General features: G+C 52.1%; 58 protein-coding genes (2 of these 58 only partly in view). 32 read left to right on the top strand and 26 right to left on the bottom strand.

Features of this window, described 5'->3' with window-relative positions:
• Positions 1–1,524: the 3' portion of a TonB-dependent receptor gene (locus tag PsAD13_RS10915; RefSeq protein ID WP_063318152.1), read on the top strand. 678 nt of this gene lie to the left of the window's left edge; 1,524 of the gene's 2,202 nt are visible here — the last part of the coding sequence; its start codon lies off the left edge, out of view; the stop codon is at positions 1,522–1,524.
• Between the two features lie 41 nt (positions 1,525–1,565).
• On the opposite strand, the gene PsAD13_RS10910 is transcribed toward PsAD13_RS10915, so the two are convergent.
• Both PsAD13_RS10910 and PsAD13_RS10905 read right to left on the bottom strand, forming a co-directional pair.
• Entirely contained in the window at positions 1,566–2,003 is a 438-nt protein-coding gene (locus PsAD13_RS10910; RefSeq protein WP_063304995.1) for a DUF488 domain-containing protein, read from the bottom strand.
• A 95-nt stretch (positions 2,004–2,098) separates the two neighbouring features.
• A complete protein-coding gene (locus PsAD13_RS10905; protein WP_208986532.1) occupies positions 2,099–3,001 on the bottom strand; it encodes a LysR family transcriptional regulator in 903 nt (300 codons plus the stop codon).
• A gap of 99 nt (positions 3,002–3,100) precedes the next feature.
• On the opposite strand from PsAD13_RS10905, the gene PsAD13_RS10900 reads away from it, so the two are divergent.
• Positions 3,101–3,718, top strand: a complete 618-nt coding sequence (locus PsAD13_RS10900; RefSeq protein ID WP_063287900.1) for a flavodoxin family protein — start codon at positions 3,101–3,103, stop codon at positions 3,716–3,718.
• Positions 3,719–3,828: 110 nt separating this feature from the next.
• Here PsAD13_RS10900 and PsAD13_RS10895 read toward each other — a convergent pair whose 3' ends face one another.
• Positions 3,829–4,329 carry an ATP-binding protein gene (locus PsAD13_RS10895; protein WP_057462069.1) on the bottom strand — a complete coding sequence of 167 codons (501 nt, stop codon included), beginning with the start codon at positions 4,327–4,329 and terminating at the stop codon, positions 3,829–3,831.
• A gap of 348 nt (positions 4,330–4,677) precedes the next feature.
• Between PsAD13_RS10895 and PsAD13_RS10890 the strand changes: the two genes are divergently transcribed.
• The 3 genes from PsAD13_RS10890 (at position 4,678) to PsAD13_RS10880 (ending at position 6,895) form a co-directional block, all read left to right on the top strand.
• Positions 4,678–5,496 carry a TerC family protein gene (locus PsAD13_RS10890; RefSeq protein WP_063318150.1) on the top strand — a complete coding sequence of 273 codons (819 nt, stop codon included), beginning with the start codon at positions 4,678–4,680 and terminating at the stop codon, positions 5,494–5,496.
• Positions 5,497–5,590: 94 nt separating this feature from the next.
• Positions 5,591–6,028, top strand: coding sequence for a DMT family transporter (locus PsAD13_RS10885; RefSeq protein WP_084404697.1), 438 nt, complete (start codon positions 5,591–5,593; stop codon positions 6,026–6,028).
• Between the two features lie 18 nt (positions 6,029–6,046).
• Positions 6,047–6,895 carry an NAD(P)-dependent oxidoreductase gene (locus PsAD13_RS10880; protein ID WP_063318149.1) on the top strand — a complete coding sequence of 283 codons (849 nt, stop codon included), beginning with the start codon at positions 6,047–6,049 and terminating at the stop codon, positions 6,893–6,895.
• A gap of 11 nt (positions 6,896–6,906) precedes the next feature.
• Here PsAD13_RS10880 and PsAD13_RS10875 read toward each other — a convergent pair whose 3' ends face one another.
• The gene (locus tag PsAD13_RS10875; protein ID WP_208986531.1) at positions 6,907–7,446 is read right to left on the bottom strand and encodes a histidine phosphatase family protein; all 540 of its coding nucleotides are present in this window, start codon (positions 7,444–7,446) and stop codon (positions 6,907–6,909) included.
• A gap of 260 nt (positions 7,447–7,706) precedes the next feature.
• Here PsAD13_RS10875 and PsAD13_RS10870 point away from each other — a divergent pair, with 260 nt between their 5' ends.
• Both PsAD13_RS10870 and PsAD13_RS10865 read left to right on the top strand, forming a co-directional pair.
• The gene (locus PsAD13_RS10870) at positions 7,707–8,096 is read left to right on the top strand and encodes a helix-turn-helix domain-containing protein (protein ID WP_057462073.1); all 390 of its coding nucleotides are present in this window, start codon (positions 7,707–7,709) and stop codon (positions 8,094–8,096) included.
• 4 nt (positions 8,097–8,100) lie between these two features.
• Entirely contained in the window at positions 8,101–9,066 is a 966-nt protein-coding gene (locus PsAD13_RS10865; protein WP_063318148.1) for a D-2-hydroxyacid dehydrogenase, read from the top strand.
• Between the two features lie 6 nt (positions 9,067–9,072).
• Here the strand turns inward: PsAD13_RS10865 and PsAD13_RS10860 are convergent, their stop codons facing one another.
• Positions 9,073–9,981: a DMT family transporter gene (locus tag PsAD13_RS10860; RefSeq protein WP_063318147.1), complete on the bottom strand. Its 909-nt coding sequence runs from the start codon at positions 9,979–9,981 to the stop codon at positions 9,073–9,075.
• A 214-nt stretch (positions 9,982–10,195) separates the two neighbouring features.
• On the opposite strand from PsAD13_RS10860, the gene PsAD13_RS10855 reads away from it, so the two are divergent.
• Positions 10,196–11,392, top strand: a complete 1,197-nt coding sequence (locus tag PsAD13_RS10855) for an MFS transporter (RefSeq protein WP_063318146.1) — start codon at positions 10,196–10,198, stop codon at positions 11,390–11,392.
• Between the two features lie 41 nt (positions 11,393–11,433).
• Here the strand turns inward: PsAD13_RS10855 and betC are convergent, their stop codons facing one another.
• Positions 11,434–12,942: a choline-sulfatase gene (gene betC / locus PsAD13_RS10850; RefSeq protein WP_063318188.1), complete on the bottom strand. Its 1,509-nt coding sequence runs from the start codon at positions 12,940–12,942 to the stop codon at positions 11,434–11,436.
• Between the two features lie 285 nt (positions 12,943–13,227).
• Here betC and PsAD13_RS10845 point away from each other — a divergent pair, with 285 nt between their 5' ends.
• The 8 genes from PsAD13_RS10845 to PsAD13_RS10810 all read left to right on the top strand — a co-directional run bounded on the left by PsAD13_RS10845 (position 13,228) and on the right by PsAD13_RS10810 (position 20,567).
• Positions 13,228–13,614 (top strand): hypothetical protein, encoded by a 387-nt coding sequence (locus PsAD13_RS10845; RefSeq protein ID WP_208986530.1) that lies wholly within the window; start codon positions 13,228–13,230, stop codon positions 13,612–13,614.
• A 32-nt stretch (positions 13,615–13,646) separates the two neighbouring features.
• Positions 13,647–14,372 carry a HupE/UreJ family protein gene (locus PsAD13_RS10840; RefSeq protein WP_063292961.1) on the top strand — a complete coding sequence of 242 codons (726 nt, stop codon included), beginning with the start codon at positions 13,647–13,649 and terminating at the stop codon, positions 14,370–14,372.
• 11 nt (positions 14,373–14,383) lie between these two features.
• Positions 14,384–15,151: a hypothetical protein gene (locus PsAD13_RS10835; protein ID WP_063292962.1), complete on the top strand. Its 768-nt coding sequence runs from the start codon at positions 14,384–14,386 to the stop codon at positions 15,149–15,151.
• A gap of 586 nt (positions 15,152–15,737) precedes the next feature.
• The gene (gene fbaA / locus PsAD13_RS10830; RefSeq protein WP_063287890.1) at positions 15,738–16,808 is read left to right on the top strand and encodes a class II fructose-bisphosphate aldolase; all 1,071 of its coding nucleotides are present in this window, start codon (positions 15,738–15,740) and stop codon (positions 16,806–16,808) included.
• Between the two features lie 57 nt (positions 16,809–16,865).
• On the top strand, positions 16,866–17,759 hold the full coding sequence (locus tag PsAD13_RS10825) for a sugar kinase (protein ID WP_063292963.1): 894 nt from the start codon (positions 16,866–16,868) through the stop codon (positions 17,757–17,759).
• 559 nt (positions 17,760–18,318) lie between these two features.
• Complete coding sequence (locus PsAD13_RS10820) at positions 18,319–19,527, top strand: YadA C-terminal domain-containing protein (RefSeq protein ID WP_063318145.1); 1,209 nt, start codon at positions 18,319–18,321, stop codon at positions 19,525–19,527.
• Between the two features lie 18 nt (positions 19,528–19,545).
• Complete coding sequence (locus PsAD13_RS10815; RefSeq protein ID WP_208981765.1) at positions 19,546–20,043, top strand: invasion associated locus B family protein; 498 nt, start codon at positions 19,546–19,548, stop codon at positions 20,041–20,043.
• 77 nt (positions 20,044–20,120) lie between these two features.
• Positions 20,121–20,567 (top strand): PaaI family thioesterase, encoded by a 447-nt coding sequence (locus PsAD13_RS10810; protein WP_063318144.1) that lies wholly within the window; start codon positions 20,121–20,123, stop codon positions 20,565–20,567.
• Here PsAD13_RS10810 and PsAD13_RS10805 read toward each other — a convergent pair.
• On the bottom strand, positions 20,558–21,142 hold the full coding sequence (locus PsAD13_RS10805; protein ID WP_063318143.1) for a TetR/AcrR family transcriptional regulator: 585 nt from the start codon (positions 21,140–21,142) through the stop codon (positions 20,558–20,560). The genes PsAD13_RS10810 and PsAD13_RS10805 overlap by 10 nt on opposite strands.
• A gap of 180 nt (positions 21,143–21,322) precedes the next feature.
• On the opposite strand from PsAD13_RS10805, the gene PsAD13_RS10800 reads away from it, so the two are divergent.
• From PsAD13_RS10800 to PsAD13_RS10750, 11 genes are all read left to right on the top strand, one after another.
• Positions 21,323–22,453: an efflux RND transporter periplasmic adaptor subunit gene (locus PsAD13_RS10800; RefSeq protein ID WP_063318142.1), complete on the top strand. Its 1,131-nt coding sequence runs from the start codon at positions 21,323–21,325 to the stop codon at positions 22,451–22,453.
• 3 nt (positions 22,454–22,456) lie between these two features.
• A complete protein-coding gene (locus PsAD13_RS10795; RefSeq protein ID WP_063318141.1) occupies positions 22,457–25,687 on the top strand; it encodes an efflux RND transporter permease subunit in 3,231 nt (1,076 codons plus the stop codon).
• Between the two features lie 372 nt (positions 25,688–26,059).
• Positions 26,060–26,239, top strand: a complete 180-nt coding sequence (gene napE, locus PsAD13_RS10790; protein ID WP_057462105.1) for a periplasmic nitrate reductase, NapE protein — start codon at positions 26,060–26,062, stop codon at positions 26,237–26,239.
• 9 nt (positions 26,240–26,248) lie between these two features.
• Complete coding sequence (gene napF / locus PsAD13_RS10785) at positions 26,249–26,758, top strand: ferredoxin-type protein NapF (protein ID WP_063287883.1); 510 nt, start codon at positions 26,249–26,251, stop codon at positions 26,756–26,758.
• A complete protein-coding gene (locus PsAD13_RS10780; protein WP_063287882.1) occupies positions 26,751–27,089 on the top strand; it encodes a chaperone NapD in 339 nt (112 codons plus the stop codon). Before napF ends, PsAD13_RS10780 begins: the two co-directional genes overlap by 8 nt.
• A complete protein-coding gene (napA, locus tag PsAD13_RS10775) occupies positions 27,080–29,584 on the top strand; it encodes a nitrate reductase catalytic subunit NapA (RefSeq protein WP_208986529.1) in 2,505 nt (834 codons plus the stop codon). The genes PsAD13_RS10780 and napA overlap by 10 nt, the downstream gene beginning before the upstream one ends.
• 8 nt (positions 29,585–29,592) lie before the next feature.
• Positions 29,593–30,054, top strand: coding sequence for a nitrate reductase cytochrome c-type subunit (locus tag PsAD13_RS10770; protein ID WP_057462109.1), 462 nt, complete (start codon positions 29,593–29,595; stop codon positions 30,052–30,054).
• Positions 30,055–30,065: 11 nt separating this feature from the next.
• A complete protein-coding gene (locus tag PsAD13_RS10765; RefSeq protein WP_063292970.1) occupies positions 30,066–30,656 on the top strand; it encodes a cytochrome c3 family protein in 591 nt (196 codons plus the stop codon).
• A 583-nt stretch (positions 30,657–31,239) separates the two neighbouring features.
• Positions 31,240–32,127, top strand: coding sequence for a YadA C-terminal domain-containing protein (locus PsAD13_RS10760; RefSeq protein WP_063287989.1), 888 nt, complete (start codon positions 31,240–31,242; stop codon positions 32,125–32,127).
• A 14-nt stretch (positions 32,128–32,141) separates the two neighbouring features.
• The gene (locus PsAD13_RS10755) at positions 32,142–32,654 is read left to right on the top strand and encodes an invasion associated locus B family protein (protein ID WP_082596641.1); all 513 of its coding nucleotides are present in this window, start codon (positions 32,142–32,144) and stop codon (positions 32,652–32,654) included.
• 514 nt (positions 32,655–33,168) lie between these two features.
• Entirely contained in the window at positions 33,169–34,005 is an 837-nt protein-coding gene (locus PsAD13_RS10750) for a methyltransferase domain-containing protein (RefSeq protein WP_208986528.1), read from the top strand.
• An 18-nt stretch (positions 34,006–34,023) separates the two neighbouring features.
• Here PsAD13_RS10750 and eat read toward each other — a convergent pair whose 3' ends face one another.
• Positions 34,024–35,346 (bottom strand): ethanolamine permease, encoded by a 1,323-nt coding sequence (gene eat / locus PsAD13_RS10745; RefSeq protein ID WP_063318139.1) that lies wholly within the window; start codon positions 35,344–35,346, stop codon positions 34,024–34,026.
• Positions 35,347–35,600: 254 nt separating this feature from the next.
• Here eat and PsAD13_RS10740 point away from each other — a divergent pair, with 254 nt between their 5' ends.
• Positions 35,601–36,401 carry an alpha/beta hydrolase gene (locus PsAD13_RS10740; RefSeq protein WP_063318138.1) on the top strand — a complete coding sequence of 267 codons (801 nt, stop codon included), beginning with the start codon at positions 35,601–35,603 and terminating at the stop codon, positions 36,399–36,401.
• A 214-nt stretch (positions 36,402–36,615) separates the two neighbouring features.
• Here the strand turns inward: PsAD13_RS10740 and PsAD13_RS10735 are convergent, their stop codons facing one another.
• The 5 genes from PsAD13_RS10735 to PsAD13_RS10715 form a co-directional block, all read right to left on the bottom strand.
• On the bottom strand, positions 36,616–37,383 hold the full coding sequence (locus PsAD13_RS10735) for a hypothetical protein (RefSeq protein WP_063318137.1): 768 nt from the start codon (positions 37,381–37,383) through the stop codon (positions 36,616–36,618).
• A 95-nt stretch (positions 37,384–37,478) separates the two neighbouring features.
• Positions 37,479–39,227, bottom strand: coding sequence for a sulfate permease (gene sulP, locus PsAD13_RS10730; protein ID WP_063318136.1), 1,749 nt, complete (start codon positions 39,225–39,227; stop codon positions 37,479–37,481).
• A gap of 89 nt (positions 39,228–39,316) precedes the next feature.
• A complete protein-coding gene (locus PsAD13_RS10725) occupies positions 39,317–40,990 on the bottom strand; it encodes a bifunctional protein tyrosine phosphatase family protein/NAD(P)/FAD-dependent oxidoreductase (protein WP_063318135.1) in 1,674 nt (557 codons plus the stop codon).
• 27 nt (positions 40,991–41,017) lie between these two features.
• Positions 41,018–41,902: an MBL fold metallo-hydrolase gene (locus tag PsAD13_RS10720; RefSeq protein ID WP_063295905.1), complete on the bottom strand. Its 885-nt coding sequence runs from the start codon at positions 41,900–41,902 to the stop codon at positions 41,018–41,020.
• A gap of 148 nt (positions 41,903–42,050) precedes the next feature.
• Positions 42,051–42,263: a DUF2892 domain-containing protein gene (locus PsAD13_RS10715; protein WP_063318134.1), complete on the bottom strand. Its 213-nt coding sequence runs from the start codon at positions 42,261–42,263 to the stop codon at positions 42,051–42,053.
• 270 nt (positions 42,264–42,533) lie between these two features.
• Between PsAD13_RS10715 and PsAD13_RS10710 the strand changes: the two genes are divergently transcribed.
• Entirely contained in the window at positions 42,534–43,739 is a 1,206-nt protein-coding gene (locus PsAD13_RS10710) for a glycosyltransferase family 29 protein (protein ID WP_208986527.1), read from the top strand.
• 59 nt (positions 43,740–43,798) lie between these two features.
• Here PsAD13_RS10710 and PsAD13_RS10705 read toward each other — a convergent pair whose 3' ends face one another.
• From PsAD13_RS10705 to PsAD13_RS10680, 6 genes are all read right to left on the bottom strand, one after another.
• Positions 43,799–44,467 (bottom strand): Crp/Fnr family transcriptional regulator, encoded by a 669-nt coding sequence (locus PsAD13_RS10705; protein WP_063287872.1) that lies wholly within the window; start codon positions 44,465–44,467, stop codon positions 43,799–43,801.
• Between the two features lie 146 nt (positions 44,468–44,613).
• Entirely contained in the window at positions 44,614–45,771 is a 1,158-nt protein-coding gene (locus PsAD13_RS10700; protein ID WP_063318132.1) for a protein kinase, read from the bottom strand.
• 155 nt (positions 45,772–45,926) lie between these two features.
• A complete protein-coding gene (locus PsAD13_RS10695) occupies positions 45,927–47,540 on the bottom strand; it encodes a protein kinase (RefSeq protein WP_063318131.1) in 1,614 nt (537 codons plus the stop codon).
• Positions 47,541–47,699: 159 nt separating this feature from the next.
• The gene (locus tag PsAD13_RS10690) at positions 47,700–48,473 is read right to left on the bottom strand and encodes a crotonase/enoyl-CoA hydratase family protein (protein WP_063292980.1); all 774 of its coding nucleotides are present in this window, start codon (positions 48,471–48,473) and stop codon (positions 47,700–47,702) included.
• Positions 48,474–48,581: 108 nt separating this feature from the next.
• Positions 48,582–48,791: a hypothetical protein gene (locus tag PsAD13_RS10685; protein ID WP_153040873.1), complete on the bottom strand. Its 210-nt coding sequence runs from the start codon at positions 48,789–48,791 to the stop codon at positions 48,582–48,584.
• A gap of 220 nt (positions 48,792–49,011) precedes the next feature.
• Positions 49,012–49,893 carry a hypothetical protein gene (locus PsAD13_RS10680; protein WP_063318129.1) on the bottom strand — a complete coding sequence of 294 codons (882 nt, stop codon included), beginning with the start codon at positions 49,891–49,893 and terminating at the stop codon, positions 49,012–49,014.
• Positions 49,894–50,189: 296 nt separating this feature from the next.
• Here PsAD13_RS10680 and PsAD13_RS10675 point away from each other — a divergent pair, with 296 nt between their 5' ends.
• On the top strand, positions 50,190–51,212 hold the full coding sequence (locus PsAD13_RS10675; RefSeq protein WP_063318128.1) for a GSU2403 family nucleotidyltransferase fold protein: 1,023 nt from the start codon (positions 50,190–50,192) through the stop codon (positions 51,210–51,212).
• Between the two features lie 15 nt (positions 51,213–51,227).
• On the opposite strand, the gene PsAD13_RS10670 is transcribed toward PsAD13_RS10675, so the two are convergent.
• The 7 genes from PsAD13_RS10670 to PsAD13_RS10640 form a co-directional block, all read right to left on the bottom strand.
• Complete coding sequence (locus tag PsAD13_RS10670) at positions 51,228–51,566, bottom strand: hypothetical protein (protein ID WP_063318127.1); 339 nt, start codon at positions 51,564–51,566, stop codon at positions 51,228–51,230.
• Positions 51,567–52,033: 467 nt separating this feature from the next.
• Positions 52,034–53,110 carry an alpha/beta hydrolase gene (locus PsAD13_RS10665; RefSeq protein ID WP_063318126.1) on the bottom strand — a complete coding sequence of 359 codons (1,077 nt, stop codon included), beginning with the start codon at positions 53,108–53,110 and terminating at the stop codon, positions 52,034–52,036.
• A gap of 240 nt (positions 53,111–53,350) precedes the next feature.
• A complete protein-coding gene (locus tag PsAD13_RS10660) occupies positions 53,351–53,635 on the bottom strand; it encodes a hypothetical protein (protein WP_063318125.1) in 285 nt (94 codons plus the stop codon).
• Between the two features lie 149 nt (positions 53,636–53,784).
• Positions 53,785–54,042: a hypothetical protein gene (locus PsAD13_RS10655; RefSeq protein ID WP_063318124.1), complete on the bottom strand. Its 258-nt coding sequence runs from the start codon at positions 54,040–54,042 to the stop codon at positions 53,785–53,787.
• A 33-nt stretch (positions 54,043–54,075) separates the two neighbouring features.
• The gene (locus tag PsAD13_RS10650) at positions 54,076–54,813 is read right to left on the bottom strand and encodes an AraC family transcriptional regulator (protein ID WP_208980887.1); all 738 of its coding nucleotides are present in this window, start codon (positions 54,811–54,813) and stop codon (positions 54,076–54,078) included.
• A 498-nt stretch (positions 54,814–55,311) separates the two neighbouring features.
• The gene (cyaB, locus tag PsAD13_RS10645; protein ID WP_063318123.1) at positions 55,312–55,905 is read right to left on the bottom strand and encodes a class IV adenylate cyclase; all 594 of its coding nucleotides are present in this window, start codon (positions 55,903–55,905) and stop codon (positions 55,312–55,314) included.
• 120 nt (positions 55,906–56,025) lie between these two features.
• On the bottom strand, positions 56,026–56,607 hold the full coding sequence (locus PsAD13_RS10640) for an alpha/beta hydrolase (protein ID WP_244275147.1): 582 nt from the start codon (positions 56,605–56,607) through the stop codon (positions 56,026–56,028).
• A gap of 163 nt (positions 56,608–56,770) precedes the next feature.
• On the opposite strand from PsAD13_RS10640, the gene PsAD13_RS10635 reads away from it, so the two are divergent.
• Together PsAD13_RS10635 and PsAD13_RS10630 are read left to right on the top strand one after the other, a co-directional pair.
• Entirely contained in the window at positions 56,771–57,373 is a 603-nt protein-coding gene (locus PsAD13_RS10635) for a TetR/AcrR family transcriptional regulator (RefSeq protein ID WP_063318122.1), read from the top strand.
• Positions 57,370–57,487, top strand: the 5' portion of a protein-coding gene (locus tag PsAD13_RS10630; protein WP_063292988.1) for a hypothetical protein. 329 nt of this gene lie beyond the right edge of the window; the window shows 118 of its 447 coding nt (coding positions 1–118); its start codon is at positions 57,370–57,372; the stop codon falls past the right edge of the window. Before PsAD13_RS10635 ends, PsAD13_RS10630 begins: the two co-directional genes overlap by 4 nt.

The following is a 57,487-nucleotide window of genomic DNA, read 5'->3' as shown; positions in this document are numbered from 1 at the left end:
GAACTTATACTGTCAGCGATCTCGCAACCGACCGGTTTTTTCAAAGGAAGTCTTGAGCGAGGTGACCATTTCTTCGAGCTTTCTGGTGCTGCTTATTATAGCAATGACCTCCAGCCTTGGGCCGCAAAAGGTACATACAGAGTACTCGGTAAAACTTATCCAGACCGGCAGAGCTATGAAGATGCCATTGCACGAATTTCAACAAAAAGGGAACTAAAAGATCGCTCACTTGCATTTAAATATGAGTTTGATCCTGACAGCGAACTCGTAAATACAACGTTTGAGGCGAATTATTCAAACACAAATCAACATGATTATAGACCGTATAAAGATAGAGAGTACTCACTCTTACTTGGTGGCAAAGAGAGTTGGCTTGACTATATTAACTATAAAGCATCTCTGAAGAATTCAGCTCTGTTTGACTTTTTGGGAATAGATGCAAAGTTGACAACTGGTCTGCAGTTCTCTCATCACCTGAGAGATGTCATGGTGTATGCTCCAAAATACAAAGATAAAGATGATTACAATTATGGAAACCTACAGTCGCCTACACAACCTGGAGGAAAGCAGACTGTTTATTCCACTTGGTCAGATCTAACGTTAAACTTTGAGAATGGACTAGAATTCAGGCCAGGTTTACGCTTCGACTACATCGTGTCTGAAGGTGATCCCAACTTAGGCTCGAGATACAACAATCCATCCGTGGGGCATGATTATGGGAGAGTTGAGCACTCTGGCTTTTCTCCAAGCGTTAACGCAATGTTCCCGCTTACGGACAATCTACGCATCTTTGGTGATTGGGCATATAAACTCAGAGCCCCTCTGATCGACGAACTTTATGATGTGGGCACCAGCCGTGCAACATCAGATCAACTCAATATCGAGCGCGTCCACTCCAAACGTATTGGAATCACGACATCTCATTCAGATGTTTTACAGAGCAACGACACAATCAAAACACGTATTTCTGTTTATCGAAACGACATCAGCGACAACATTCATCGGCTCTACAGCAGAAATAAACATCTCGTACCATCTGATGATTATCCAACTTATGCAAACCTAAAAGGTTACTACACGCAAGGCATTGAAGCAGAGCTCTATTACGACAGTGACAACTTCATCGGTAGTTTGGCATTCTCAGCTGGAGAAGGGGAGTTCAATGGGACTTTGTATAACGTAAATGCAGATACTGACCAGTATGTCTCAGAAGTCGCTCCTACTAAATTGATAGCATCACTTGGCTATAAAATACCCGAACATGGAATTACGTTTGGATGGAAAGGTAGCTTCTATTCTGAACAAGATCGTATAACCCGCTTTCAGGATAACAAATATTACGCCTCCAAGGGCTACAGCCTGCATGATGTTTTCTTAAGTTGGATACCACCAGAGGGCCGTTTTGAAGGTTTTGAAGCTCGGGCCTCGATCGAAAATATTTTGGATCGAAAGTACATAAATCACTTCAGTGATACTTATGGAAAATCTCGTAACTACAAGGCGTCTCTCAGCTACAAATTCTAACAGGAACAGAGCAGTCTCAGTTTTGTGGCTGCTCTTTTTTCTTACAAATGCGTCACCTTCAGTGCTCCGCCCCAGCGGCTGTTGAGGTAGTTGGCTACGAGGGAGCGGTGGCATTCGTGGGGGAGGTGTTCGGAGCAGAGGAGACAGGCGCCCTCGAACATATCTGCCTTGAACTTGCTCTCTACCTTGCGCTGGGAGAGCAGGCCCATGAAGCGGTCTTTGAAGATGGTCCAGTCGCCCTTCTCTTTCTTGAAGGCTTTGAACATATCCTGATCCGGTGCCAGCAATGGCTCGTGCTCATAGCCAATGCCGCCAATGGCTTCCAAAAAGAAGGCCAGATCATTAGACTTGGCAAAACCAGCCAGCTGAGAAGTGTTATTGAGGCGCACATCAATCACCTTCTTGACGCCCGCACTTTGCAAGCGGCCAAAGAAGTTCTCTGCTGTTGTTTTGGTGAAGCCGATTGTTGTCAGGGTCATATCAATCACTTTATCTCTTAGCCAAGCAAGTCTGTTTTAGTTCATCCGCAATGCAGGCGCCATGCTGGCGATCAAAAGCAGAACAGCAGGAGAATTTAACCTCCAAACAGCGCCTGTGCTTGAGACAGGATGAGGTCGCGGAACCATTTGTGGGCGGGGGAGGTGCGGTTGCGGATGTGCCAGATGGCGCTGATGCCAACGTCGACGACAGGGGCTGGGCATTTGCAGGAGGCGAGACCGGACTTTATGCCACCACAGATCAACTTGCGGGGCATAGTGGCAATCAGGTCTGTGCCTGGCAGTGTTGCAGCAAGGGCGTTGAAGCTGGGGGCAGAATAGACCGTCTGGCGTTTGTGGCCCAACTCAGCCAATGCGCGGTCAATGAATGTCACTTCATCAGCAGTTACCAGCATGTTGGCATGCGGTGCCGCGACATACTTTTCCAGCGTGTCCGGAGCATCTCGCGTTTTAGGATCGTAGAACACCACAAACTCATCATCAAACAGCGTTTGTGCGACAAATTCATGGGAGTCTGGTGGTGGCAGCGGGGTGAACAGCAAATCGGCATCGCCATCCACCAGTGAGGCGACCTCGTGACGATGAGACAGGCGACAACGGAGAGTTACACCAGGAGCCTCCTGCCGTAAGAGCTTGATTACTGAGGGGATCAGCAGGTTATGGTCTTCATCACGACAGTCGATCACAAAGCGGTTGGTTGCGGTGGACGGATCAAACTTTGACGGTTCACCGATCAACGCCAGCGTTTGCAGCAGCTCTTCCACCATGGGCATCAGAGCATCCATACGCTCTGTCGGCACCACATTGCGGCCTGCTTTGACGAAAAGCGGGTCTCCCAAAAGACCGCGCACCCGCTCCAACCCGTGGCTGACGGTGGACTGGTTTACACCCATCATCTGCGCAGCCTGCGTCACTGATCCGCTTTCATGGATCAGCTTCAACATCATCAGGGCACGGCCATCAAGACCTAAATAATTCATTTTCTGCATAGTTCTTATTGAATTAATGCATTTGTATTCATTAAGCCAGCCCCTCATGTATCGGCAGAACGCACACTCTCAATTTCAAAGGAACAAAATATGCAGGATAAGAGAGTTTCTGTCGCTGTTGCCTACCACTCTGGTTTTGGTCACACCGAAACGCTGGCGAAGTCTGTCGTCAATGGCATCAATTCAATTGAAAACGCAGATGGTGTGCTGGTCGATGTCACTGGTTTAAACGGCGACTTTGCCATTTTGAACAACGCTGATGCCATCATTTTCGGTTCACCAACCTATCTGGGCTCTGTCAGCGGTCCCTTTAAGATGTTCATGGATGAAACCTCCAAGGTCTGGTTTGACCGTGGTTGGCAAAATAAGCTGGCGGCTGGCTTCACGGTATCGGCTTCACAGTCTGGCGATAAGATGACTACTCTCGTGCAGATGTCTGTCTTTGCAGCTCAGCAGGGTATGATTTGGGTTGGCGCCAACGATATGGCAGGTAATAACTCCAGTGCTGGCTCCGTTGAAGACATCAACCGCCTCGGTTCTTATCTGGGCATGATGGCACAAGCTAACGTGGATGAAGGGCCAGATGTGGCGCCACCAAATGCAGATCATCGCACGGCAGAATCCTTTGGCAAGCGCATTGCGGAAGCATCCCTGCGCTGGGGCAAGGCTCCGGCCACTCAACCACAAGAGCTGGAAGCAACGGCTTAAGGCTTTACTGACAACGTAAAAGCCGACTCTACAAAAACGCCAAGCAGCATAAACTGTTGTCTCAACGACTTTTGCAAAACTGGCCCCTCTTTGCCGAGGGGCCTTTTTCGTCAGGCGGCCTGAAAGTCGTGCAGGATGACATTGAAACCTTCATCAACGGTTGGCGCCTGAAAGTATTTGGTGAACTGCTCAAACTGAGCTTCACTGACCGTAAACTGATGCTCGCCTGCCTCATTACGGACCCAAAGGCGTTCCTTACACACCTCATCGGGCACGGAGAGATAATGCAGCTCATGGGCGACATTAGCAGCTTCGAACAAGCTCTTCATCCACTTGCGATCCCGCACCGTGTTGGCCTGAAAGTCCAGCGCGACAGAAACACCGTGCTGCAGCAGACCCACAATGTGCGGGCCAAGCGCTTTTTTCACGCGGGCAGAATACTTCACGTAGTCTTCCAACGTATTCAACTCATCGGGAAAGAGCGTAGCGTTCCAATGATCTTCGCTGATCAACACCGCATGATGATCATTCACCAGATGCGTGAGAAGAGTGGATTTGCCGGAGGCAATCTTTCCGCACACCAGAAGCAGTTTTGTTTCCTGAGCAGTCATAATTACCTCCGTAAAAATCTATTCCAAAATTATAGATCTATCATACTCATATTCACCTCAGGTTGCACAATGTGACATAGCACCCCGAATCCATAAAAATCTTAGGCATTTCTGCCATTTATACGAAGCCTTTACATGCATCACATCTCGCAAAATAAGTATTTACACCTATTTATGAGTGAATAGATTTCCGTCAAAATGCCTGCCGCTGGCAAGTGAAGCATAAGGTGATAGCCCCCAATGCCAGCGGATACGGCTATCTTCCTTTGTCGAGGTACAAAAAACAATGGACGACGCTTCTGGTTGTCGACCGATCACCGGTGAGGTTCTGATCAGGGAGCCTTACCAATGATAGAGCTTCTCCTTGAGCCACAGGTTTGGCTAATCTTTCTTACCCTGTTTGGACTAGAGCTGATTTTGGGCGTTGATAATGTCGTCTTCATTTCGGTTCTGTGTGAGCGCCTTCCCGCACACCAACGCGCGATTGCCCGAAACCTTGGTATCGGACTGGCCGTGCTTGCTCGTGTGGGTCTTGTGTTCTCCATCAGCTGGGTGATGTCCCTCACCTACTCATTGTTTCAGGTCAGCACCGTTGATATCAGCGGTCGTGACCTAATCCTAATTGGCGGCGGTGCATTCCTGCTGGCCAAGAGCGTGACGGAGTTGAAACACCTGTTGGTGGCGAGTGATATCGAGCACGCGCCTCACCTGGCAAACGGCATGACAGTCGTGCTGCTGCAAATCGTGGCGATGGACGCCGTGTTCTCCATGGACTCGGTGATCACCGCTGTTGGTTTGACGGATGATTTGCCAATCATGGTTGCAGCAATTCTGGCATCTGCCGTTGTCATGGTGCTGACGGCTGGCGCAATCAACCAGCTCGTCACAAAGCACCCGGGCCTGAAAGCGCTGGCCCTGTTGTTCCTTATTCTGCTCGGTGGTCTTCTCATGGCTGAGGGCTTCGAGATCCACATCAACAAGGGCTATGTCTACTTTGCGATGGCTTTTGGTTTGCTGTTGGAGATCGTCCACATTCAGCTGAGCAAGAAGATAAAGGCTGTTCAGAAACGCCGGAAATCCAACATCCAGTACCTGACCAAGCCTTCAAGGCCGGGCCGGGTGGAAAACAGGCAAGCAACCCGCTTCGGCAGTTTAGCGAACCTATAGGGTTTGATCAGCATTTCTGCATAGGCAGAGCAGGTGGAGACCGATACAGAGGGGATTAGCTGCTCTAATCTCTACAAGAATCGGATCTCTGTCTGTGCTGGAATTACTCGCGATTTGCTTTATCGGTCTGCTGGGCGGTGTCGCCGTTGGCCTGCAAGCGCCTATGGGCGGTATTATGGGCCAACGCATTGGCGGAGCTGCCGCCAGTGTCATCATTCATGCAGGCGGATTGATCGCTTCGCTTGCCCTGCTGTTTGCGCGCAAGGGTGAGCAGATCAGCGAGTGGCGCACCATTCCGTGGTACATGCTGGCCAGCGGTGTCTTTGGCCTCATCCTCTACCTCACCATCACGCAAACCCTGCCAAAGCTGGGCGCAACCTCTGCTGTGCTGCTCATCATCGTCGGGCAGTTAATGGCTGGCATGGTCATCGACCACTTCGGCCTCTTCAATCTGCCCATTCGCTCCATAGACCTCAGCCGCGCCCTCGCCGCCATGCTGCTGATCTCCGGTGCTTATTTGATGGTGCGGTAAGTCTCAGGAGCCTCAGAAATGCAGAAGGTCATTGTTACAGGAAGTTCTGGTCGCATTGGCAGCGAGATCGTCTTAGCTCTCAAGCCAACTTACGATGTCGTCGGTATAGACCGCGTCGCTGCATCAACAACAACACACATTGCTGACATTTCTGATGCAGACACTCTGCAGCGCCTCTGTCAGGGAGCATTCGCGGTGGTCCACTCAGCAGCCTTACATGCGCCACATGTAGGCGTGTTCTCGGAGGATGAATTTCACCGGATCAATGTAAAGAGTACAGTTGCGCTGGCTCGCATGGCCCGTGCGGAAGGTGTTCAGCGTTTCATTTTCACCAGCACGACAGCTCTTTACGGTCAGGCCAACACCCTTGCAGGCAAAGCAGCCTGGATCACAGAGCAGGTAGAACCACAGCCACGCACGATCTATCACCGCACCAAATTAGAAGCCGAAAACCATTTGGCACCACTGGCAAGCGATACGTTCAAGGTGAGAGCCCTGCGCATGTCACGATGCTTTCCAGAGGACCCCGCCCTGATGGCAGCCTATCGGCTCCACAGAGGTATCGACAAACGCGACGTTGCCGCAGCGCACGTGGCTACACTCACTGATGACGGAAAAGATTTTGATCGCTTCATCATCTCCGGTCAAACGCCCTTCCTGCCTGAAGATGCGGAGGAGTTGAAGATAGACGCGCCTGCCGTCATCGCCCGAAGGTCTCCCGCAATTGTAAAGCTGTTTCAATCACAAGGCTGGAAATTGCCCAAGTCGATCGACCGTGTTTACGACCCCAGTTATGCGAAGCAAGAGCTGAACTGGGAGAGCAAGCACGACAGCTTTGGTTTCGCAGCCATGCATAACGCTCTCTGATAAGTTGGTTCTTATTCCAGCACCTGCTCTGACCCGTTGGAAAGGTGATAGATGCAGCCTTGTTTGCGGGGGAGTTGCAGGAGTTCCAGTGTGTTGAGCCCCATATAGAGCCCACGCAGGATGATGGAAGTGATGCCGTGTGTGACAACAACGGCAGGCTCGGTCAGCTCCTCCAGGAAGTGCTGAACGCGGCCTGAGATCGCCTCAAAGGTTTCACCCTGCGGGCTCTGAAAATGCCAGAGGCCGCTTTCGTAGTCATCTCCAACCTGGCTTTTCACTTCGTCCTTGGTCAGCCCTTCCCAGGCGCCAAAGTAGATCTCCTTCAGCCGGTCATCCAGCTTCTGCTCAATCTCTGGCCCCAGTGCCAACTGCGCCGTGTGCACTGTGCGGGGTTGAGGGCTGACGAACGCAGTAGACGGCAGGGCTTCAACACCTGAGAGCAGCTTGTTTTGCAGCAGAGCTTGCTCCTTGCCCTTCTCCGTGAGTGGAGAATTCTGGTGCCCCTGAAATCTGCCCGCTACGTTCCATTCTGTTTGACCATGCCGAAGCACGAAAATTTCCGGGTATCTCGCCAAAGGACCATCCAACTCAAATCATATAAATCGAAGCTCCAGATATTGGTGGGAACCTGAAGGCGTGTCCAGAGCGTTTTGAGAGAGCTCAAGCCTTACGCAAGGCTAACTGTTAGGCTGAGCTTATTCAGCTCTAGCTCACTGAAACTTCGTTTGATTTTGATTAAAAGCTGATATAGCACCTGTAAGTGTGCGTCCTACCCGCATCACGAGTGATACGAACAAGCGTGTAAGCAAAAATGACAAGTGACAGTGCAGCTCATATCGGCTCAATAGAAGCAGTCGCCACCACCGTAGCAATCATCGGCGGCAAGTGGAAACCGATCCTGCTCTACCATCTCGTAACCGGTTCCAAGCGTTTTTCCGAGTTGAAGAAACTGATGCCCGGCGCCTCCGACAGGATGCTGACCCGTTCTCTTCGAGAACTGGAAGAGCACTTCATCGTCCGCCGTGAGGTGTTTGCTGAAGTGCCCGTGCGCGTGGAATATTCGCTGACCAAAGACGGTTTATCGCTTATTCCGGTTCTCAACGCGCTGAGCGATTGGGGGCAGGCCCGCAATGGCGTGGATGATGAGAGTGCCGAACCATCCTCCATCTTTGACGCATTGCTTCCAACATTTTCAGGGTAACCTTATGAAGATTGCTTTTCTGGACCGCAGCACTATTGGACCAAGCGTCCACATCTCCAAACCCTCCTTCCCGCATGACTGGGTGGAGTATGACAACACCTCTCCTGAGGAAGTACTGGAGAAGCTGCGCGGGGTTCAGATCTGCATCACCAACAAGGTGCCTCTTTCAGCCGACGTGCTGAAACAATTGCCGGACCTGAAGCTGATCTGCATTGCGGCAACCGGTTATGACAAGGTGGACATCGCAACTTGTGATGAGCAGGGCATCGTAGTGTCCAACGTACGCGGCTATGCGGTGAACACAGTACCAGAACACGCCTTCGCCTTCATCTTCGCTTTGCGGCGTTCGCTGGTGGGATACCGCGAGGACGTGATCAATGGCGAATGGCAGAAGTCCGGTAAGTTTTGCTTCTTTAATCACCCGATCAAGGATCTCGCAGGCTCCCGCTTAGGCATCATCGGCTCAGGTACATTGGGCAAGGGCACCGCACGCATTGGCGAAGCTCTGGGCATGGACGTTGTGTTTGCCGAGCGTAAGGGCGTGACGGAGGTTCGCTCTGGTTACACCGCCTGGCAAGAGGTGATCACCACCAGTGATGTCATCTCCCTGCACACGCCGCTAACTCCAGAAACACGCGGTATTATCTCCACGCCTGAGTTTGAGTCGATGCCTCAAAAGCCAATCCTCATCAACACGTCTCGTGGTGGACTGGTGGACGAGGCTGCTCTCGTGGAGGCGCTCAACACCGGCCAGATCGTAGCAGCGGGGTTTGACGTGCTCACTACTGAACCACCGCAGGAGGATAATCCCCTTCTCAGCATTCTGGAGCGCCCGAACGTGATCGTAACCCCGCATGTGGCCTGGGCATCAGAGGAAGCCATGCAGACCCTTTGGGACCAGCTGATCTCTCACATGGAAAGCTTCCAGAAGGGCACGCCAACCAATGCTGTTGGTCGTACAGGCAGTTAAAGCCTCTTAGCTGGCAGCCATGACGATGCCTACCCCACCAAGGGCAACAAGCACGCACCCTGCCAGCTCAATCGGCGTAATCTTTTCGCGGAAGAACATCCATGATGCAGCCAGCGTAAACACCAGCTCAATCTGAGCCAGTGCACGCACATACGCCACTTGCTGCAATGTCATTGCCGTAAACCAACCGATGGACCCGGCAATACCTGCAAGCCCAACTAGGCCGGACAAACGCCAGTTTCGGATTGCTGCGCGTAACTCTGCAGGACAGGTCACGGTCATCCAGCTGCCCATGACAACGGTCTGAAACGCTGTCACACACACCAGCGTAAACGCCGCCTGCAGCAAGAAGGAATCAGCTTCAACGGAGAGCGAAGCTGTGCGGTAGAACGCGGCGGATGCGCCAAAGAACGCTGCCGATGCCAAGCCAATCAACGCTGGCTTCCCAACCAGAGTGGACAGCACCATAGCCCCTGTTGGACGATGCTTCCCAAAGCTGATGAACAACACCCCGATGATCCCCAGCGCAATCGCGCCCATGCCAAGCGGCGTCAGTTGCTCTCCCAGCAAGATAAAGCCAAAAAGCGCCGCCTGAACCGGCTCAGTTTTGGAATAAGCCGTACCGACAGCAAAATTGCGGTAAGAGAACAAGTGTACGAGCAGGAAGGTGGCAATAATCTGCGCCAAACCGCCAAACGCAGCAGCCCAGTAGAATGTTGTTCCCACATCGGGAACGGATTCTCCTGTTAGCTTGAGGATCACAGCAAGGTAAAACACCGCAATAGGGAAGCCAAAGCCGAAACGAATAAACGTGGCTCCTGTGGTTCCAATTTTGCCTTTTAGGTGCTTTTGCAGAGCCGAACGCAAATTCTGGCTAAACGCCGCTGCAATGGTGATTGGAATCCAGAGTTCCATTTTGATTTATCCTCAATCCAACACATCCAGCATACGGACAAAGCCCTATATGCTCCATAGGTTTCTCGAGGCTGAACAGTCTGCGAACTCACCAACTCTTGAGAAATATAGAACAGTTATTCGGGTGATATTAGCAGTGTGATGCCTGTTCAATCAAATAAAGATAGTTTTTTCTTTCTAAATGTGATCCATTGAACTGCAAGGGGGAAACGGGATGAAACTGTCTGTTTTGGTGTTCGCAAATTTTATTGCATCAATTGCCATGGGGATCGCGTTGACCATCGTCCCCTGGGAACTGTCAAAGTCTCTTGGCGGTGAGAAAGTCCTTGCCTTTACAGCAACCTATGCCACTGCTTTGCTGATCTTTCTCGCACCAGTCTCCGGCAGAGTGGTGGACAGGTTCTCACGTCGCTCAACCCTGATGGTTTGCATCGCGATGATGGCGGGTGTCTTACAGATTGCATCCGTCGCCTATGGCAACTCATTTCTTAAAATCGCCAGTTTAAGCGCGTTCTACTTCGCCTCTCAGGTCTTCTTTCTGTTCTTCTACAACGCCCTGACAGCGTTCATTCAGGAAGTGTTTGCGGAAGGTGAGCGCGGAAAAGTCAATGGCTGGATGCAGGTGGAAATGCAGGCCTCCACCTTTGTGGTGGGTCTGTTGATGATCTACGCTGTGAACAGCGATGACTTCCAGTTCCTCTTGCAGTTGAACAGCGGCCTGATGTTGCTTTCCGCCCTTCTGTTTTGCTTCATTCCTTACACACAGCAAGCAAGACCGGTCCGTGCACGCGTTTCGCGCACCGTCTTCCGCAGTATCTTCAAACGGAAGGATTTGGTACTGCTTGGGGTTTGCGCCAACATTACATTCGTGGCTGTTATGATGCTCAACCTAGTGCATCCCATCTATCTGAGCGGTGTACTCAAACTGGATGTATCCGCCCTTGCAAAACTCTCTATTTCATATGGCTTAGGAGCAGCCCTCTCCGGCTTTCTCATCAGCCGGTTCGTTTCAACAGGGTCCGCCATAAGGATCATGCGCATTTGCCTAACGGTCTTCAGTCTTGCGCTGCTCACAATCAGCCTGTTCCCAACTCTTCCAACCATAGTAATTGGCGTGGGAATCCTTGGCGCGACGGGCTCTGCCAATCGCGTCGCTTACAACACCTACATTATGGGCAAGGTTGAAAAGGATATTTTTGGCAGCTATCTGTCCGTAATCAGCTCCCTGACCTACGTTCAACGAACCCTCTTCGGCTTCCTGCTCTCCATGCTCATCGTGGGGTTTCCGGCCTCAAACTACTATTGGTTCGTGTTCGCCATCAGTTGCTTCGGGCTTCTCTTACTGCAAATACATGCTGTACTTGCTTCTACGCAAAAGCTGGAGCTCAGCGAAACTATTGAAGTCAATTGAGGTCGTTTCTATGGGACCTCAATCAACCCCTCCAACTAAAACTATTCACCTCTTGGGAAGCGCTGGCTTTCTTCTAAAATATTCAGATCCATGTGGTTGCGCATGTAGCGTTCGGAGGCTTTTTGCAGGGGCTGGTAATCCCAAGGGTAATGTCCGCCCTGACGAAGCGCTTCATAAACGATCCATCGACGCGCCTGACTGGCACGAACATCTGCATCAAAACGGTCCAGCTCCCAACGCGCAGCAGCTTTTGTGCGGAACTCGTCTGCGACACTTTGATGTTCAGGGTCTTGAGCCAGATTGTGAAGCTCATGTGGGTCTGCTTCCAGATCAAACAACTGGTCTTCATCCAACAGGCATTTGTTGAACTTCCAACGGCCCTCGCGCAGTGACACCATGGGTGCATAAGACGCTTCTGCCGCATATTCCATCGCAACAGGTGAGGTGCGGGTCTCACCCTGCCCCAAGCCAACCAGCGTTTCTCCGGTGGTCCACGGTATCACCTCTGCCATGCTGATGCCCGCCAAGTCACATAGCGTCGGGCACACATCAATGTTGCTTACGGGTGTCGTCACCAAACCGGGTTCCATCTGTGGAGCAGAAACCATCAAGGGCACGCGTGCGGAGCCTTCAAAGAACGACATTTTGAACCACAAACCGCGCTCACCCAACATATCGCCATGGTCTGAGACAAACAGGATGATCGCTTCTTGCCGCGTGCTTTCCAGCGCAGCCATCACCTCACCGATTTTATCGTCGATATACGAGATATTCGCGAAGTAAGCGCGGCGGGACCGGCGGATGTCTTCCTCTTTGATATCAAAGGAACGCCAGTCATTGGCATCAAAGATACGCTTTGAATGCGCATCGTGCTCCTCGTAAGGCATTGCAGGAACCTCTGGCAGAAGATGCTCACAATCCTCATAGAGATCCCAGTATTTCTTCCGCGCCACATAAGGGTCATGCGGATGAGTGAATGATACCGTCAGGCTCCATGGCCGCTCATCGTTGCCCCGCGCCAGATCATAAACCTTACGCGTGGCGTGGTAGGCGACCTCATCATCATACTCCAGCTGATTGGTGATCTCGGCGGTGCCAGATCCGGTCACAGACCCCATGTTGTGATACCACCAGTCAATCCGTTCACCAGGCTTGCGGTAGTCAGGTGTCCAACCAAAGTCAGGCGGATAAACATCTGTGGTCAGCCGCTCTTCAAATCCATGAAGCTGATCGGGGCCGACAAAGTGCATCTTACCCGACAAACAGGTCTGATACCCTGCCTGGCGCAGGTGATGCGCATACGTCGGCAAGGAGGATGCAAACTCTGCCGCATTATCATAAACACCAGTCGCACTTGGCAACTGACCTGACATAAACGAGGCCCGCCCCGGCGCACAAAGCGGAGACGCCGTATAGGCATTCTTGAAGCGTGTCGAACGCTCCGCCAGCTTCTTAAGGTTCGGCGCATGCAGCCAATCAGCCGGACCATCAGGAAACAGAGTTCCGTTCAACTGATCGACCATAAATATCAGAATGTTTGGTTTGCTCATTGGGTACCGGCTGAAATCTGGTGAGAAGGAGTGACCTGCACGCTCAATCACCTGCGCTCTGGCATCATCGCCAAGCGCAAGAACTGAAACGCGAGTCAGTAATACCCCTATGCATACAACGTCAGTCAGACGATGAATACGGGAAACGTTGGTAAGCTGCAGCGACAACAGGGGTTCTCCAAGGCACTCAACTTTCCTGTCTTTTTCTCTGCCAAGGTCCATGGTATTGCCATAGTCCTCTGACTATTCAGCGCATTCCATGTTTGAGAGTTGACCGACAACTGCATGCCGTTTCGTGTTGTGACATTGCTGAGATCTGCCCTGCTCACGTGCATCACTTTGATGCTCGTGTTTTCTGTCATGGGCCGGCCAACGCCTTCGCATGATCTGGGTGCTCTGGCGCAAACCACCTATCAGCAGCATGTGGTTGCGGACACGCATGATCAGGAAGCAGGCCACAGCCACGACGTGTTTGAAGATGACCTGCAAATCTCCGGACATCTGCACGGACATAATTCTGCTGATCATTCTCATGAAGCACCGGCTGAAGCACATTTCACGCGTCCTGTGATTTCTGCTGAGGTTGGCAAGCATGTAGCGCAGCCCGTCAAAAGCTTGCGATATGACCTCGCTTCAAGGCTGGAGCGCCCTCCCCGACCATTCCTTCTGTAGCACCAATCCTATAAACTACAGATGGATTTTCCATGACATTTCCTCTTCAGCGCGCAGGCGCTGAGCGGTGGACGCCCGTGCGTTTGCTGCTGCTTTCCTGCATCCTGCTGCTGGCACTCACGTTGCCTGCGGCAGCCCATGGCATCGCGACCGGTGACAAGGGCTATATTCAAGAGATCTCCGGGATCAACATCATCCCCTTCATGTATCTGGGGGCCAAGCACATGGTCACGGGGTACGACCACATCCTGTTCCTGCTTGGGATCGTGTTCTTCCTCTACAAGACCAAAGACATCGGCGTTTATGTGAGCCTGTTCGCGATCGGCCACTCCACCACGATGCTGCTTGGAGTCTACTTCAACATTGGCATCAACGCCTACATCATTGACGCCATCATTGGCTTCTCAGTGGTCTATAAAGCGCTTGATAATATGGGCGCCTTCCGGGTCTGGTTTAAGTATCAGCCCAACACCCGCCTCACCACACTGGTCTTCGGGTTCTTTCATGGCTTTGGCCTGTCCACCAAGATCCTCGAATACGAGATCTCACCGGATGGTCTGGTGCCAAACCTCATCGCCTTCAATGTGGGCGTCGAGCTGGGTCAGTTACTGGCCTTGAGCGGCATTCTCATTGTCATGGGCTATTGGCGGCGCACGCAGACCTTCTGGCGTTACGCCTATTCCCTGAACACCACCATGATGACAGCAGGCTTTGCGTTGGTAGGATACCAGCTCACGGGCCTCATTCTATCTTTTTAATGTGAGGCACCATGCATAATACAACTCCACCAAAGCGCACTGAGCTGCCATCTTCCGCGCAGCTGAAACGCTCCACCATTATCGCAGCGTTGTCTGCTCTGGCTCTTCTCATCATAGTTATCCTGCCCTCTGAATACGGGGTAGATGCCACCGGCATGGGCCGCGTTCTGGGCCTGACAGAGATGGGTGAGATCAAATCCCAGCTGGCAGAGGAAAGTGCAGCCGATGCAGCGGCTACTGCGGCTTCTGCACCGACAGCCTTCACTCAGCCAGCGGCAACCACTTCACCGGAACTGACCAACCGCGTTGACGAGATTGAACGCAAGCTGGCTGAGGTGATGCTGAAACAGCAGTTGCGCGAGCGTGTGACTGCCACCTCCCGCCGAGTTGACACAAAGACTGTTGCACCAGCGAAAACTGTTGCTGCAGTACCCGCGGCTCAACCTGTTGCCCCGACACCTGCCATCAAAAGCGATCAGACCACCATTCAACTTGATCCCGGTCAGGGTGTTGAGGTGAAGCTGGTGATGAAGGCCGACAAGAGTGCAGCGTTTCGCTGGACAGCAAACGGAGGCACATTGAACTTCGACACACACGGTGACGGGGGTGGTCGCTCCATCTCCTATGTGAAAGGACGCGGCGTGCCGCAGGATGAAGGACAGATCACGGCAGCATTTGATGGCAACCATGGTTGGTTCTGGCGTAACAGAACTAACAGCCCTGTTACTTTATCACTGCAAACACGCGGAGAATACGAGTCGTTTAAACGAGTAAAGTAAGCGACTCATCAAGTTGACCTAATCGTCAATTCGGGTGGTTTTTCTGTAGTGTCCCGGCAAAATGCCTGCAAAACCGAAAAATCACCCGGGTTTTCCCCTTAAGCGCACAATATTCGGCGACAATCTGTCATGGGGTTCAATACCTATTACTCGAGGTAATACTGATATATGTCTCGCCAAAGCGCTTTGGTACAAATAATATTGCAACTAACCCGCACGTTCCCCTCAGTTAGTTTGTGATTTGTCATTTGAGGGAATTTTAAATCGTTATAACGTGGTCAAACCACGCTTTCGTGCGATTGCATCAACTACGTATTCCTACTTATTTCATTCCAACGCGTTTCGATGCACTTTCCCTTCAAATCTTTTTGCACCCGGTGAAAAGTTTTTCACCTGCAAGGTTTGCCGCCACCCTCGGCAAGCCTAATTCGGGGCCTTACTGCCAGCTATACCCCCTTTTAGCTGGTGCGTAACAACCGAACCACATGAGTAAAAGCGAAGTCCGTTCCCTGCTGTTATAGACAGCATTCCCTCCTCCCGGGCTTCGCTTTTTACTCACTCAACATGCGATCGGGAGACCTTTAAGGTGACGAAGCTGCGTCCAGGCGTCATTTTTGGCGAAGAATACAAAACCCTCATTCAGGCAGCACGCGAAGGGCAGTACGCTCTTCCAGCAGTAAACGTAGTTGGCTCCAACTCAATCAACGCAGTGCTCGAAGCTGCAGCAGCCAACAAATCCGACGTAATCGTACAGCTCTCAAACGGCGGCGCACAGTTCTATGCTGGAGCAGCCATGCCGGATAGCTTCCAGGCCCGTGTTCTTGGCGCAGTTTCCGCAGCCCAACACGTGCACCTGCTGGCAAAACACTATGGTGTATGCGTTGTGCTCCACACAGACCACGCAAACCGTAAGCTGGTGCCTTGGCTGGAAGCTCTTATCTCGCACGGTGAAGACTACTTCCGTGCAAATGGTCGTCCACTCTTCACGTCTCACATGCTGGACCTTTCTGAGGAAACTCTGGAAGACAACCTGTCTGAAAGTGAGCGCTTGCTGAAGCGCATGGCTCCACTGCAGATGAGCCTTGAGATTGAACTCGGCTGCACCGGTGGTGAAGAAGACGGCGTTGGTTCCGACGACGACATCGGATCTGACAACCCGAAACTGTACACCCAGCCAGAAGACGTGCTGGAAGCGTACAACCGCCTCGATCCACTGGGCCACTTCTCTGTGGCAGCATCCTTCGGCAACGTGCACGGCGTGTACAAGCCAGGCAACGTGAAGCTGCGCCCTGAGATTCTTCGTGAAAGCCAGAAACTGGTTCGCGAAACCCACGGTCTGGGTGAAAACCCACTGCCACTCGTGTTCCACGGTGGTTCCGGCTCTGAAAAAGCAAAAATCGCAGAAAGCCTGGGCTACGGCGTGTTCAAAATGAACATCGACACCGACACCCAGTTCGCATTCTCCGAACAGGCGGGCGCTTATGTGTTCGAAACGCCAAATGCGTTCAAACACCAGATCGACCCAGAGACCGGTGTCCCTTATAAGAAGGTCTACGATCCGCGCAAGTTGCTGCGTGAAGGTGAAAAAGGAATCGTCACTCGTTTGACAGAAGCCTTTGAAGACCTTCGCAGCACTGGTAAATCCCTGGCGCAGTAAGAATGACCTCACAGGCCACACGTTGGGGGTGTGGCCTGGACTTTAATGGAGTACAGGATGAAAGCGCTATTTATTGGCCAGTCCTATATTGACGTGACCTTTTTGTCAGAGACCATGCCGGAAGGTGATGAGAAGGCAATTGCTCAGGATTACGCCGTCAGCTTTGGTGGCAACGCTGTCACCGCGGCTTTCGTCTGCGCAAAGCTGGGCATCTCACCTGACCTGCTGTGCTCCATGGCAGATGACTGGTTGTCTCGCATGTTCCGCGACATGGCGGCCAAGTATTCCATTCCGATCCACGGTGCTAAAGTGAAGGAAAGCTCTCTCTCCTTCATCATGCCAAAGGATGGCAAGCGTGCCATCGTGCGTTGCCGTGACAACGACTTCCTGCATCCGGTTCCTGAACTCAACCTCGCTGGTTGTCAGGCGCTGCATGTAGACGGTCACATCCCACACGCTGCTCTGCATTACGCAAAGCTGTGCCGCAAGCATGGCATCCTGACGTCTCTGGATGGCGGTGCCGTTCGTGAGAACACCGAGGAGCTACTCGACTACATTGATGTCGCGATCGTTTCTGAGCTGTTCTGTGAGCAGCTGGAAAAATCCCCGGAAGACACACTGGAATACCTGCGTGCCAAAGGCGTGAAGGTCGGTGGTGTCACTCAGGGCGAAAAAGGCCTGCTGTGGTACGAAGACAAGTGCCCGATCAAGCGTTTACCAGCTCTGAAAGTGCCAAAAGAACGCGTCATCGACACCAACGGTGCGGGTGATACCTTCCACGGCGCCTATGTTTACGGCTACCTGGCAGACCCTCAGGGAACCTGGGAAGACCATTTCAAACTGGCTCGTGCGGCTTCCGCACACGCCATTCAGTTCCTCGGCAACGAGGCCTCTCTGCCAACCGTCCTCGATCTGGACAACGTGCAGAAAAACTTTCCTGCGAGCGACTAATCTAAGCGGCTTTGCCATGGGTGAAGCCATTTAGAGCCAAATAAAAACAATAAGAACGAACAATAACAATAATAGGCCCCACACGGGCACATGTTCATGTGGCGCTCGCACACTCAAAAAGCCCCGTCTCTTTATGAGGCGGGGTTTTTATTTTGTCTTTTTCATATGTAGCGCCAAAGATCCGGACCAGCTTCCCTTAGTTATTGTCAACTATACCCCCTTGATTCAGACGGATTAGAAAAGGTGGAAAACCCCAGTCTGCAGATATTTTCTGCAGGATCACACCAGTGAAAACCAAGATATCTCTGGCTTCTCATTCCCGACTTTTAATAACGTTGAATATTACGGGCTCAGTTTCACTAATATTCTTCACGAATTCCAGAGAATATAAGTAAGCACATGATGAAGCCCATTGATCGCAGGCTTCTTTCACACAAACACAAATTGCATACAAACAACTGCTCGCCTGACGCGACAGAACAATTTCTGCATGCCAATTACACAGTTTCCGGCAGCAGTATTTAGCTCAGTTTCTATTGTTTAAAACAGGGTTTATACTATGACTCATCTCAAATATTCATGTGCTTTGGTCGCCTTGCTGGCGAGTGCAGGCATGGCACACGCAGGCACAATTACTATCACCACAGATGTCAGCAATAATGTGGTGACTCATTACACAGGCTCGTCAGACAACGCTGACACAGCCTTTGTTGAGACATCGCAAACCGGTATTGCCGACAGCGCAGACGTTGATCGCATTTTCGCAAATGAAATCAAAGGCAACGCCGCAGATATTGCCAGCAACAGCCAAACTATTTCCGACTTTGAGACCCTGTTTGGAACAGTGCAGACAACAGCACCAGCGGCAATCTCTGATGGCGTTAAAGATCCGTTGAAGAATAACACAGGCACACCCCTGGAAGAAGTCCGCGATATTGAAGCTGCGCTCAAAGATGGCACAACAGCCAAAACCGAGTGGAAAGCTTACCTGGACCACGTAGAGGCAAAAGCTGCTGCTGGCGAAGAGATCACTATGGATGCTCCGACAGATCCAGTGGCGGGCGACTTCACGAGCGGCGCTCTGCCTGCGAACATGGCGGCAGATCTGGGTACGCTTGATACTGCGGTAGACAACTACGCGGCGGAGCAGTTGCCACACGAGAACTACAGCACCTTCACCACGGCCAATGGCGCCAATGCATCTGGCCGTGCAACAGCTCAGGCACTGGAAAGCGGTGAAGGCCTGGCGAATGGCATTCTGGCATCCTTCAACGCGGTAGATGCTAAGATTGGCGACATCAGCACATTACCAAGCGACCTTCAGGCACCAACCCCGGCGGATACCACCGTTGTTTCGGCTGTGACCAAGCTCAACGAGAAGGTCGGCTCTCTGGCTGATCTGAACTCCACCTTCACCGGCACAGCTCGCAACAGTGTTGTCGCAGCGGTCAACAGCAATGCTGAGCGCATTACCGCCAACAGCGCAGCCATTTCTGACAACAGCTCCCGCATCGTTTCATTGGAAGAGGATGTCGATGAGCTGCAGTCCGGTGTTGCCATGGCAATCGCGATTGCCAACGCGCCGATCATTCAGGGCGGTTACAACGGCCTGTCTCTATCCGGTGGTTTCGGGCACTTCAAAGGCAAGTCTGCAGGTTCTATGAAAGCTGCCTTCATGCCAATGGACAACATGGCGATCACCGCCTCCGTCGCGACCGACTTTGACGACAACGTCGCCGCTGGCGCGGGTCTCGGTTTCTCATTCTAAGTTTTCAAGGAGAGGCACATGAGCCGACTTCTTTCATTTTTCTTCGTAGCCTTCGCCATGGTTTTCCATGGCGGGGGTGTTCTCGCCCCCACTTCTGCTCAGGCAAAAGAGGAATGGTCTGTTCAATGCAGCAAGCAACAATGCCAGATGTACGCCGAGATCCGGCTACAAAACGGCACTTTGTTCAACAACATCGCGTTTCGCAAACTCAATGCCACCACATACGCGGGCATCCTTAAGCTGCCCCTCGGTATTCACATCCCAAGCGGCATCAACATCGGCATTGATGAAGCGGCAATCATTCAGGCCAAGTTGATCACCTGCAATCCTGATGGGTGCGAAGCTGCCTTTACAGCAAATCAAACGGTGGTGGATTTTCTGAAGCGGGGAGACAAAATGTCGATCCTCGTCCGCAAAGCAGGCGATAGAAAACAGCTGGCCCTCAACTATTCTCTGATTGGCTTCACCCGCAACTGGAACGCCTTCCATAAGCGTATGGAAATGTTGACACCGTAGCCAGAAGGCCAAATAGATTTCTTGGGAGGAGTAAGTTACTGATATGCCTTGCACCTGTAGGGAGGAACAAGGCCGCTGTGACGTACACAACCAATACCGACAACTCCATATCCATTCGTGATGAGACCGAATTTCAGCGGTTTATTGGGTATGAGCTGGAGCTTTTCCTTAAGGATGGCACGGCGACATGTGCGTTGGATATTGATGCCAGGTTTGCCAACCGCAGTGGGGTTGTGCATGGGGCGATTGTGACCATGCTGCTGGACAATGCCTGCGGCGGATCTTGCAGCGCAACGGTGGATCCCACTGGTAAGCAACCGTTTGTGACGCTGTCGCTGACAGTCAACTTCATCGCACCTGCCATCTGCAAGCGGTTGGTTGCGAAGGGCAAAGTTGTTGGCGGCGGCAAATCAACACTCTTTGCAGAAGCAAAGTTGTTTGACGAGAACGATCAACTGATCGCAACGGCCACCGGCCCTTTCAAACGCGCACCACAACGCGAGATGCGGCTTGATCACTCCTGAGTCTCGCGAGGCTTTGGTCCGACGCCATCAAAAAAGGTCGTCATGAGCAATGCCGTGACATCGCGGATATCCGCCTCTTCTTTCACAATCATATCCCAGGCAGAAAAAAGCAGTGCGTCGTAGGTGTTCATCACCCACCGCGTCGGCAGTTCCTTGCGAATGTCACCATCTTCTTTCGCCTGCTCAACCGTAATGATTGTCTCTTTTTCCATAAAGGCATAGCGTGGATCTTTGCTCAAAACGCGTTCCCCATCCAGCCAGAAGGATGAGAGGAAACGCAGCCGGTCAGCGAGCGGAAGCATCAGCTCAACAGCCCGCATCATCGCTTGCTTCCCGCGAAGGTTTTCTTTCTCCATAGGTGTCAGCGCTTGAATAATGTCCTCAAAGCTGACCTTCAGGACCTCCTCAATCAACGCTTCCCGAGACGCAAAATGTCGATACAGCGTGGCGCGCCCAATCCCGGCAATCTCAGCGATCTCCGTTAGTGAAGCCATTGGATTTACTGGCAATTCTGCCAAGCCAGCTTCAATCAGGGCCCTGCGGGACTTAACAGCCCTTTTATCACGCAATAACATTTCACCCTCATTTTATGAGACGTACTTGTCTCACATATAATTATTATGATACACAATCGTCTCATAAATCAAGATCTGAGATGATCTCGAGGCGTTCACTCAGCGATAATCGGGCATTCCGTAGGCCTAAACCAAACTCTGAAACCTGCCTCAATTAAACATATTGCTCAGGAGCACTGAATGTCCAAACGGATTGTGTGGTTGTCAGCAGCATTGGTGCTACTGGGAACTGTCGGTACCTATGTTCTTTCGCTTGAAGACACAAGTGATGTCGACATCGGAGAAAAGGACGTTGTTCTGCCTGTGGTCAGCTATGTGACTGCGCAGGCAGGCGATAACACCGGACATATTTCTGTTTTTGCCGAAGTGCGCCCGCGTTGGACTGCGGATCTGAAAGCGCAGGTCTCTGGCAAACTGCTGTCCGTCGCTCCTCAGGCCCTTGAAGGCAAGAAAGTCTCCATGAATGAGGTGATGGCGCAGCTGGAAAAGCACACTTACGAAGCCCAGCTGGAAGATGCCAAATACCAGCAGTCGACTGCAGAATTCAATCTGAAGAAAAAGCAGAACAAGCATGTGCTCGCACTGAAAAACTGGCGCGCAGTGAACCCGAAGGAAGCCCCACCGGAAATGGCCGTCCATATTCCGGAACTGCGCGTTGCAGAAAAAGCGCTGGAAGCTGCTGTCCAGAAGGTAAAAGTCGCGCAGTATGATGTGAACGCGACCACCATCAAGGCACCCTTCAGCGGGTTTGTGACAAAACGCCATGTGAGCATCGGCCAAAGCATCTCTATAGGCGATACCTTGTTCACCCTGTTGGACGCTGAGCAGTTGGACATCACCGTCTCTCTGGACCAAGCCCAATGGAACCTGCTGGAAAAGGCGTGGCAGGAATTTCCGGCAAAGATTTATAATGCTGACAAGGAGCTGGTCGGGCTTGCCAGAATCCAGCGCGGTGGTGGCTTCCTTGACCCTAAATCGCGACGTTATCAGCTCTTCCTCGAGATCGTGAAATCACCAGAAACCACTGTTTTGCCGGGCGAGTTCGTGAAAGTTGAACTGCAGAGTAAAACAGTCAACGACAGCCTGAAATTGCCTGCGACTGTGCTCACTCAGGAAGGGTTCATCTGGTTCTTAAACAACAAGGACGAGCTGCAGCGCTTTGAAGCTTCTGTCGTGTTCCGCAATGACACAGACATCATCGTGAAGATGCCGAATGAGCTGCAAGAGATGGATGAGAAGCGCGTTGTTCAGCTGCCGATGGCCGCGTTCTTACCGGGCCAGCACGTCGCCCCAACTCCAGCGGGGCACTAACACATGGCGTGGCTCACAAACTGGTTTATTCGAAACCCGGTCGCGGCGAACCTCATCATGGCGTTCATCTTGATTGTCGGGGTGTCCTCTCTCATGAACATCCGTATTGAGGGCTTTCCCAAGCTGCCTGCGGATACCGTGACAATCACGACCGAACTGCCCAACGGCTACACGGAGCAGGTTGATAAGCAAATCACCCGCAAGGTGGAAAAGGCGCTGGAAGGCCTGAGCGGCGTCAAAAACATCAGCTCAATTTCACAACCGGGTTCGTCTGTTGTCTCCGTTCAAAAGACAAGCGACACCAAACTATCCACCTTGCTGGATGACATTCGCTTGAAAATTGATGGCATTTACAATCTGCCGAAGAAAGCGGAACGGCCTGTCATTGAAAAACAGAGCATGGATATGCCAGCCATGTTTGTGCAGGTCTACGGAGATGCGGATTTCAAAACCCTACAGCGCATCGCTCGTCAACTGCGCAACAAGCTGCTGGCCAGCCCAGAAGTTTCTCGCCTCAAACAATGGGGTTTGCAGACCGAACAGATCAAGATCGGTTTAGAACCATATACGCTGGAACGTCTGAACCTGACCCCTGAGCAGGTCATGAACCGTATCCGCGAGTCTTCTCTTTACTATCAGGGCGGAACGCTGAAGACCGAAGGCGGCTATATCTCTTTGCGCGCAGATACTCAGGCCTATTATAAAGCCGACTTTGAGCGCATTCCGATCATCGAGTGGGAAGATGGCACGACAACCACTCTTGGCGATATTGCTAAGGTGGAAGACGCCTTTGCTGACATTGATATGGAAGCACGCTTCAACGGCAAAGAGTCCGTTGGACTGGAAGTGCTGATTGGCCGCAAAGACAACCTTATTCATGTCTCAGAGGATGTGCAGGCCATCATCGCTGACTTCCGCACAACTCTGCCGACTGGTGTACAGGTGGGGATTTGGGGCAACTCCAGTGATTACATCGAGGATCGCCTGAGCCTGCTCAGCTCCAACGCGTTTCAGGGTCTGGCTCTGGTGGTGTTGATCCTGTCGCTGTTCCTCAACATCAAGCTGGCCTTCTGGGTCGCCATGGGCATCCCAATTTCATTGGCCGGTGCGTTTGCTGTGGCGACGACTGGCTGGGTCGATTATTCACTCAACGACATAACAACCTTCGGCCTCATCATCGCACTTGGTATTCTCGTTGATGATGCCGTGGTGGTTGGTGAAAGCGTCTTTGAGCAGCGCAAACGCTATGCGGACCCGCGCAAAGGTACGGCGGCAGGCGTGCATAAAGTTGCCGTTGCCACGATATTTGGCGTGCTGACAACCACGGCGGCATTCTTCCCGATGCTGCTGATGAACAGTGAGCTGGGTAAGATCCTCGGCAGCTTCTCAGGCATTGTTATTCTGGCGCTGCTGTTCTCTCTGTTCGAGAGCAAGTTCATTCTGCCCGCTCACCTCGCTTACATCTCGTTGGAAGAGAAGAAGCAGAACATCTTCTCACGGAGCTGGGGCAAGGTGCAGGGTGTGGCGCGCGGTGGCTTGTTCTGGTTCCGCGACACCATCTATTTCCCGGTGCTTAGATGGGCCATCCGACAGCGCTATGCGGTTCTGGTTGGCTTCATTTCTGTCGCAGTGCTCGTGTTTGGCCTGATGTGGAAGGGTAAAATCCACTCTGTCTTCTTTCCGGAGATTCCCGGTCAGTACATTGTGGTGAACATGGAGATGGATCCACGCGCACCGTTCGATCTGACACAGAACAACATCTCCACGATTGAAGACATCGCAAATGCTGTTGACCGGCAATATGCCGAGCAGCAGCCGGACGTGGGCGGTGTGTTCCAGAACATCTTCCGCATCGTATCCGACAGCACAAATGCCACCATCTATGCTGAACTGCGCCCGTTGGACGAGCGCGGAGATGCAAAGACAAGTGACATTTTGCGCGACTGGCAGAACCGCACCGGTACTTTGGAAGGTGTTTCCAAACTCACCTTCTCGGGCTTTGAAGAGATCGGTGGTGGGTTCAAGATCCGTTTGTTCGGTGAAAACTCTGAGCAGCTGCAGCTGGCGAGTGAAGAGCTCATGGCAGAACTTGGCAAACGAGCTGGCGTCAGCAACCTGCGCGACACGTTCAAAGCCGGCCAGCCAGAACTTCGCCTGACCCTAAAACCGGAAGCACGTCATCTCGGTTTCACACCAGAGCGGCTGGCAAGTCAGGTGGCGCACCAGTTTGGTGGCGGGGAAGCACAGCGCATCCAGCGTGGTGACTCAGAGGTTCGCGTGATTGTTCGCAATACACTGGATGCACGTGATGCCATTGAGGACCTGTTGCAGTCCCGTCTGCGCGGGGCCAACGACAACTGGGTCACGCTGCAATCAGTTGCCAACATCGAAGCTCGTTATGTGCCCGGATACGTGCACCGCAGAAACGGCGATCAGGTCGCCACAATCGAAGCTGACATCAATAAACAGATCGTTGCTCCTGCTGAGCTGGGTCAGGATATCTTCACCTCCGTTGTGCCCCAACTACAACAGAAGTATCCCGGTGTTAAATTCAAGCAGGGTGGCGAGCTGGAGGAAATGGGTGAAGTTAAGGGGAATATGAACCGCGCCCTTCTCATCACCTGTTTCCTCATCTTTGTCCTGTTAGCGATCCCGCTGAAGTCCTACTTCAAACCGCTCATCATCATGTCCGTGGTACCATTCGGAGTCGTCGGGGCAATCCTCGGCCATGCCATTATGGGCATCCCGTTCAGCATGATGTCGATCTTCGGCCTGCTGGCGCTGATCGGTGTGATCGTCAACGACTCTCTCGTCATGGTCACGCACTACCTTCACCTGCGTGAGGACGGTGTAGACCATATTGAAGCAACGGAGCGTAGCGGCGTGGATCGCTTCCAGGCGATCTTCCTGACAACAGCAACAACGGTCGCCGGCTTGATGCCGCTCATGAGCGAAACTTCCGAGCAGGCCATGTACCTGATACCGGCGGCCGTCTCTCTGGCATACGGGGAGATTTTCGGGACACTTATTACTTTAATCCTGATTCCAGTACTGGTCGCAATTGCGGAAGATATTCGCGTCTTTCTCTTCGGCAAACGCGATAAGGCATTGGAATATGCGCAAATGGAGCGAAAAGAGGCCCTGGAAGCGGAGGAAAAACACGCGATTTCAGAAAAATCCCCAGAGAATGACAAAGATACAAAACCTGAGGGTTTTCCTCTAGAAAAGGCCTAAACGGACCTTACGACACGGCCTCCCCTTGCGGAGGCCGTTTTTTGTTGAGGGCTGCCCTAGCGAAATCTGCTAGTTAACCCACTGTGAATCCGCAGAATTCCAGCACTAAATATATATAAGAAATCACTTAAGTATTGAATTTCGTAATATTTGAATATTCTAATATAGATTATATATTAGAAATGCAGCATGCACTTATATATTGCGGAATATCAAAGAGAAAAAATCTACTAATCTGGAATTGATTGCACTCAATTTGTGCTTTTTACATTTACTCTAGGTTCCTGCGCGTACGAGCGGGCACGTATAACGTTACGGTGTCTGCTCCAATCAAATAGCTGCAAGAGGCGGCTGTTAGTACGGAGTACGCACATGGCTGGCTTAAGCCAAAATACCCAGACCACCACTCCAGCAGTGAGCAAAGGCCGCGAGAGAGTAGCATTCCTGTTTCTGGCCGTTGTTCTTGCGCCAGTTCTGATGACTGCAGCTGTTGGCGGATACGGCTTCCTTATCTGGATGTCGCAGATCCTGTTTGGCCCACCGTCCTTTTAAGAGGTAGTCGTGGCTAACTTATCCCGCAGAGCATTCTTTACCCGCTTAAGCGCTACCCCAGAGGTGGTGTCTCCGGTTCGTCCGCCTTGGACAACGGAACAGCGGATTGAAGACAAATGCACCGGCTGCTTTGAATGCGTCAAAGCCTGTCCGGAAGCTATTTTGTTCAGCGCGGATAATCGGCCTTACCTCAAAACCGGCGTTGGAGAATGCACGTTCTGCGAAGAGTGCGCAAAAGCGTGCCCAGAGGAAGATCTGTTTGATCTGACTGCGGCACCCTGGAGGCTCACAGCAGAAATTCAGCAAGGGGCATGTCTGCTTGAAAAGGGCGTTTCCTGCCAGACCTGCACCGATAGCTGCGATCCAAGAGCCCTCCGGTTCGATATGCGTGTCGCACCTACAGGAAAGATTCAACTGGATGCAGACCAATGCAATGGCTGCGGAGCTTGTCTCATTTCCTGCCCCGTAGATGCGATCGCCATGAACGACCAGAGCCGAGAAAGTTTAGCAAATGCGTAATGCAACAACCGTAGAGCGCGAAGAAGAAGCCGGTGTCTGGCACATTTCAAGTGTGCTGCTCCAGGCCGAGCCTGCCAAGCGAGAGCAGATATGCGCTGCGATTGAACAGATACCTTCTGCTGAAATTACAGAAGTATCTGACTCTACAAAGATAATTGTGACGCTGGAAACACCGAGCGAACGCGACCTCGCGAACGCTTTGAGTGACATGCAGCAGTTAGATGGCGTGGTTACCGCTTCGCTCATCTTCCACCAAACCGACACCACCGACCTCAATTCAATTGTGATTTCTGATCAGGGTGACATGCAACCCGAGGGGACTTGCTCATGATTAAACTAACAAGACGCGCTGTCATTAAGGCGCAGGCTGTTGCAGCGGCAACTGCCGCAGCCGGGGCAAGCCTTCCGGCGCAAGCAGCAAACATTGTAACGGATGCAAGCAAAACAGACCTGAAATGGTCCAAAGCTGCTTGCCGCTTCTGCGGTACCGGTTGTTCCATCATGGTTGCGACCAAGAATGACCGCGTTGTTGCAACACATGGTGATGCTCAGAGCCCGGTTAACAAGGGCCTGAACTGTGTGAAAGGTTACTTCCTTTCCAAGATCATGTACGGCAAGGACCGTCTTGAGCAGCCACTGCTGCGTAAAACCGACGGCAAGTACGACAAAGAAGGCGAATTCGAGCCAGTATCCTGGGACGAAGCTTTCGACATCATGGCTGTGAAAGCAAAAGAAGCCATGAAGAAGAACGGCCCTTACGCGGTTGGCATGTTCGGCTCAGGCCAGTGGACTGTTTGGGAAGGCTACGCAGCTTCTAAGCTTTGGAAAGCTGGCTTCCGCTCCAACACCATTGACCCGAACGCACGTCACTGCATGGCTTCTGCTGTAGGCGCATTCATGCGGACCTTCGGCATTGATGAGCCAATGGGTTGTTATGACGATTTTGAGAACGCAGACGCATTCGTGCTCTGGGGTTCCAACATGGCTGAGATGCACCCGGTTCTTTGGACCCGTCTTGCTGATCGCCGTCTGTCTAACCCAGATGTAAAAGTTGCTGTTCTTTCTACATACCAGCACCGCAGCTTTGACCTTGCTGACATCCCAATGGTCTTCACCCCGCAGACCGATCTCGTGATTGCGAACTTCATCGCAAACTACATCATCGAGAACGAAGCCGTGGACATGGACTTCGTTAGCAAGCACACCAACTTCCGCCTTGGCAATCAGGACATCGGTTACGGCCTGCGCCCTGAGCACCCACTACAGCAAGCGGCTAAAAACGCTGACAAAGCTGGTGGTTCTAAGGAAATCAGCTTCGAAGAGTATGCAGAATTCGTTAAGCCATACACGCTCGAATACGCTGAGAAGATGTCTGGTGTTCCTGCAAACCGTCTGCTGGAACTGGCAAAGCTTTACGCTGATCCAGACAAAAAGGTTATGTCCCTCTGGACCATGGGTGCAAACCAGCATACCCGCGGCGTTTGGGTCAACCAGATGTTCTACAACATCCACCTTCTCACCGGCAAAATCTCCAAGCCAGGGTGTGGTCCGTTCTCACTGACCGGTCAGCCATCCGCTTGTGGTACAGCTCGTGAAGTTGGTACGTTCTCCCACCGTCTGCCAGCAGACATGGTTGTGAAAAACCCAGCTCATCGTAAGTACGCTGAGAAAATCTGGAAGCTCCCAGACGGTACTATTCCGGCAAAGCCAGGTTATCACGCAGTTCAGCAGTCCCGTATGCTCAAAGACGGCAAGCTGAACTTCTACTGGACCCAGGTCACCAACAACATGCAGGCTGGTCCTAACGTTGTTGAAGAGATCTACCCAGGCTGGAGAAATCCAGAGAACTTCGTGGTTGTTTCCGATCCGTACCCAACAGTATCCGCAATGGCTGCTGACCTCATTCTGCCAACCGCAATGTGGGTAGAAAAAGAAGGCGCTTACGGCAATGCTGAACGCCGTACTCAGTTCTGGCACCAGCTGGTTTCTGCTCCGGGCGAGGCAAAGTCTGACCTTTGGCAGACCGTTGAGTTCTCCAAGCGCTTCAAAGTTGAAGACGTATGGCCTGAAGAACTGATTGCAAAACAACCAGAAGTACGCGGCAAAACTCTGTTTGACATCCTCTTCGCAAACGGCAACGTCGACAAGTTCCCGCTTTCTGAAACCAGCGATGAATATAAGAACGACGAAGCAAACGACTTCGGCTTCTACATTCAAAAAGGTCTGTTCGAAGAATACGCTGCCTTTGGCCGTGACCATGGGCACGATCTGGCACCGTTCGAGCGTTACCACGAAGAACGCGGCCTGCGCTGGCCTGTTGTGAATGGCAAAGAAACCCAGTGGCGCTTCCGCGAAGGGTCTGACCCATACGTTGGCGAAGGCAAGGGCTACGAGTTTTACGGTCATAAAGACGGTAAGGCACGCATCTTCGCGCTTCCTTACGAGCCGCCAGCAGAAAGCCCGGATGAAGAGTATGATTTCTGGCTCTGTACAGGCCGTGTGATTGAGCACTGGCACACTGGCACTATGACCCAGCGCGTTCCTGAGCTGTACAAAGCTGTTCCAGATGCTCTGTGCTACATGCATCCTGATGATGCAAAAGCGAAGGGTCTGCGTCGTGGTTCTGAAGTGCGCGTTGTTTCCCGTCGCGGTGAAATCACAACACGCATCGAGACCCGTGGCCGTAACAAGCCGCCAAAAGGCCTCGTGTTCGTACCGTTCTTTGATGCAAGCCAGCTCATCAACAAGGTGACACTGGATGCAACAGATCCTCTTTCAAAACAGACCGACTATAAGAAGTGCGCGGTCAAGATCGTAGCCGTGTGAGGTACGCCATGAAACTTCTGAAACTCCTTGTAGCCAGCTTTATCGCTGTGTCTGTCTTTGGTGGAGCAAGCTCATTTGCTGCTGACACCATCTCCGAAATGCGCAACGCGGACATCCTGACTCAGGATGCCGCACCGCGGATCCCGAAAGTGGTGAACTCTGACGAACGTCAGGTGCGTAACTACCCTGAGCAGCCACCATTGATCCCTCACAAGATCGACGGCTACCAGATCGACAAGCGCCTGAACAAATGTATGACTTGTCACAGCCGTACGGCAATTGAAAAGTCTCAGGCACCAATGATCTCCATCACGCACTTTATGAACCGTGATAATCAGTTCCTGGCGTCTGTTTCCCCTCGCCGTTTCTTCTGCACCCAGTGTCATGTGCCTCAGACTGAAGCCAAGCCACTGGTTGAGAACACCTTCGTTGACGTTGATGACGTGCTCGAAGGTACGGCCGGCAAGTAGGAGCACACCGTATGTTTTCAGCTATCAAACGGTTCTGGCAGGTTATCCGCAAACCTAGTGTCCATTACAGCCTCGGCTTTTTGACACTTGGCGGGTTCGTCGCTGGCATCATCTTCTGGGGTGGTTTCAACACCGCCCTGGAAGTCACCAACACAGAAGAATTCTGTATTGGGTGTCACGAAATGGAAAACACTGTCTATCAGGAACTCAAGACCACCATTCACTATACCAACCGGTCTGGTGTGCGTGCGACTTGCCCTGATTGTCACGTACCTCACAACTGGACCTCCAAGGTTGCCCGTAAGATTCAGGCATCCAAGGAAGTTTATGGCAAGATCTTCGGCACAATCAGCACACCGGAGAAATTCGAGGACAAGCGTCTTGAGCTGGCAAGCCACGAATGGGCTCGCTTTAAAGCCAACGACTCTCTTGAATGCCGTAACTGTCACAGTGAAGAATCCATGGACTTTACACGCCAGAGCCTGAGAGCTTCTGAGCAGCATGAGAAATTCCTCGTGACTGGTGAGAAGACCTGTATCGACTGCCACAAAGGCATCGCACACAAGCTACCTGATCTGAGCCTGCTGAAAGAGGGTCATTAAGAGTGAAGCTTGCTTGATTGGTTACGGTCAAATCTCGCAAATTCACTCAAGCAAAGACTTTAGAACTCAATGCGTGTTTGCAAGTGCGCGCGGCGAGTTCTAAGACCCATCACATGCTCAGACAAAAGAACCCCGCGGTTTGAAACCACGGGGTTTTTTCTTGTCCACATTTATTCCATAATTTTATCAATTAAAATTATATGAAATATACTCATGAGGAAAATTTCTGAAAAATGCCTCAGAGTCACCTCAATTCCCGCAATTTTGCGAGAGTTTACAAATATTAACCATTGCAAGTCTTGCCTGAAATTTTTTGAATATTTTCACCCTAGGGTTACTCCTAATTTCCTTAGGGAAGGTCTCCAGCCTTATACCAGTGCTTTTTAACACTCCGATAAAAACTGGGGGCCATATGCTCCTTAAAAATCGAGCGTATTAGAACACACCCCATCTGCAACCCATTGTTTTTGCGGAACTAATAAACTCGTCCTCAATTCAGGTGTACGTGCATGACGTTGCAGCTGAAAACTTTAGACCGGGCAAAGCACATACAAGCTTCGCCCCTCTGAAAGGACATAAAAAGATGAACGCTTTGAAGCTTTCTGCTGCAATCGTGGCCCTCGTTGCCGGCATGAGCACCGCTCAAGCTGCAAAAATCGATGTTTCTGATGGCACTGTGACAACGAATGACAAAACAATTACCGTAGATGCAGGAACAGATGCTGAAAGAACTGAGTTCCATCCTGGTCAATCTGGTAGAGCAACAGATATCACTGCAACCATAAGTGATATTGATGAATCAGATTTAAGCGGTACGCTCGCAACAAAGATCAATAATAAGGCAGATCAGAGCGCACTGAATGCTCAAGCAAAACGCATCACCAGTAACGATAGCGACATTTCACGTATCAAATCTGATATTGGTCACACCAATCGTCGCATATCTAACAACACTAGTCGGATCTACGCCAACGCTAGAGACATCGTAGGTAACAAGAGAAACATCCAAACTAATCGTGCCTTCATTGGTTCAAACGCACGCGGTATCCAATCTAATCGCGCATTCATCGGTTCGAACGCACGCAATATTCACATTAATCGGGCGTTCATCAGTTCAAACTCCCATCGTATCGATACCAACAAGCAGAATATTGCGACCAATACCGCCAATATCTCCACAAACGCCGCAAACATCTCTTCCAACACCTCCAGCATCGTCTCACTGGAACAGGATGTTGACGAGCTGCGCAGCGGTGTGGCGATGGCGGTGGCGATTGCCAATGCGCCGGTCCTTCAGGGTGGCAAAAACGGTATCTCCGTTTCCGGTGGTTTTGGACACTTCAAAGGCAAAGCTGCATCTGCTCTGAAAGTGGCGTTCCTGCCAACCGAGAACATGGCTGTTACAGCTTCTGTAGCCACAGACTTCAGCAACAACGTCACTGCTGGTGCTGGCCTGGGCTTCTCCTTCTAACAAGGATGTAGATCATGAAACCAATCTGGATCCTGCTGACAGCGGCAATGCTCTTTTTCTTTCAGGGTGTAAATGCGTACAGCACCACTGAGCCTTCCAATGAAGAGGATTGGTCAGTCAAATGCAGCAGTGACCTGTGTCAGGTCTACGCTGAAATCCGGCTTGAGAACGGTGCGCTGGTAAATTCCATCATGTTTCGCAAACTCGAAGCAGATGTGTATGCAGCTATTATCAAGCTGCCGCTCGGGATCCACATCCCCAGCGGTATCCAGATTGGCATTGATGATGATGCCTTGTTCGACGCCAAGCTGATCACCTGTCAGCCAGACGGGTGCGAGGCGGCGTTTAACGCCAACAAGACCATCGTCAACTTCCTCAAACGCGGCAAGGCCATGTCCATTGTAGTCACCAAGACCAATGACCGCAAAAAGCTGGCGCTGAACTACTCTCTGATCGGCTTCACCCGCAACTGGGAAGAGTTCACCAAACGCATGGCAGTCTTGCTGCCAGATGAGACAACCGGCTGATTTGCCCTGCCAAGACCCATGGTTGAAGCTTTAAGCTTTGGGGTCTATATTGAGGAAGATAGGAACGGGAGGCTCTCGCCCCCCATTCCCGTCGCTAGATGACTTTAATAAGAGCTCGGAAGAAGATGGTCAGTCGATTCCGGGCTCTTGTCATGCTGAACTTGAGTTCAACTTTCATCCAACATACCACCTCCTTACCAGGCCTTGCTACGATCGGAGTGCCTAACTCTCTCCGATTGCGCGGACTGACACGCGCTGCTGCTTTGCAAGGAAGTGGCTGACAACAGCCTAACAAGCCCGCAAACACTGCGCGTCCCCGGATCATCTCCCGCACAAAACACCTAGCTTCATCTTTAGGTATTGAGTTTCGTAATATTGTGAGAACTCCCGATCACTACGCCCGAAAAGCAGCCATTGCTTAACGCTTTGTTTTGTCTGTCAGACCATGAAGTTTGCCCCTGCTGTACAGCGTAAACTAGGATTACACAGAGCTATAACGCGCAGCAGCAGGGTGATGTCGTTGACAGACCACGTGAAGAAATCAGAGCACCTCTCAAACATCGCAGCCTTTTATTCCGGAAAGCTTGCGGACGCGAAGGGCAAGAACACCTTCCAGCAAGCACTGGCTCCTGATTATGATGCGCAAGAGATACCCGAGCACTTGCTCGGGTCCAGTTTTGGCTGTGGTAATCCGCTGGCTTTCTCGCAGATCAAAGAAGGGGAGACAGTGCTTGATCTTGGCTCCGGCGCGGGACTGGATCTTATCCTTGCCGCCGAGAAGACAGGTCCATCGGGTAAAGTCATCGGCATTGATGTCAGTGAGGATATGATTGCGCTGGCTAAACGCAATTGCGAGCAGCATGGCCTCCATAACATTGAACTCCATCAAGGTGTTATTGAGCATCTGCCATTCCCGGTTCAGTCCATGGACTGGGTCATCTCAAACTGCGTTATCAACCTGTCCACCGACAAAGCTGCTGTGTTTTCTGAGATCAACCGCGTGCTCAAGCCGGGCGGCAAACTTGTCATCTCAGACATGCTGGCGGAGGACTTACCGGACTGGCTGCATATGCATCAGGATCTTCTGTCCGCCTGTATTTCTGGCGCGGTCTCAGAAGCAGCTTATTTAGAATACGCAGGAAACAGCGGTCTCACTGCGCTGACTGTTCTGGATCGTATGACCTATGAGGATGTCGTTCTGAAACAGCTCCTCAAAGACGAGCTGCCCGTCGCACTGGACGAACTGGCGAGGCAGCTTGGGCTTTCAACAGATGCAATGCTGGACAAAGCAGTCAATGAGCTTTCAGGCAAGGTGAAGGCCATCAAGCTATACGGCGAAAAACCATCCTAAAGCTTCAGCTTGAGCAATTCAGGCTCTCTTCTGGCCTAGCAAAACATAGTAGCCGACACCCAGCCCCATAAGCGTCAAAGCAATTAGTGCGGCCACAAGATCGTATGCAAAGCACGACGTGAGCGCCAAAAGCGAAAGAACAAGCGTTACATAGGCTGTCTTTTTCCCACCCGGAGCACGATAAGGCCGGTGCAACCCTGCATAATCTCGTTTCAGCAAAATGTAGCTGACGCTTTGCAGGGCATAGGAGAGCGTCGCGCCAATCACCGCAATGTTGATCATCAGCTCGCCTTCTCCACTTATCGAGCAGAGAAACCCGATCACTCCCGGAATGATCAATGCCCAATGCGGAACTTTTCGAGAGCTTATGGCAGACATGAAGCGGGGCAAATACCCCTCCCGCGACATGGCGAACACCAACCTGCTGTATCCGAAAATAATGGAGAAGAACGAGGCGATCAGTCCGGCCAGCCCCACCAGATTAACAACATCCGCTAGTACTGACTCTTCGCCAAACACATGCTTCAGGGCATCCACCAGCGGCGCCCCGTAATCGCCAACCTCACGAGATGATGCAGCCCCCGGAATAAACACCACAATCAAAACCGCACTCACCAGCAGAAAGAGCATGGCACCGATGATGCCTCGCGGCAGATCAACAGCTGGATCCTTCGCTTCTTCTGCTGCAAGCGGCACACCTTCAACCGCCAAGAACAACCACATGGCAAACGGAAATGCAGCCCAGACTGACACCGCATTAAAAGAGAACAAGTTCGGTTCTGTCGATGCGCTGTAAAAGGATGCGGCAAGATTGCTCAGGCTGAAATGAGGGCCAAGTGCCAGCAATGTCACGACAATAGCCAGCACGGCAAACACCGTCACCACCAGCATAAACCGCAGCGCTTCTCCCACCCCAACCAAGTGCACACCGATAAAAACCACGTAAAACACTGCGTAGACGAAAGGGCCATTGATACCCCAAAGCGCTTCAAGATACTGTCCAATGAAGATCACAATCGCGGCTGGCGCGATGGAATACTCCAGCAAAACCGCAAGCGCCGTTGCAAAGCCGCCTGTATCTCCCATCACCTTCCGTGAGATCCGGTATCCCCCTGCGGCACTCGGCAATGCGGCAGACATCTCTGCAAGGCACAGAACAAGGCAGAAATACATCAGCCCCATCAATGCCACTGCGATGACCATGCCGAACCAGTTCGTCACCGCAAATCCATAGTTCCACCCGGCAAAACTGCCCGAAATCACATAGGAAACCCCGAGTGTCGCCAGCAAAAACCAACCCGCTGCACCTTTCTGAAGTTGTGTTTTCTCATCATATTTCATCGTTCATGAGGCCCGTTTCAGTCGCTGGTGCAAGCAGTCGCCTGTAAGCTTACTCTTCCAACACCCCGGCCCGACACCCATCAGTTCTCCCGGACTGCCCCGATGCATCAGTTGGCGTAGTGTTGCCCTCCAACATCTCCCCTCACACCTTCGTATTATTGGGAGGCTATTGAAGTTTCACTCCAAGTATTGCTGTGGATGTTCAGGGTGGGTTAGGTTTTCGACAAGAGCTTTGCACTGGGAGGGGCGAGGAGATGGCGAAGAAAGAGATTGTTCTCATTCATGGCACATGGGGTCATGCCAGCAATTGGGATGAGATGCGGGCAGAGCTGGAAGCCCGCAGTTACACCGTGCACACGCCAATTTTGCGATATCATGATTTGCCCGTGTGGGAAGGCGCACTCAAGCTTGGCACCGTGCGGTTACTGGACTACGTAAATGATCTGGTGGACTTCGTGAAAACACTCGATGAACCACCTATCATCGGCGGTGTTTCAATGGGCGGTTTGCTGGCTCAGCTTGTGGCCGCACGCGTTGAAAGCAAAGGCCTGCTGCTGCTTTCACCTGCACCAGCCTGGGGTATGTTCCCGTTTTACCCATCCATGACACGCACTTTCTACAAGCACTTCCTGCAATGGGGGTTCTGGCGCAAACCGCTCTATCCACATTGGGAGGAGTTCCGCTGGTCAGTGGTGAATGAACAAACCGAAGAAAAGGCCCGCGAATTCTTCTACTCACTCAAGCTGGAATCCGGCCGTGCCTACATGGACATGGGCTTCTGGTTCCTTGATCCACAACGTTCATCCTGGGTGGATGTTGACGCCATCACCACCCCAGTGCTCATCCTCAGCGGCGCAAAGGACCGTGTCGTTGCCCCACGCATCGCCCGTATCACCGCAAAGCGCTACAAGAAAAACGGTAAGCTTGTCGTGCTCACGAACTCTGATCATGTCATGATGGTTGGCAAGGAACTGACAAACACCATGCGCGAGTTTGATCAGTGGGTTGCTGAGAACAACATCCTGCCGGAAACCGAAGCGCTGGCAGAAAACTGATCGACACCTTAAGAGACAGTAAGGTCTGTAAGCAACGTTTTCGCCAGTGCCTTGTTCGCTTCAGTCAAGTGAGGCTGGAGGCCGACATTGGTCATCCAACCGCCGCCGAAAGAGAGCGACATGATCTGAAAAGCGGTGTTGCTCTAAGTGGCTTTTTTCCGCCTAAGGCGCAATCTCGCGGAGGAAGGTATTCAGGCAAAATCTCGAACTGTCACTAGATCCACGTCCAGAACGGTTGACGTGCCCTTACTTCTAACAAACGCGTACGTAATTCCTTGGTGATGTTAGTCATATCCTTTGGGGGAAGAACACGATCTCCATTCGAAACTTCAAAGTAGCTAACCTTTTGAGCGTTCATCCGTTTATGAAAATATTTCCATAACTCTTCATCATCAAGTGCAGCAACTTTCAAAGCTAAGAAGTTTTTATGAAGGAAGGAAAGCCGTGCCCAAACCTCATCACAACCTATGGCTGCTTCAGGATTAAATTGAGTAAACCACTGAAACTGATTTGCGTTCCATTCGCCAGAAGCGATCATATAACTCACAATTTTTGGAGCCCAACGATACTTCCCTCTCATTTTCTCCGCGTAACCACAGGACACCATATGCTCCATGGCTGGAGTTAACGTGTCTGATACCTCAAAAGGATCTAATTCAGATGAGAGTTCAACTCGGAAGTACATTAGGCAAAAGAGAAAAAGCCGAAAAATCTCATCTTTTTCTTGAACAAGATTTTTTAATCCTACCCCAGACAGATGTCGTTCAACTTGATCAAGCGGAATAGCAAAATGGAACTCGGGAAACGATTTTCCATCCACAATGCCTAGCCTATTGAGCAGAAAACAAGCTTCCTTGTAGTCCCGTCCGAGATCATTAATTGAATCGTATTCTTTTTCTAAATAGCGCTCAGTAATTCCGTCATGCAGGACACGAGCGATGTGAAAACATAGGCTAGAGAGTAGTTCTGCTTCAGATGCCATGGTGTGATCCTTCGAGAAACTAGCCCTTTATCACACAAAAACCCCGTGGAGGGGATCCACGGGGTCTCTTAGGTCTGCCTGATAAGGGGGGTGAATCAGGCAGGCGCCTGAGCGGTTTGGCGGGTGCAGACGGAGGCGAGCTCCTCTTGGGCCTGATATTGAGAGAGGAACACTTTGCCCGTCAGCTCATCAAGGAAGTGCGAGCGTTGCAGGCGGTCCATTACCGGGCCTTTCACCTCTGAAAGGTGCAGCGTGATGCCTGCGTCTTGTAACCGGTGGTTGATGGCTTCCAGAGATTCCAGAGCACTCAGATCCACCTCATTCACCGCAGAGCATTGCAGCACCACATGCTTGAGGCACTCATCATCCACAGCGCGGTCGTAGATGTAATCTTCCAGAAAACGCGCGTTGGCGAAGTAGAGGCTCTCATCAATGCGGATGGTCAGCAGCTCTGGCGTTGTCAGCACTTCATGCCGGTTGATATTGCGGAAGTGCTCGGTCCCCGGCACCAGCCCAACCTCTGCAATGTGAGGCCGGGAAGTCTTGTAGAGGTAAAGCCCAATGGAGAGGATCACGCCTGCAGAAACACCGGTTTCAACACCAAAGCCGAGGGTCAGCAAAATAGTGGCGGCCACGGCTGAGAAATCAGACTTGGAGTAGCTCCAGCTGTGCTTAAGAATGCTGAAATCCACCAGGGAAAGCACAGCCACAATGATGGTTGCAGCCAATGTGGCCTTGGGTAGGAAGAAGATGAGCGGTGTGAGGGAAACAGCAGCAATTGCCAAACCAACCGCCGTATAAGCGCCGGCAGCAGGCGTTTCAGCACCCGCATCAAAGTTGACCACGGAACGGGCAAACCCACCCGTTACAGGATAACCACCTGTGAAGGCCGCCCCAAGATTGGCAGCACCCAGACCAACCAGCTCCTGATCAGGATCGATACGCTGACGCTTTTTGGCTGCCAGCGTTTGCGCCACGGAAACAGACTCCACAAAACCAATAATGGAGATCAGCAGCGCGGGTATAAACAGCGCGCCGATCAACTCACTGGAGAAGCTTGGCATGCTGAGCGGTGGCAGGCTTTGTGGCACAGCACCGACGATCTTAACACCGGCCTGATCCAAACTGAAGATCCACGCCACAGCTGTCGTCGCCACCACGGCGGCGACCGGTCCAGCCTTGGTCAAAACATCTGCAAGGCGTGGCTTCAGGCCCATGTTCAGCAGCATCGGTTTCATGCCCTTGCGCACCCAGAACAGGAACAAGGTGGCCGAAACACCAATCAGGATTGTCGCCAGGTTGGCTTCGCCCAGATGATCCCAGATGGAAAAGATAATCTCCACCAGCGTATGCCCTTTCGCATCCACGCCCAGAATGTGTTTGAGCTGGCTGCTGGCGATCAAAACACCTGAGGCCGTGATGAAACCGGCAATCACAGGGTGGGAGAGGAAGTTGGCGAGAAAACCGAGCTTGAACACGCCCATCAGCAGCAAAATACCGCCGGAAAGCATGGCAAGGGTGAGCGCAGCAATGGCATAGCCCGCCGTGCCGCTGTCTGCGATCTGACCAATCGCGGCTGCAGTCATGAGCGAAACAACAGCAACCGGGCCAACGGCCAGCGCACGGCTGGTGCCGAAGATGGCGTACAAAATAATCGGAAGAATTGACGCATAAAGCCCGGCTTCCGGCGGCAGGCCAGCAAGCAAAGCATAAGCAAGAGACTGCGGGATCAGCATGATCGTCACAATCACCGCTGCAATCATGTCATTAGAAAAACTGTCTTTATTATAGTTTCTGCCCCAAGTTAAAACGGGCAAATATCGCCGAAAGGCCGAGGAGAACATGGGTCTGCCTTCAAAGTGCATAGATTAATCCGGGGAAGCAGCTCCCCCGGACACATGATAGTAATTCAGCAAAGGCCGCAATGCTTATTTTAGCTTGCGCTAACCTTCTCAGGCTTGATCATCCATTCCTTGCCGCGCAGCATTGCCCACCAGTAAACCGGAGGCAGGATCTGCTCTTTCAGGATCCACGCCGCGCGGGTTGGCTTGGTGCCATCCAGCAGCCATGTGGGGAAGCTTGGCAGCAAGGTTCCGCCATACCCGAACTCAGCCAATACGATCTTGCCGCGCTCTACGGTGAGCGGGCAGGAGCCATAGCCGTTGTACATCGCTGGTTGTGAGCGACCTTCGATGTCTGCAACAAGGTTCTCAGCAACGATTGGTGCTTGCATGCGAGCTGCAGCAGCTGTTTTTGCATTGGGTGCGTTCATCACATCACCCAGCGACCAGATGTTGCTGTGCGTTTTGTGGCGCAGCGTTATCTGATCCACATCTACCCATCCAGCTGCATCCGCCAGTGGCGAGACGCGGATGAAGTCCGGTGCTGATTGCGGTGGGCACACGTGGATCATGTCGAAGTCAACTTCCACCCGCTCAACCGGCGTGTCCGGCTTGGCCACGTCAAACCAGGCCTTCTTCGCAGGGCCATCAATGGCGACCAGATTGTTGAAGAAGTTGAGATCTGCGTTGTACAGGTCGATGTACTTCTCCAGCGCAGGCACATACTCCTTCACGCCAAACAGAACGCCACCCGCATTGTGGAACTGAATGTCGATGTTCTTCAGCACGCCTTGCTTGCGCCAGTAATCACCGGAAAGGTAAAGCGCTTTTTGCGGTGCTCCGGCGCATTTAATTGGCATCGGCGGCTGGGTGAAGAGCGCACGGCCCTCTTTCATGTTGCTCACCAGTTGCCAAGTGTAGGGTGCCAGATCGTAACGATAGTTGGAGGTTACGCCGTGCTTGCCAAGCGTGGAGACCAGCCCGTCCACCTTGTGCCAGTCCAGCTTCAGACCGGGGCACACCACAAGGCGATCGTATTTCACGACGCGGCAACCATCCAGAATGACCGCGTTGTCTTGCGGTTCAAACGCAGCCACCGCGGATTTGAGCCAGTGCACGCCTCGCGGAATCAGAGAGCCCATGGTTTTAGCGGTCTGGGAGGCATTGAAGATGCCACCGCCAACCATTGTCCAACCCGGCTGATAGTAATGAATATCAGCAGGATCAATGACAGCGATCTCAAGATCGCTCTTTCGGGATTTCAAACTCGCCGCGACAGCGATACCCGCAGCACCGCCGCCAACAATCACCACATCAAACGAGGCATCTGCACGGTCTGTTGGGGTTTTGCCACCATTGGCAATGCGGCGCACGACGCCTGCCATGTCATAGCCAGCGGACTTAGTGGCTGCCAGAATATCGGCCACGGTCAAAGTCTCAGCCTGACTAAGAGACCACAGCGTGGCGCAGCGCGTGCCAGTGCGGCAGTAGGCCAGCACTGGGCGCGGAATTTCGTTCATTGCCTTGCCAAAGGCCTCGGCGTCTTCGTCAGACACCTTACCGGAAATAACCGGCAGATAGCGGGTCTCCAGACCCAGCTTTTTCGCAGCCGCTTCAATCTCGTCAAACACTGGCTGGTCTGCACCTTCCCCGTCCGGACGGTTGCAAACAATACTGCGGAAGCCCAGGTCCGCGATCTTCTGAACGTCTTGCGCAGTAATCTGCGGACAGACAGAAAGTGATGAGCTGATACTCTTGATATCCATGATGTTTCCCCTCCTCACATCATCAGATCAAAGTGCGTTGACTGGCACTTTGAGCATTGGAACGCCGTCTTCATCGGTCGGCACTGCACCTGCACGCATGTTCACCTGCAAAGACGGAATGATCAGCTTTGGTACGTCCAGCTGCGCATCACGCTCAGTACGGAATTTGATGAAGTCTTCGCGGGAGTGGCCTTTACCAACGTGGATGTTGTGTTCTTTCTCCGCACCCACTGAGGTCTCCCACTCAATGTCGCGGCCATTCGGGCCGTAGTCGTGGCACATGAACAGGCGCATCTCGTCAGGCAACGACAGTACCTTCTGAATGCTGTCATAAAGCGTTGCAGCATCCCCGCCCGGGAAGTCCGCACGAGCAGAACCGCCATCCGGCATAAACAGGGTATCGCCCGCAAACGTCGCATTGCCCACAACGTGAACCATGCAAGCGGGAGTATGACCCGGCGTGTGAATGGCAAACGCAGTCATGGTACCGATCTGATAGCTGTCCCCGTCCTTGAACAGCTTGTCAAACTGGCTTCCGTCGCGCTGGAATTCAGTTCCTTCGTTGAACACCTTGCCAAATGTGTCCTGAACCACGGTGATGTTCTCACCAATGCCGATCTTGCCGCCCAGCTTCTCCTGAATATACGGAGCAGCTGAGAGGTGGTCGGCATGAACATGGGTCTCAATCAGCCATTCAACCGTCAGGCCATTGTCCTGCACGTATTTGATGATCTCATCTGCATTGTCATAGGTGATGCGGCCCGCTGCATAGTTGATATCCATTACGGAATCGACGATGGCAACAGAAGATGAGGCAGGATCCTTCACCACATAGCTGATTGTATTGGTGCCGGGGTCAAAAAAGGCCCTGACTTCAGGCTCGACAGCCATGTTCACGGGGTAGTTCGTCATAACTTCCTCAATAAGTTAACGCGTGCGCAGTGGCGGTCGATGGTACGTGCACTTGTTTATTTTCGTGTTCGACCGCCTGCACAGCCGCCTAAGCATTTCTTATTATATTTTTTTGTCGGAAATCAGTTTGTGATCTCCGGAAACATGCTTAAACGCGGCAGGTTTTAATTCCAAAAATGGAGTAGAGCGGGCAAATCCGCACGGCGGAAACCAGCAGCATTACAATGCCAACAATGATTGCGCCATAAAAGAAAAGTGGCTGCATAAACAAAGAAATGTTGGTAGACAACGGCAGTGCAATCAGCACAACACCAACAATAAAACGAAGAATGCGATCAATAGTTCCAACGTTAGCCATCATAGTCTCGTCCTCCAGGTACGTGGCCTAACGGATAACGAGTCTTCGCAAAGGCTTCAGTGACGAAGTCACCAAACTCCGCTCCAAACCCTTCTTTTCTTCGAAGCGCCTTAAAAATCAATGCGAAATGCCCAAAGGCCATAATGCCAGCTGGCCATCCCAGAACAATCCATAGGTTTCAGAGATCCAATTTCTGGCTAGCATAGCGTTGAAGGGCACAGCCGGAAGATTCGATTGCCCGAGGCGTGCGCCAGAAAGCAGTTGGGGTTCCAGTTGACCGAAGTCTCCGTAGCAAACAAAGATTTTTACACTCAGCTTCACAAATCAAACCCCGGGTACGGCACCTCTTCATCCTACCTGATGGACGTTATCCTGCCGCTGGCACAAGACGTGAAGCCTGCAAGAATTCTGGATTACGGCTGCGGAAAAAGCTCATTGATTGAAGAGCTTGCGGCGAACCTGCAATGCACCTCACACCGCTACGACCCTTGCATTTCAGAATACAACGATATGCCGGAGGGCCGTTTCGATCTTGTCCTGAACACAGATGTGCTGGAGCACGTGCCGGAGGATGAACTGGACGATGTTTTGGCGGACATTCGGGCCAGATCAGACAATGTTATCTTCCATATCCCAACACTTTACGCGACAGCCTTGTTGGCGGACGGCTCCAACGCGCACTGCACCGTGCATTCAGCACCGTGGTGGCAGGAGAAACTCTCGCAGCACTTCCCGTATGTTGAGGTTTTGCGCAGCACCAACAACGACCAGCAATTTTATGTCACGTGGGACGCCTCGGCTGAAGCGCGGCAGAACCTGAGACAGGTTTACCGCCAGCGCAGGCGCGCCAACTCGGTGGCAAAGCGCAAACACATTCTGCGCATGCTGCGGATGAAGATGTTTAAGGGGTACGTGCCGAAACACGAGTTGCAGAACGATATTGCTGGCAAGCGCATCGCCGTCGTTGGCAACGCGCAGTCCCTCAGCAACAAAGAGTATGGGCCGGAAATTGACGGCCATGACATCGTGATCCGGCTAAACCGCGGTACAATTCCGCACACCAAAAGCCATGGGCAGAAGCTCTCATGGGTGGCAACAAGCCTCGATATTCCCAAAAGCTTTGTGTATGGCGAGCAGGCGCGGCGGGTTATCTGGACACCGGCTGAACGTAGTTTCTCTCTGCCCCATTGGCTCGCCAGACATAACGATGTTGTCTACCTGATGAAACCCGCAGAGTTGAGAGGGTATCAAGCGCGTACAGAGAAGAAGCCGAGCACGGGATTCCGTCTGTTGGGCCTGCTGGAAGAGCTGGGCGGTTACAAGCATATCAACATCTACGGCTTTGACTTCTTCGCCTCCCCCACAAACACCAACCACATTGAGCCCAGCAAGGCGCGGGCGGATCATGACTATGACCGCGAGCATCATGAAGTTCAAAAATGGATGGTTCGCGATCCGAGGGTTTCTCTTAAACTCTGAATCTGTACTTTTGCGCGTATTCTCATCCTTAAATCGAAACCGCTTTTCGGGAATACGCTCTAGGCTTTTGCCAGAACTTCCAGTCCGGCGCGGTCAACAATCTCGATGGTTCCGCGGGATTGGGTGATCCAGTCACGGCGCTGGAACTCGCGCAGCTGGCGGGAGATGACCTCGCGCGCCGTGCCCAGTTCTGCTGCCATTTGCTGGTGCGTGGTGGCCACTTGCTTGCTGCTACCAGCAAGTTCCAGCAGTTTTTGCGCAAGGCGGATGTCCATGCGTTGGAACGCAATCTCCTCGATCACCAGAAACAGGTCCGTGATGCGCTTGGAGTAGGCGGAGAACACAAAGCGGCGGAAGGTTTCGGATTGGGCAATAAGATCATCAAACACCATGCGCGGAATAGCGACCGCTTGCGTATCCGTTTCCGCGATGCCTTCTGCTGAGTAATCCTCATAGGCCAGCAGACAGGCCGTCGTCAGCACACAGCTTTCGCCTGCATGCACACGGTAGAGGATGATCTCGCGTCCACCTTCAGAAAGCTGCTGCACGCGCACGGAACCCGAAAGCAAAAGCAGGAGGTTTTCCGGAGCTTTACCAGGACCAAAGATGATGGTGTCGGCAGGCACAGAGACAATGGTGCTACGATTAACCAGAATGTCCCTGATGTGATTTTCCAGCTTGGAAAGGCCTTGGAATCGATCGATCCAATTGGCAGCAGCGGTTGTCATGGTTTCCTCCCGAAACGCCCCCAAAAATGCGTATATTCTTGGCATAGTGCATAAAAGTGTTTAGCGCAATCAGGGCCTTTAGCAGAAGAATAATCTAATGACCCTGTGCTACCAGCTGCATTCAGGAATAAATTTTCACTTCAGCCTTATTCTGAGCGTTCGCCGACAACACCCAAAGCCTCTTCAGCTGACAAGCGCTCTTCTGGAGATAGCTTCAGTAATCCTTTAATCGCACCCTTGATGTTGTCCGGTGTGCCGTCCAACCGCGCTTCCAGCTTTTCATCCAGCAAAGATTGATCATTGCTGCTGCCACTGCGGAATTCCTGAAGTTCATCAATCAGCTCCTGCTGCGCATTTTTGCCAGCAGCTGCCGCAACAAGCACAAGACCACCTGCCCAGGAATCGACCTTAGAAGACAGCTCGGCCCCATCAACAAACCGTTCAGGCGGCTGGTTGTTTGGCGTACCACCAATCTCCATTTCAAAATGCTGGCCATCCTCACAATCAGCGGCAACCCCCTCATGCGCCGTTGCATAGTCAAAGCTTGTGATCACCGGTTCTGTGCTGTCTTCCTCACGAAACTGAATGGTGTCGATGTTCAGATCCTGATGGAAGATGTTCCGCTTTTGCAAAAACGAAACTCCGGCCAAAAGGCCTCCGGCGAAGTCGTTGAGCGGCTCTTCATCCATGCCTTTGTCTTCTGGGAGACGGTCATCCAGCGACCCACCCTTCAGTTTTTCACGGATGGCGAATGGCTCCCCGAACTCTGTCAGGCCTGCGCCTTTCAGCTTCAAAATATTCTCGCTGCCGGGCGCCTGATCGAACTCACCAAGTGCGGTGAGGATCTTGGCTTCGTGCACCAGCAGCTCAGCCCCGACAAAGGTGGGCGGGGAATCCGGTCCGGCGGAATACGCGTTTGGCCGCTTGATCACAGCATCTTCCATGTACGGATAGTCCTGCACCACGCCAGACGCATCATAAGACAGCACATTTTCCGCATTGGCCGCACCGCCTGTGACAGGAGGACTGACCTTGCCTGTCACGTCCACGGCATGCTCTTCAGAAATGCCAAACATGTTGCCATAGGGCTGTTTGCCACCATTTGTGTTGCCATGCTGAAAGGCTGAGGGCACGGAATCCGGCTCAATAACCATGGTTCCGTCTGGTTTGGTTTGCACCTTGATGGGGCTGTTATCCGGAGGCGTTTCACGTGCGTTTGCGGAGCCCGCTGCAGCTTGTGCTGGCGGTAGATCAATACTCAGGACTTTGGCGACAGCTCTCATCCACGTGTCATAGTCAGCCATTGTCACCTCGGAAAACGTCACCAGCCTTGCGAACCACTCGAGATCTCCTCGTTTCAGCCTGCAGTATCGGGAAGTATCGTTGTTCGCCTATGCGCTGAAAAGCAAACAGCCAAAACAGCGTATAGGCAGCCCTACCAAAATAATGAGAATTGCAGCTACTGCTGCTCATCCTCTGGCTGATCTTCAATCAGCGCCAATGCCTGCTCAGCGGTCATTCGCTCATTCAGATCGATCTTCAGAAGTCCTTTAATCACGGCCTGAATGTTTGGCGGTACATTTGCGATGCGCGGCTCAAGAAAAGCATCATAAAGTCCCTGATCTCTGCGTCCGTCTTGTATACGAAACTCTGCGGTCTCATCGAGGAAAGCTTGTCGCCCTTCATTACCGATTGCCGCTTGTAACATCAGAACTCCGCCATTCCAGGAGTCGATCTTGCCAGTCATCTGGCCATTTTCATCGTATACTTCCGGCGGTTGAATATCAGGAGAACCGCCTCTCCTATAACCAAAGTCCCGGCCATTTTCGTGGTCAGAGGCAATGCCCTCATGTGCCGAGGCTGTATCAAAATCACTGATAACCGGCACAGTGCTGTCATTTTCGCGAAACAGGATGTTATCAGCCTTCAGGTCCTGATGAATGATGTTCCGATTTTGCAAAAACGCCATGCCAGAGAGAACGCCCTTTGCAAAATCATTCAGTTGCGGCTCTTCCAGACCGCGATCATCAGGGATACGATTTGCGAGTGTGCCGCCATTCATCTCTTCCATGATCAGGAACGGATCACCAAACTGCGAAATGCCAGAGCCTCGATATTCGATGATATTCTCTGCCCCCTTCGCATCTTTGAAATGAGAGAGAGCGGTCAGGATTTTGGTCTCATGCACAATCTGATCGGCACCAACAAACTGCAATGAACCATTTGCTTCTTCCATCGCATGGCATCGCTTAATAGCGGAATCTTCAATATCCGGGAACTTTTGCAGGTATCCTGTTGCACCACTCGCGAACACACTTTGCAGCCGCTCGTTGTCAACCTTATTGGGCGGTGTGAGCAGACCTTCTACATTCATCGAATGCTCGGTAGGTTCATAAGTCACCTTATCACGCCGTCCTAACCTGCGTTCCCGTTTGGCTTTAATCGTGGCTGGAACAGAGCGTCGATCAATAACCATGGTGCCATCATTTTTCCGGTTCAGGCGGATCGGGCTACCTGCCTGCGGCATCTCGTTGTAAACCCGACGTTCCGGTGGCTGCTCGCCCTCTCCTGGCTGCGGATCATGCTGGTGCAACTCGCGGTGCTCGGGCCGTTCCAGTTCCTCAAACTCCTCGTCATCCATATCCTCCTGTTCGCCCGCTTCATAAGGTGGCGGAGGATCGTAAGGCGGCGGGGCCTCGAACGGGATTTCCGGTTGCCGCAGGTCTACACCGCGTTGTTCAATACCCCGCTCAATGTCGCGTTCGTCCTCATCATCTCCAAGCGCCAGAAACTCGCCCCGCTCTTCGATAATGCGGCCTTGCTGATCGTGCGTGGGCCGCTGCTCAATGCCTTCCTCGATGTTTTCCTGCTCTTCATCCTCAACGATGGCCATAAACTCGCCGCGCTCTTCCTCAGGCCCATCAACAATCATGTCTTCAACGGCATTGTCACCTTGCGGAGGGATCTCACCCAGCCGGACATTCAATGCCCGTTCCACAGCATCCAGCCATTGCTCTTGCTCTGGCGGCAGGTTTTCCTGATTTCCAGCGGGGTTTTGGGGTTGGGCAGGCACGGCATTCCTCCGACAATCGGTCCTGAGAGATACAATATATCATGCGAAGAAAAATGCCTTCCGCTAAGTAATGTTTATTGGAGTTTAGGTGTAGGCAGTCTTAGCGAGGCCCGCAAAATTGTGCAGCCTGCGTTTACCCAGTCGCAATCAATGTGCTCGTCAGCTTTCTACACCTACCCCGTGGCGTCCCTTGCCGTGGCTGAAAGCCGTTGCGCCGGAAACGGTCTCTCCGCTGGAGATTACCGAAAGGCCGCGCCGCATCTCGTTCCTGATCGCTTCTGCTTCTGTCATGTCCCACTGTTCAAACATGGAAAGCCGGTCACTGCGCATGCACATTTGCGGAAATTGCGCCATATGCGCCGCCAATTCCTTCGCCCTGGTGAGAGCCTCCCCGTCTTCCACCAGGCGATTGACGAGGCCAAAAGCCACGGCTTCCTCGCCGCTCACACTGCGTCCTGTCAGGATCATATCTGCGGCGCGGGATTGGCCGATCAAACGCGGCAGGCGGATGGTACCCATATCAATCAGTGGCACGCCAAACCGCCGGCAATAGACGCCAAACACCGCAGATTTTCCGGCAACGCGCATATCCGCCCAAAGCGCCAGCTCCAACCCGCCAGCCACTGCATGGCCCTCAATCGCCGCAATCACTGGCTTTGATAGCCGCATTCGAGACGGGCCCATCGGCGCGAAATCGCCTTCCTCTTGCAGGGTATTAAGCTTGCCTTCTGAAATGGCTTTAAGGTCAGCTCCCGCGCAGAACGTGCCTTGAGACCCGGTGAACACGGCAACGGAGAGGCTGTCGTCCTCATCAAAACGAGTAAAGGCATCCACCAGCAGCTGCGCCGTCTCCCCATCCACCGCATTGCGCCGTTCAGGTCTATCCAGCGTAATAACCGCCGTCGTCCCCTCAACCTCAAAACCAACCGCCATAAACCCCTCCCCTGAAATTCAGGAGAAGCCTAACAGAACTTGCCAAGCCCCGTCAGCCATTCAAAGGTGGAGTGTGGGTGTCTATTTGGCAGAGCGTTTACGGGGGATTTATTGCTTAGGCTTTCTTCTAAAGATACGCCCAAGCACGACATCTAAGACCTTTTCGAGAGCAATGAAGGCTGCACCTGTTCCCAGTATTATGAGGATGGGAATGCGTGTGAGGAAATACAGAAACTCCCAAATGACAAGAAGCCAGCCAAGTATGCCTGTAACCACAAGTGTTTTACTAGGCCTCTTCTTTCCGCCTTCATTTTCCAATAGCTCCTCCCCTCTTCCCAACCTAAACAATATTTGGGGAGAGGAGCCAATATTGCAAGTATAGGTTGTTTCTACACTCACAGCATTGGGGGGTTCGGGAAGATTGGTCAAGTGGCTAACGGTATAGACATTCTCAAATCAAAGTGTCTATACCGAATCTTATCATCCAGATCTTCAGAGCTACACCAGCGCAAGCAGCAGGCGAAGCTCCGCTAATACTTTACAAGCTGAAGGACGCCAGAGTGCTTGGAGATGTCGCATTGACCAATGAGAAGACCTGTTTGGCGAGCTCAGTCTGAACATGCTGTGCTTTCTCGCGCGCCAGATCTAAATTCATGTCCTTGTTAATTTCCGCCGCAACTTCAGCATCAACAGGGCCTTCTGGCTGGGACAGCAGCTCAATCTGAGCATCACGAGCAGAACCGATACTGTCGTAAACATCCTCAAACGCAGCGTTCCAATTGATGAATGCCTCTGCCAGAACGCTTACAGCCACGTCGGCGGTATCACCTGCCAACATCTCTGAGAAATCAAAGGTGAGAACGTTGATCCCTGCCATGCCTGCTTCGCTCGCAGCATCCCCATTCAGAACCCAGCTCAGTGTGTTTGTCTGATCGTTCGGCTCACCATCCGTGCTGCCCGGAAGTATGCTCTCCAGTTTCTCGCGAATATCGTCATTCTGAAGGTACGGGTTGTCAGGATTAATCTCGATGCCATCCGCAAGGATTGCCTGAACATTTTCCTGAAACTTGGGAAGCTGATCAGCAAGAAGTGAATAGTTCCCAGTGCTGTGTGCGGCCTGCGCGTATGCTCTCATCAAAGAGAACTCACCCATAAGCGGAGCAACTTTTGTAGTGATCTCCAATGCCTTAAGCTTGGGCGTCACTTCTGACCAGTCTTTTTCAAAAATCTCAGCGTAGATCTTACTTGCGGATTCTTCATCCAGGGGAGCAGGTTCGAAAGTACCTTTGGCGGCGTCGACCCGAAAGCTCTTGAAGCTTTCATCTGCTTCAAAATAGGCCAGAGTCGAACTAGGTCGCTCTACAGCGTTTTGTGTTTCGAACAGCTGAACACTGCTAGTATTTAAATCAACAGAATTCATGTTTCTGTCCCTCTCTGGAAATAATGGGACATCTCGGTAAATCCGAGTCTGCAGAAGAGCATCATGCACTTTCATCGAAAGTCTGCAGCAAACCTGACAACGGAATCTATTTCAAAAAAAATAACGCGATCAAAGCTGCAAGTATTCTATCATAATGCATGCATAATTCACATGAATTATAGTAAGTCATGCAATTCACTACTTAGGAAAATCGTTTTCATTAGGTCCAGCCTCGACACACCAGGAACTATATAATGGTATAGACACTTTAGGAACAAACTGTCTATACTGCCTATATGACAGATCTTCCTCTCGCCTATCAGAATCTCGCCGCCGATTATATTCAGAAAACGCATGATGACAGCAGGGCTTTGCGGGGCTCGGTTTATCAGCAGGCGAAGGGGAATGTGGAGAACATTTTCGTCAAGATGCCAGTCGGAGCCGGGCGCAAGAGCCTGTATGTGGGGCCAGCGTTGCAGCCGGAAACACAGGCGAAGGTTGAGCCAATCTTATACACCAGCGAGCGGGCGCGAGCGCGGCGCAAGGACTTGAGCGTACTCAATAAAGTCGGTGTGCTGTCGACACACAGTTATGCGGGCCGTGTACTGGATGCCATGGCCTATCATGGCCTGTTCCGCAATGGCGCCATTCTGGTGGGGACGCTGGCTTATCAGTGCTACCCGCTGCTGTTGGGGTGTACGTTGCCATCCACACAGTTGGCGACGGATGACGCAGATCTCGTAGCCGCCTCATTGGCCATCAAGGCAGATGAGGGCATCGATATGCTCTCGATCCTGAAAGACGCCGACCCGAGTTTTGAGCCTATTCCGGAGCTGGATGGACGCGCGAAGCCATCGCGTTTCCGCTCTCGCATCGGGTTTGTGGTGGACTTGCTGACCCCAACCCGCAAGCGCGGCGAAAAGCAACCGCTGGAGCTGCAGGGGCTGGATGCGGGAGCCATGAGCCTGCAATATCTGGCTTGGTTGATTGACGATGCTTCTCCGGCTGCCTTGCCCTTTGGCGCAGGTATTCCAGTTTTCGTGCCACGCCCTGCGCGTTATGCGGTTCATAAGCTCATCCTTTCGCAGAAGCGAGCCCATACAACCACAAAAATCGCCAAGGATCTGGCACAGGCCAAAGCCCTTATCGAAGTGCTTGAGCGGTCTTGCCCCGGCTTGATCAGCGACGAACTTTTGGATGCTCAATCTCAAGGCAAACAAGGTTGGAGTGACCCGATCGTCAAAGCCATGAAAGCCCTCTGGCCCGACGGTTCATGGCAGGAACACCCTGAGTTTGAGGAGTTTGTAGAGGGACTGTAGGCCCGCTTTCAAAACTCACGCCATGAACAGATTGCTGATGTTGCAGTCTTGCGAAAGATGCCCTTTCTCCCAAATGGAATAAACAATATTCCCAGCAGTATTGAGGACAGAAGGCCCTAACTCATTTCCGTTCATATCAACGGGCACAAAATGAAACTGCTGAGAAGTGTTTGTACCCCCCCTATCAAAAATCCGATAGCACATGTCCGGCTTCAGCTCTCCGTCCATCTGTCCTTTGATAAACGCGGTTTTCAAATACCCGTAGCTATCAAACTCACCATTTCCAACCCACATAACACTCCCCTTAGTATTGGCCTCACCGTCATCAAAGCTGAGAGTATCGCCTGCATACATACAGAGCATCTCCGCCTTTATAGGGAGCTAAAGTCACAATAGCAGCACACCGACCTCTGAGCATTCAGGGGGCTTACAGTCTCTCAGGTTTCTTGAAGGCTTAAGGAAGACGCGTTATATTAGGTAAGTGGAACGGGAAGCGCTAACTCCCCGCTCCTGTTGTTAGGTTATCCTAAAGAGGGCCCGAAAGTAGACTGCCAGTCGTCTTCGGGCTCTTTTTACTTTGAACCTCAATTCAAATCTCACCTAACTACCACCTCCTTTGACCAGGCTTTGCTTCTGTCGGAGCGCCTAATCCCTCCGATTGCACTGACTGGCGGGTACTGCTGCTTCGTAAAAGGGTGGTATAGGAGAGCGTATGCTGACCGGAACAGACCGACAACATCATGATTTATCTAGCTTATTATCACTGGTTTAATTTAATGGGCGAGATCTACTAGTCTTGAGCACCGCTTCAGCTCACACCCTCAACTCGCCTCAGTCACACTCACATGTTTCATCAGGAAAGCATGGAACACCGCGTCGAACTCCTCCGGCTTTTCGATGTAGGCGGTGTGGCCGCAGTTCCTGACCACATACCGCTCAACGCTTCCACCATTTGCCTCATAGCGATCCAGCGCTTCGGAGGTTTGGGTGACCATCGGTTGGGGTGGGAAGACCTCTTCGCCGGGCCAACTGGGGAGGAAGCCGAGTTTGCCTAATGAGCCCAGATCAAACATGGAGGCATCAGAGACGACAAGATCATCCGCGCCATGCACCCAAAGCACAGGCGGTTTGGCCTCAACATCACAGAACCCCAGAGGGTTTGCCTGACGGGTGGGTACTTTTGCTTGCAAAAAAAAACAACGGCCCGGAGCGACACCCGGCCAATTGGGCGAGGGCACCACATCCCCCGGATAGGATTTGTCGCCGGTATGCTGTGCAAACACGGTTGTCATGTAATCGCCTAGCCGCTTGGGTTGGAAGGGCGGCTTCCAGACAAACGTATTGAGGATATTGCGCGGAGAAAAATCACTCCCCGTACTGCTGTCTTTGCCCATAAGCAGCTTTACAAACTCAGGGTTCACCGCCGCAGCCCCGCTGCCTGCCCCGTCTTCAAAACACGGCGAGCCATCCGCTTTGCAGCACCCAAAGCCAAAGGGAGAGGACGGGCTGACTTGCGTAAGCGACAACACCCGCTGCGGATAATCGGCAAGAAACTGCCAGAGCACTCCGCCGCCGAGCGAGTGGCCAACCAAATGCGCAGCCTCAATCCCCAGCTCGTCCATCAGCGCGGCAAGGTCATCGGAAAAATCCTTGGTGCCACGGGTTGCATCCACCACGGCGGCAGGGTCAGCGCCTGCATACCCACGCAAATCTGGTGCAATGGCGCGAAAAAACTTAGGCAAGCGCTGCATAGTTTCTTCAAACCACGTGGCAGCAGAAAGACTGCCATGAATAAAGAAGATCGGCACACCATCCTCAGGGCCAGAGAACAGCACTCGCGTGGTCAATCGCTTGGATTGAACAGACCGCGCTTCGAGAAGTGTTGGAATCTCAATCATCTTCACCCCAATGCTTTGGTGCACATTACGAGCTGGCCCAAGAAAATGCCTGGGACAAACACGCAGGACCAACGGCTTAAAGCAGTTTCGTTGCCCTCAAATAAAGGCAAACCACCTCAAATAGCTAAAATTTGAAGAATGATGGCGGCGCGAATGCACCAATGTCAAGATACCACGCCATGCACGTATGGTGGGCAGAAACGGGAGAGCAGGCGACAAAGCAGAGGCGTGCGGTTCCCGTCACAGTGCCCGCTTGGCAGGTGTCGCGAGGGCTTTGATTTCCAGCAGGGCTTTTACTGCGATTTTGCGACTGGTCAGGCTGAGTTGCCGCTGCCAGGCGTCTTCATGACGCGACCAGCGGAACGCATTGCTCTTTAAGATCCGGCAGATTTCCTCGCTGGGTTGCTCATCAAACACAAACTGAATGCGGTTGATACGCGGGTTTTCTCTCACCGTCAGCCCAGAAATACGAATGCTTCCCGGTTCAACCAGTTGCTGTTGTTGCCGAGGATTGTCTTGGTGCATAGCCTCGATCCTTTTTCTATATGCTATTCCTGAACAGACAGAGACGGGATGCCAACGGGCAGGTCTGGTCTGATGCCAGTTATCTGACCCGTTGAACTCCCTCTCCGCATCACCCGGCACAGGGGTGTGGTGCTGCGATCACCTTCAATCTACAAGGTGGGATCAACTGCATGTTGAAGTAGGGCAAGAACCCGTAGACTGCGATCCTGTAGGTCCTCATTGTGTCCCATAATTGCGTGATTGATAGTGAGCAGCATGTCGTATTCCCGTGTGTGCTCCAGTCGGCTTGTCAAAACGATGTTCAGAGCTTCTACGAGGTTCTTCAATTGGCAGGATGCAAGTTGAAGGCCTTCTAATTCCTGATGAAAAGAGGTTTCGTCCTCTCTGATAATATTCAATTCCGACATTCCACCTCACCCCGTATTTTTTAAACTAATGACTTATTCCGTATTTTTATTATCCCGCGAATGCCTCCGGTATTTTGCAGGAGACACCCCAAACTGCCGCGTGAACGCGCTTATGAAATTGTTGTAGTGGCGATAGCCAATGTGTTGCGCGATTTTAGAGAGCGAAGCATCGCTCTGCTCAATCGTTTTGCGTGCAATCTCCAGCCGCTCGTTGCGGTAGACTTCAAAAACCGTCCCTCCAAAAATCTTCTTGAAACCGCTGTTCAGGCGCTTCTCACCAAGGTTCACTTTGTACGCCAGATCACTCAAAGACAGCGGCGTACTGAGGCTGCCCATCAGCAGCTTGTAGGCTCGCTGCACACTCGCCACTTCGTACTCGTTAAGCATTCCGCCAGCAGACACCTGATTGCTGAGAAAGTTAGCTTTCAGTGCCAGCAATTGCAGCACAGCGCCTTCAATAAACAGGTTCCGCATGGTCCCAACCAGCGGGCTGCTGATCACAGACCGCACTAGCCGCCGCATCTCTGGTGTCGGGCGAAACTCCAACAGATTAAACTCCGGTTCGCTTCGCTTCAGAAACGGAAGGAACGTGGCAGGAATGTCGTCTTCAAGAGCCCGTGCGAGGAACTCCTCAGAAATTGAATAGGAGAGCAACTGCAGGTCGGTGCCGCGCGCAATCTGAAATTTGGTGGTAGAGGGGCCGTATCTGACAAAATTAGCCCGATCCGCACTCAGACTAAATTGCCCAACCCCGGAGACCGTTGCAACCAACGAGCCTTGTAAAAGAAAATTTCCGGATATCGTGCAGGCTTCGTTTCTAAAAGAAGTATAACAGGCACTAAAATCCCGTTTTGGAAGTATTTTGGCAATCCGAACCTGAAGCTCTTGGTTGTATTCAATATTGCTAATTATAGCAGAGACGTTTTCGTTGTTTACGTAGAGTGGAGCAGATGCGTCAAAGTACTTTCTGAAATGACCGTCACGTATATAGGTCCACTCTGATTGCATTAAATATTCCACTCATAACTATTCCAAAAATAAATTCATTATGCATTTATACCTAGTGCATAATTTTAGTATCAACTAAACAGCGAAACTTAACCCCAGTATTACCCTTGCGAATATTTTCGACCTTCAAGAATAGAAAAACGGGCACAATTACTTACAGGTATGAACACCATAGTTTTCAAATGGATGCGCACAGGCCCACAGTACACACCCCGCAAATGGGTGTGTTTTAAAGCTAAATCAGTAAATCCTGAAATGTGTTCAGGCCTTTTTCAAAGCCTGCTGCATGGCGCGGTAGGATTGGGTTTGCAGGGCGTTTGAGGAGAGGTTGAAGCTGTCGGCCAGTTCGCCGATCTCCTGCTCGTGCTGAGATAGCATGTCAGCGTCATCTGTCATGATAGCCAGTTCAACAAAACGGCCACGGTCAGGCAGCTCGTCCAGCGTGACGTGGAATTTGCCGAGGAAGTAGATATCGCGTTTCTTTTCCAGCCGCTCGACCTCCTCAAACCCCAAAGACAGGATCATGGCATTTGTCTGATCTGCATCTGCCATATCCATGGAGATACATTTGTCCGGCCCTGGCCCTTTGCTGATCCAGAGTGCACGGCCTGACGGGCGCATGACACGCAGCACGTGTTGCTGGTTGTTGTTGGCAAGGCGCCTGTCTGCAAGGTCATAAAAGATGTCTTGCTCGGTATTGCCAAGGGTGAAGGGCACGGCTCCACGCGCTTCCAGCTGACTGCGGATCACTTCAAGATCAGCAACAGCGTATTTGCGCTCCACTTCATAGATACCGATGAAGTGATCACCCGGATCACACAGCATGCCTTTGGTTTGAAGATCGGTCCCAGTCATCACAGGCTCCCTAAGCTCATAAGAGTATCCTTAAAAAGCGTTTGAGAGGGATGCAAGAGCGGAAGCATCACGGACCACTGTTACGTGACCCGTGATGTATGTTTGTGTCGCTAAAGGCCCTTATGGTCGGGAGGCATATTGGGTGCCGACCTTGTAGCGCTTCATCTCGCTGTCGGTCATCCAATGCACATCTTCCGGCGGCGCGGCTTCCAGTGTGTACCAGTAGAACAGCGGATCGATGCCGATGTTTTTGTAGTACTTGAGATACTTCTCGTGCTCCTTATGCGTTTTGGACAAGTCCAGCGCGTTGTAATCCTCAGCACTCCATGAATGCACACCAATGCGCGCGCCCTTCACCACAACTCGCTTTTTACCCGCAAGGAAGAAGTCCGTCCCACCAGACGCGATAATACCGTTTGACGGAATAACCGTGGTCAGCCCGCGTTCATGAACTATGCGGCCCGCCTCCAGATTGGCGTAATCATCATCGGAACCCGGTACATCCACCATGACGATGCGTTTGATCTTCGGGTTCTCATCCAAAGCCGCCCGCAAATCAATCGGCGTGGACGAGCTGATGACTCCATTCATCAGCAGTTCTCCATCCACGGCCTCAAACCGTGCAATCTCGTAGTCATCTTCAATCGAGCCACACCCGGCCAGCACCAGCACCAACAACGCCGCTGCGGGCCAAACTATCATCTTCTTCAAAGCCACCATTCCAAATCCATCAAGTCGTTCTTGTTGGCCTAGTGCTTCTCATAGGTGGGATGAAGGCTGGGTGATCGTCTGCTTGCTTATCAGTATCACCGTCTCCTGTGGGATTGATTTGATTCAGAACGATCATTCTGCTATCAACTGAGTCATGCCAAGAAAAGCCAACATAACCACACAGAACCTGACCGACCGCGCACTGGAGCATTTTTGGAAGAACGGCTTCCATGCCTCCTCCCTAGATGACCTTGTGAAATCAACAGGGGCCACCCGTCACGCCATTTACGGCGCATTCGGCGGCAAAAAGCAGATGTTCCTCGCGTGTTTCCAACGCTATCAGGACCTCGTTGTCTCACCGGCGTTCACTCAGGTAGAGCAGCCTGATGCAACGCTGGAGCAAGTCGCAACCTATTTTGAAGCGCAGATCAGCCGGGCGGAGGAAACCGGCCTTCCGGGCCCGGGATGCTTTGTCGCCAACTCAGCAACCGAGGTTGCACCGCACGACACGGACGTTCTGGCCAAGGTGGAAGAACACAACGCCCGCCTCAAGCTGGGTTTTCTCAATGCGTTGCGCAACGAAACGCCTGCACCGCACCAGCTGAGCGCTGAAGAGCTGGAATTGCTTGCGGGAGTGCTGGTGGTGTTCACCAACGGCCTCTGGTCCACCTCCCGCCTCACCCAAGACGGTGATTTTCTGCGGGCCAGCACCAGACAATTTTTGGAAACCATCAGAACACGGATTTCGGCCCCATGACTGCTATCGCTCCCCCAAATCTCAAAGGAGCCTTCTGGCTCGCCCTGCTGCTAAACCTGCTTTGGATCAATGCTTCCGAGGTCTTTCGCTATTTCGCCTTCGTCATGCCATTGA

This window comes from Pseudovibrio sp. Ad13, assembly GCF_001623225.1.
Classification (GTDB): Bacteria; Pseudomonadota; Alphaproteobacteria; order Rhizobiales; family Stappiaceae; genus Pseudovibrio.
The sequence above is the reverse complement of the archived record's forward strand: the minus strand, read 5'-3'. Positions and strand labels throughout refer to the sequence as shown.

Coding starts and splice junctions, on each gene's coding strand:
- PsAD13_RS10845 (WP_208986530.1), top strand. CDS start 13,228: ATGCCGTTTCGTGTTGTGACATTGCTGAGATCTGCCCTGCTCACGTGC.
- PsAD13_RS10740 (WP_063318138.1), top strand. CDS start 35,601: ATGGCGAAGAAAGAGATTGTTCTCATTCATGGCACATGGGGTCATGCC.
- PsAD13_RS10680 (WP_063318129.1), bottom strand. CDS start 49,893: ATGAATTCTGTTGATTTAAATACTAGCAGTGTTCAGCTGTTCGAAACA.
- PsAD13_RS10780 (WP_063287882.1), top strand. CDS start 26,751: ATGCGTAATGCAACAACCGTAGAGCGCGAAGAAGAAGCCGGTGTCTGG.
- PsAD13_RS10725 (WP_063318135.1), bottom strand. CDS start 40,990: ATGGATATCAAGAGTATCAGCTCATCACTTTCTGTCTGTCCGCAGATT.
- PsAD13_RS10860 (WP_063318147.1), bottom strand. CDS start 9,981: ATGGAACTCTGGATTCCAATCACCATTGCAGCGGCGTTTAGCCAGAAT.
- PsAD13_RS10705 (WP_063287872.1), bottom strand. CDS start 44,467: ATGACAACCGCTGCTGCCAATTGGATCGATCGATTCCAAGGCCTTTCC.
- PsAD13_RS10735 (WP_063318137.1), bottom strand. CDS start 37,383: ATGGCATCTGAAGCAGAACTACTCTCTAGCCTATGTTTTCACATCGCT.
- PsAD13_RS10700 (WP_063318132.1), bottom strand. CDS start 45,771: ATGGCTGACTATGACACGTGGATGAGAGCTGTCGCCAAAGTCCTGAGT.
- PsAD13_RS10655 (WP_063318124.1), bottom strand. CDS start 54,042: ATGTCGGAATTGAATATTATCAGAGAGGACGAAACCTCTTTTCATCAG.
- PsAD13_RS10660 (WP_063318125.1), bottom strand. CDS start 53,635: ATGCACCAAGACAATCCTCGGCAACAACAGCAACTGGTTGAACCGGGA.
- PsAD13_RS10835 (WP_063292962.1), top strand. CDS start 14,384: ATGCATAATACAACTCCACCAAAGCGCACTGAGCTGCCATCTTCCGCG.
- PsAD13_RS10840 (WP_063292961.1), top strand. CDS start 13,647: ATGACATTTCCTCTTCAGCGCGCAGGCGCTGAGCGGTGGACGCCCGTG.
- napE (WP_057462105.1), top strand. CDS start 26,060: ATGGCTGGCTTAAGCCAAAATACCCAGACCACCACTCCAGCAGTGAGC.
- PsAD13_RS10825 (WP_063292963.1), top strand. CDS start 16,866: ATGAAAGCGCTATTTATTGGCCAGTCCTATATTGACGTGACCTTTTTG.
- PsAD13_RS10690 (WP_063292980.1), bottom strand. CDS start 48,473: ATGGCGGTTGGTTTTGAGGTTGAGGGGACGACGGCGGTTATTACGCTG.
- PsAD13_RS10795 (WP_063318141.1), top strand. CDS start 22,457: ATGGCGTGGCTCACAAACTGGTTTATTCGAAACCCGGTCGCGGCGAAC.
- PsAD13_RS10760 (WP_063287989.1), top strand. CDS start 31,240: ATGAACGCTTTGAAGCTTTCTGCTGCAATCGTGGCCCTCGTTGCCGGC.
- PsAD13_RS10815 (WP_208981765.1), top strand. CDS start 19,546: ATGAGCCGACTTCTTTCATTTTTCTTCGTAGCCTTCGCCATGGTTTTC.
- PsAD13_RS10895 (WP_057462069.1), bottom strand. CDS start 4,329: ATGACTGCTCAGGAAACAAAACTGCTTCTGGTGTGCGGAAAGATTGCC.
- PsAD13_RS10635 (WP_063318122.1), top strand. CDS start 56,771: ATGCCAAGAAAAGCCAACATAACCACACAGAACCTGACCGACCGCGCA.
- PsAD13_RS10665 (WP_063318126.1), bottom strand. CDS start 53,110: ATGATTGAGATTCCAACACTTCTCGAAGCGCGGTCTGTTCAATCCAAG.
- PsAD13_RS10765 (WP_063292970.1), top strand. CDS start 30,066: ATGTTTTCAGCTATCAAACGGTTCTGGCAGGTTATCCGCAAACCTAGT.
- PsAD13_RS10905 (WP_208986532.1), bottom strand. CDS start 3,001: ATGAATTATTTAGGTCTTGATGGCCGTGCCCTGATGATGTTGAAGCTG.
- PsAD13_RS10675 (WP_063318128.1), top strand. CDS start 50,190: ATGACAGATCTTCCTCTCGCCTATCAGAATCTCGCCGCCGATTATATT.
- PsAD13_RS10800 (WP_063318142.1), top strand. CDS start 21,323: ATGTCCAAACGGATTGTGTGGTTGTCAGCAGCATTGGTGCTACTGGGA.
- PsAD13_RS10880 (WP_063318149.1), top strand. CDS start 6,047: ATGCAGAAGGTCATTGTTACAGGAAGTTCTGGTCGCATTGGCAGCGAG.
- PsAD13_RS10890 (WP_063318150.1), top strand. CDS start 4,678: ATGATAGAGCTTCTCCTTGAGCCACAGGTTTGGCTAATCTTTCTTACC.
- PsAD13_RS10855 (WP_063318146.1), top strand. CDS start 10,196: ATGAAACTGTCTGTTTTGGTGTTCGCAAATTTTATTGCATCAATTGCC.
- PsAD13_RS10670 (WP_063318127.1), bottom strand. CDS start 51,566: ATGTATGCAGGCGATACTCTCAGCTTTGATGACGGTGAGGCCAATACT.
- PsAD13_RS10870 (WP_057462073.1), top strand. CDS start 7,707: ATGACAAGTGACAGTGCAGCTCATATCGGCTCAATAGAAGCAGTCGCC.
- PsAD13_RS10750 (WP_208986528.1), top strand. CDS start 33,169: ATGTCGTTGACAGACCACGTGAAGAAATCAGAGCACCTCTCAAACATC.
- eat (WP_063318139.1), bottom strand. CDS start 35,346: ATGAAATATGATGAGAAAACACAACTTCAGAAAGGTGCAGCGGGTTGG.
- PsAD13_RS10805 (WP_063318143.1), bottom strand. CDS start 21,142: ATGTTATTGCGTGATAAAAGGGCTGTTAAGTCCCGCAGGGCCCTGATT.
- PsAD13_RS10820 (WP_063318145.1), top strand. CDS start 18,319: ATGACTCATCTCAAATATTCATGTGCTTTGGTCGCCTTGCTGGCGAGT.
- PsAD13_RS10910 (WP_063304995.1), bottom strand. CDS start 2,003: ATGACCCTGACAACAATCGGCTTCACCAAAACAACAGCAGAGAACTTC.
- PsAD13_RS10900 (WP_063287900.1), top strand. CDS start 3,101: ATGCAGGATAAGAGAGTTTCTGTCGCTGTTGCCTACCACTCTGGTTTT.
- sulP (WP_063318136.1), bottom strand. CDS start 39,227: ATGTTCTCCTCGGCCTTTCGGCGATATTTGCCCGTTTTAACTTGGGGC.
- betC (WP_063318188.1), bottom strand. CDS start 12,942: ATGAGCAAACCAAACATTCTGATATTTATGGTCGATCAGTTGAACGGA.
- PsAD13_RS10865 (WP_063318148.1), top strand. CDS start 8,101: ATGAAGATTGCTTTTCTGGACCGCAGCACTATTGGACCAAGCGTCCAC.
- PsAD13_RS10640 (WP_244275147.1), bottom strand. CDS start 56,607: ATGATAGTTTGGCCCGCAGCGGCGTTGTTGGTGCTGGTGCTGGCCGGG.
- PsAD13_RS10720 (WP_063295905.1), bottom strand. CDS start 41,902: ATGACGAACTACCCCGTGAACATGGCTGTCGAGCCTGAAGTCAGGGCC.
- cyaB (WP_063318123.1), bottom strand. CDS start 55,905: ATGACTGGGACCGATCTTCAAACCAAAGGCATGCTGTGTGATCCGGGT.
- PsAD13_RS10755 (WP_082596641.1), top strand. CDS start 32,142: ATGAAACCAATCTGGATCCTGCTGACAGCGGCAATGCTCTTTTTCTTT.
- PsAD13_RS10715 (WP_063318134.1), bottom strand. CDS start 42,263: ATGATGGCTAACGTTGGAACTATTGATCGCATTCTTCGTTTTATTGTT.
- PsAD13_RS10770 (WP_057462109.1), top strand. CDS start 29,593: ATGAAACTTCTGAAACTCCTTGTAGCCAGCTTTATCGCTGTGTCTGTC.